53 protein-coding genes and 2 pseudogenes (2 of these 55 only partly in view) are annotated in these 56,541 nt (G+C 70.0%); 24 read left to right on the forward strand and 31 right to left on the reverse strand.

The features are described 5' to 3' along the window. Positions 1 to 413: the start of a LacI family DNA-binding transcriptional regulator gene (locus FLX07_RS28920; protein ID WP_142574849.1), read on the reverse strand. The gene continues 637 nt to the left of window position 1, outside the view; 413 of the gene's 1,050 nt are visible here — the first part of the coding sequence; its start codon is at positions 411 to 413; its stop codon lies beyond the left edge, outside the window. Between the two features lie 150 nt (positions 414 to 563). Continuing rightward, positions 564 to 2,153 (reverse strand): flavin monoamine oxidase family protein, encoded by a 1,590-nt coding sequence (locus FLX07_RS28925; protein WP_229689567.1) that lies wholly within the window; start codon positions 2,151 to 2,153, stop codon positions 564 to 566. A 1,171-nt stretch (positions 2,154 to 3,324) separates the two neighbouring features. Between FLX07_RS28925 and FLX07_RS28935 the strand changes: the two genes are divergently transcribed. The 3 genes from FLX07_RS28935 (at position 3,325) to FLX07_RS28945 (ending at position 5,182) form a co-directional block, all read left to right on the forward strand. Then, complete coding sequence (locus FLX07_RS28935) at positions 3,325 to 3,858, forward strand: GNAT family N-acetyltransferase (protein WP_142574852.1); 534 nt, start codon at positions 3,325 to 3,327, stop codon at positions 3,856 to 3,858. 48 nt (positions 3,859 to 3,906) lie between these two features. Continuing rightward, the gene (locus tag FLX07_RS28940) at positions 3,907 to 4,350 is read left to right on the forward strand and encodes a protein-tyrosine phosphatase family protein (RefSeq protein ID WP_142574853.1); all 444 of its coding nucleotides are present in this window, start codon (positions 3,907 to 3,909) and stop codon (positions 4,348 to 4,350) included. An 85-nt stretch (positions 4,351 to 4,435) separates the two neighbouring features. Next, complete coding sequence (locus FLX07_RS28945; protein WP_229689568.1) at positions 4,436 to 5,182, forward strand: sulfite exporter TauE/SafE family protein; 747 nt, start codon at positions 4,436 to 4,438, stop codon at positions 5,180 to 5,182. On the opposite strand, the gene FLX07_RS28950 is transcribed toward FLX07_RS28945, so the two are convergent. Beyond that, on the reverse strand, positions 5,167 to 5,394 hold the full coding sequence (locus FLX07_RS28950) for a hypothetical protein (RefSeq protein WP_142574854.1): 228 nt from the start codon (positions 5,392 to 5,394) through the stop codon (positions 5,167 to 5,169). The genes FLX07_RS28945 and FLX07_RS28950 overlap by 16 nt on opposite strands. Before the next feature lie 32 nt (positions 5,395 to 5,426). On the opposite strand from FLX07_RS28950, the gene FLX07_RS28955 reads away from it, so the two are divergent. The 6 genes from FLX07_RS28955 to FLX07_RS28980 all read left to right on the forward strand — a co-directional run bounded on the left by FLX07_RS28955 (position 5,427) and on the right by FLX07_RS28980 (position 10,324). After that, a complete protein-coding gene (locus FLX07_RS28955; protein ID WP_208762446.1) occupies positions 5,427 to 6,119 on the forward strand; it encodes a hypothetical protein in 693 nt (230 codons plus the stop codon). A gap of 150 nt (positions 6,120 to 6,269) precedes the next feature. After that, positions 6,270 to 6,479, forward strand: coding sequence for a hypothetical protein (locus tag FLX07_RS28960; protein WP_142574856.1), 210 nt, complete (start codon positions 6,270 to 6,272; stop codon positions 6,477 to 6,479). 307 nt (positions 6,480 to 6,786) lie between these two features. Continuing rightward, entirely contained in the window at positions 6,787 to 8,199 is a 1,413-nt protein-coding gene (locus FLX07_RS28965; protein ID WP_142574857.1) for a cellulose binding domain-containing protein, read from the forward strand. A gap of 266 nt (positions 8,200 to 8,465) precedes the next feature. Beyond that, on the forward strand, positions 8,466 to 9,323 hold the full coding sequence (locus tag FLX07_RS28970) for a universal stress protein (RefSeq protein ID WP_142574858.1): 858 nt from the start codon (positions 8,466 to 8,468) through the stop codon (positions 9,321 to 9,323). Between the two features lie 133 nt (positions 9,324 to 9,456). Further along, complete coding sequence (locus FLX07_RS28975) at positions 9,457 to 9,942, forward strand: DUF6194 family protein (RefSeq protein WP_142574859.1); 486 nt, start codon at positions 9,457 to 9,459, stop codon at positions 9,940 to 9,942. Between the two features lie 73 nt (positions 9,943 to 10,015). Then, entirely contained in the window at positions 10,016 to 10,324 is a 309-nt protein-coding gene (locus FLX07_RS28980; RefSeq protein WP_142574860.1) for an MTH1187 family thiamine-binding protein, read from the forward strand. 101 nt (positions 10,325 to 10,425) lie between these two features. Here FLX07_RS28980 and FLX07_RS28985 read toward each other — a convergent pair whose 3' ends face one another. Continuing rightward, the gene (locus tag FLX07_RS28985) at positions 10,426 to 11,109 is read right to left on the reverse strand and encodes an endonuclease V (protein WP_142574861.1); all 684 of its coding nucleotides are present in this window, start codon (positions 11,107 to 11,109) and stop codon (positions 10,426 to 10,428) included. Positions 11,110 to 11,135: 26 nt separating this feature from the next. On the opposite strand from FLX07_RS28985, the gene FLX07_RS28990 reads away from it, so the two are divergent. From FLX07_RS28990 to FLX07_RS29000, 3 genes are all read left to right on the forward strand, one after another. After that, positions 11,136 to 11,474 (forward strand): hypothetical protein, encoded by a 339-nt coding sequence (locus tag FLX07_RS28990; protein ID WP_142574862.1) that lies wholly within the window; start codon positions 11,136 to 11,138, stop codon positions 11,472 to 11,474. Continuing rightward, a complete protein-coding gene (locus tag FLX07_RS28995) occupies positions 11,471 to 11,653 on the forward strand; it encodes a hypothetical protein (protein WP_142574863.1) in 183 nt (60 codons plus the stop codon). Before FLX07_RS28990 ends, FLX07_RS28995 begins: the two co-directional genes overlap by 4 nt. 204 nt (positions 11,654 to 11,857) lie before the next feature. After that, positions 11,858 to 12,385, forward strand: coding sequence for a DinB family protein (locus FLX07_RS29000; protein ID WP_142574864.1), 528 nt, complete (start codon positions 11,858 to 11,860; stop codon positions 12,383 to 12,385). Positions 12,386 to 12,756: 371 nt separating this feature from the next. Here the strand turns inward: FLX07_RS29000 and FLX07_RS29005 are convergent. Next, a pseudogene (locus FLX07_RS29005) lies at positions 12,757 to 13,551 on the reverse strand (IS5 family transposase); the annotation flags it as partial. Between the two features lie 218 nt (positions 13,552 to 13,769). Then, on the reverse strand, positions 13,770 to 14,261 hold the full coding sequence (locus FLX07_RS29010) for a hypothetical protein (protein ID WP_142574865.1): 492 nt from the start codon (positions 14,259 to 14,261) through the stop codon (positions 13,770 to 13,772). Between the two features lie 315 nt (positions 14,262 to 14,576). On the opposite strand from FLX07_RS29010, the gene FLX07_RS38580 reads away from it, so the two are divergent. Beyond that, on the forward strand, positions 14,577 to 14,711 hold the full coding sequence (locus tag FLX07_RS38580; RefSeq protein WP_263407696.1) for a hypothetical protein: 135 nt from the start codon (positions 14,577 to 14,579) through the stop codon (positions 14,709 to 14,711). 128 nt (positions 14,712 to 14,839) lie between these two features. Here the strand turns inward: FLX07_RS38580 and FLX07_RS29015 are convergent, their stop codons facing one another. From FLX07_RS29015 to FLX07_RS29025, 3 genes are all read right to left on the reverse strand, one after another. Beyond that, positions 14,840 to 15,745, reverse strand: coding sequence for a D-isomer specific 2-hydroxyacid dehydrogenase family protein (locus FLX07_RS29015; protein ID WP_142574866.1), 906 nt, complete (start codon positions 15,743 to 15,745; stop codon positions 14,840 to 14,842). 144 nt (positions 15,746 to 15,889) lie between these two features. Then, on the reverse strand, positions 15,890 to 17,041 hold the full coding sequence (locus FLX07_RS29020) for a glutathione-independent formaldehyde dehydrogenase (RefSeq protein ID WP_142574867.1): 1,152 nt from the start codon (positions 17,039 to 17,041) through the stop codon (positions 15,890 to 15,892). Positions 17,042 to 17,202: 161 nt separating this feature from the next. After that, a complete protein-coding gene (locus FLX07_RS29025) occupies positions 17,203 to 18,333 on the reverse strand; it encodes a sensor histidine kinase (RefSeq protein ID WP_142574868.1) in 1,131 nt (376 codons plus the stop codon). Positions 18,334 to 18,602: 269 nt separating this feature from the next. On the opposite strand from FLX07_RS29025, the gene FLX07_RS29030 reads away from it, so the two are divergent. The 4 genes from FLX07_RS29030 (at position 18,603) to FLX07_RS29045 (ending at position 21,320) form a co-directional block, all read left to right on the forward strand. After that, entirely contained in the window at positions 18,603 to 19,232 is a 630-nt protein-coding gene (locus FLX07_RS29030) for a TetR/AcrR family transcriptional regulator (protein ID WP_142574869.1), read from the forward strand. Further along, entirely contained in the window at positions 19,229 to 19,429 is a 201-nt protein-coding gene (locus tag FLX07_RS29035) for a ferredoxin (RefSeq protein ID WP_142574870.1), read from the forward strand. Before FLX07_RS29030 ends, FLX07_RS29035 begins: the two co-directional genes overlap by 4 nt. Before the next feature lies 1 nt (position 19,430). Next, positions 19,431 to 20,699: a cytochrome P450 gene (locus FLX07_RS29040; protein WP_142574871.1), complete on the forward strand. Its 1,269-nt coding sequence runs from the start codon at positions 19,431 to 19,433 to the stop codon at positions 20,697 to 20,699. A 108-nt stretch (positions 20,700 to 20,807) separates the two neighbouring features. Beyond that, positions 20,808 to 21,320 carry a GNAT family N-acetyltransferase gene (locus tag FLX07_RS29045; protein WP_229689569.1) on the forward strand — a complete coding sequence of 171 codons (513 nt, stop codon included), beginning with the start codon at positions 20,808 to 20,810 and terminating at the stop codon, positions 21,318 to 21,320. Positions 21,321 to 21,387: 67 nt separating this feature from the next. On the opposite strand, the gene FLX07_RS29050 is transcribed toward FLX07_RS29045, so the two are convergent. From FLX07_RS29050 to FLX07_RS29060, 3 genes are all read right to left on the reverse strand, one after another. Beyond that, positions 21,388 to 23,937 carry a CBM35 domain-containing protein gene (locus FLX07_RS29050; protein ID WP_142574873.1) on the reverse strand — a complete coding sequence of 850 codons (2,550 nt, stop codon included), beginning with the start codon at positions 23,935 to 23,937 and terminating at the stop codon, positions 21,388 to 21,390. A gap of 129 nt (positions 23,938 to 24,066) precedes the next feature. After that, positions 24,067 to 26,280 (reverse strand): alpha-galactosidase, encoded by a 2,214-nt coding sequence (locus FLX07_RS29055; protein WP_167748429.1) that lies wholly within the window; start codon positions 26,278 to 26,280, stop codon positions 24,067 to 24,069. 241 nt (positions 26,281 to 26,521) lie between these two features. Then, a complete protein-coding gene (locus FLX07_RS29060) occupies positions 26,522 to 27,568 on the reverse strand; it encodes a LacI family DNA-binding transcriptional regulator (RefSeq protein WP_208762442.1) in 1,047 nt (348 codons plus the stop codon). 128 nt (positions 27,569 to 27,696) lie between these two features. On the opposite strand from FLX07_RS29060, the gene FLX07_RS29065 reads away from it, so the two are divergent. Then, complete coding sequence (locus FLX07_RS29065) at positions 27,697 to 28,596, forward strand: AraC family transcriptional regulator (protein ID WP_229689570.1); 900 nt, start codon at positions 27,697 to 27,699, stop codon at positions 28,594 to 28,596. 99 nt (positions 28,597 to 28,695) lie between these two features. Here the strand turns inward: FLX07_RS29065 and FLX07_RS29070 are convergent, their stop codons facing one another. Next, entirely contained in the window at positions 28,696 to 29,643 is a 948-nt protein-coding gene (locus tag FLX07_RS29070) for a WD40 repeat domain-containing protein (RefSeq protein ID WP_142574874.1), read from the reverse strand. 102 nt (positions 29,644 to 29,745) lie between these two features. Between FLX07_RS29070 and FLX07_RS38050 the strand changes: the two are divergent. From FLX07_RS38050 to FLX07_RS29080, 3 genes and pseudogenes are all read left to right on the forward strand, one after another. Further along, positions 29,746 to 29,937: pseudogene (locus FLX07_RS38050) on the forward strand (transposase); the annotation flags it as partial. A gap of 375 nt (positions 29,938 to 30,312) precedes the next feature. After that, positions 30,313 to 30,678 carry a GNAT family N-acetyltransferase gene (locus FLX07_RS38920; RefSeq protein ID WP_167748430.1) on the forward strand — a complete coding sequence of 122 codons (366 nt, stop codon included), beginning with the start codon at positions 30,313 to 30,315 and terminating at the stop codon, positions 30,676 to 30,678. 324 nt (positions 30,679 to 31,002) lie between these two features. Further along, entirely contained in the window at positions 31,003 to 32,313 is a 1,311-nt protein-coding gene (locus tag FLX07_RS29080; protein ID WP_189104910.1) for a DUF2716 domain-containing protein, read from the forward strand. A gap of 353 nt (positions 32,314 to 32,666) precedes the next feature. Here FLX07_RS29080 and FLX07_RS29085 read toward each other — a convergent pair whose 3' ends face one another. The 8 genes from FLX07_RS29085 to FLX07_RS29120 form a co-directional block, all read right to left on the reverse strand. After that, positions 32,667 to 34,385: a hypothetical protein gene (locus FLX07_RS29085; protein ID WP_142574877.1), complete on the reverse strand. Its 1,719-nt coding sequence runs from the start codon at positions 34,383 to 34,385 to the stop codon at positions 32,667 to 32,669. Between the two features lie 578 nt (positions 34,386 to 34,963). Beyond that, complete coding sequence (locus FLX07_RS29090) at positions 34,964 to 35,713, reverse strand: SDR family NAD(P)-dependent oxidoreductase (RefSeq protein WP_142574878.1); 750 nt, start codon at positions 35,711 to 35,713, stop codon at positions 34,964 to 34,966. Then, on the reverse strand, positions 35,710 to 36,597 hold the full coding sequence (locus FLX07_RS29095) for an NAD(P)-dependent oxidoreductase (RefSeq protein ID WP_142574879.1): 888 nt from the start codon (positions 36,595 to 36,597) through the stop codon (positions 35,710 to 35,712). Before FLX07_RS29095 ends, FLX07_RS29090 begins: the two co-directional genes overlap by 4 nt. Before the next feature lie 133 nt (positions 36,598 to 36,730). Then, the gene (locus FLX07_RS29100; protein ID WP_142574880.1) at positions 36,731 to 37,984 is read right to left on the reverse strand and encodes an MFS transporter; all 1,254 of its coding nucleotides are present in this window, start codon (positions 37,982 to 37,984) and stop codon (positions 36,731 to 36,733) included. Positions 37,985 to 38,207: 223 nt separating this feature from the next. Beyond that, on the reverse strand, positions 38,208 to 39,974 hold the full coding sequence (locus tag FLX07_RS29105; RefSeq protein WP_142574881.1) for a thiamine pyrophosphate-dependent enzyme: 1,767 nt from the start codon (positions 39,972 to 39,974) through the stop codon (positions 38,208 to 38,210). 54 nt (positions 39,975 to 40,028) lie between these two features. Then, complete coding sequence (locus FLX07_RS29110) at positions 40,029 to 40,262, reverse strand: hypothetical protein (protein WP_142574882.1); 234 nt, start codon at positions 40,260 to 40,262, stop codon at positions 40,029 to 40,031. Positions 40,263 to 40,520: 258 nt separating this feature from the next. Further along, positions 40,521 to 41,003, reverse strand: coding sequence for an RICIN domain-containing protein (locus tag FLX07_RS29115; RefSeq protein ID WP_142574883.1), 483 nt, complete (start codon positions 41,001 to 41,003; stop codon positions 40,521 to 40,523). 102 nt (positions 41,004 to 41,105) lie between these two features. Then, a complete protein-coding gene (locus FLX07_RS29120) occupies positions 41,106 to 41,750 on the reverse strand; it encodes a hypothetical protein (protein WP_142574884.1) in 645 nt (214 codons plus the stop codon). A 134-nt stretch (positions 41,751 to 41,884) separates the two neighbouring features. On the opposite strand from FLX07_RS29120, the gene FLX07_RS29125 reads away from it, so the two are divergent. Both FLX07_RS29125 and FLX07_RS29130 read left to right on the forward strand, forming a co-directional pair. Then, the gene (locus FLX07_RS29125; RefSeq protein WP_142574885.1) at positions 41,885 to 43,903 is read left to right on the forward strand and encodes a sensor histidine kinase; all 2,019 of its coding nucleotides are present in this window, start codon (positions 41,885 to 41,887) and stop codon (positions 43,901 to 43,903) included. Further along, positions 43,894 to 44,541: a response regulator transcription factor gene (locus FLX07_RS29130; RefSeq protein ID WP_142574886.1), complete on the forward strand. Its 648-nt coding sequence runs from the start codon at positions 43,894 to 43,896 to the stop codon at positions 44,539 to 44,541. Before FLX07_RS29125 ends, FLX07_RS29130 begins: the two co-directional genes overlap by 10 nt. 45 nt (positions 44,542 to 44,586) lie before the next feature. Here the strand turns inward: FLX07_RS29130 and FLX07_RS29135 are convergent, their stop codons facing one another. From FLX07_RS29135 to FLX07_RS29175, 9 genes are all read right to left on the reverse strand, one after another. Continuing rightward, entirely contained in the window at positions 44,587 to 45,627 is a 1,041-nt protein-coding gene (locus FLX07_RS29135; RefSeq protein ID WP_142574887.1) for a PP2C family protein-serine/threonine phosphatase, read from the reverse strand. Between the two features lie 223 nt (positions 45,628 to 45,850). Next, positions 45,851 to 46,504, reverse strand: coding sequence for a potassium channel family protein (locus FLX07_RS29140; RefSeq protein ID WP_189104911.1), 654 nt, complete (start codon positions 46,502 to 46,504; stop codon positions 45,851 to 45,853). Between the two features lies 1 nt (position 46,505). Then, on the reverse strand, positions 46,506 to 47,855 hold the full coding sequence (locus tag FLX07_RS29145) for a TrkH family potassium uptake protein (protein ID WP_142574888.1): 1,350 nt from the start codon (positions 47,853 to 47,855) through the stop codon (positions 46,506 to 46,508). A 211-nt stretch (positions 47,856 to 48,066) separates the two neighbouring features. Then, a complete protein-coding gene (locus FLX07_RS29150; protein ID WP_142574889.1) occupies positions 48,067 to 49,242 on the reverse strand; it encodes a GDSL-type esterase/lipase family protein in 1,176 nt (391 codons plus the stop codon). Positions 49,243 to 49,329: 87 nt separating this feature from the next. Next, a complete protein-coding gene (locus FLX07_RS29155; RefSeq protein WP_142574890.1) occupies positions 49,330 to 49,899 on the reverse strand; it encodes a TetR/AcrR family transcriptional regulator in 570 nt (189 codons plus the stop codon). 133 nt (positions 49,900 to 50,032) lie between these two features. Further along, positions 50,033 to 50,224, reverse strand: a complete 192-nt coding sequence (locus FLX07_RS29160) for a hypothetical protein (protein WP_142574891.1) — start codon at positions 50,222 to 50,224, stop codon at positions 50,033 to 50,035. A 7-nt stretch (positions 50,225 to 50,231) separates the two neighbouring features. Beyond that, on the reverse strand, positions 50,232 to 53,126 hold the full coding sequence (locus tag FLX07_RS29165; RefSeq protein WP_142574892.1) for an immunoglobulin-like domain-containing protein: 2,895 nt from the start codon (positions 53,124 to 53,126) through the stop codon (positions 50,232 to 50,234). A 479-nt stretch (positions 53,127 to 53,605) separates the two neighbouring features. After that, positions 53,606 to 55,165, reverse strand: coding sequence for an alpha-L-arabinofuranosidase B (locus FLX07_RS29170; RefSeq protein ID WP_142574893.1), 1,560 nt, complete (start codon positions 55,163 to 55,165; stop codon positions 53,606 to 53,608). An 803-nt stretch (positions 55,166 to 55,968) separates the two neighbouring features. Beyond that, positions 55,969 to 56,196: a hypothetical protein gene (locus FLX07_RS29175; protein ID WP_142574894.1), complete on the reverse strand. Its 228-nt coding sequence runs from the start codon at positions 56,194 to 56,196 to the stop codon at positions 55,969 to 55,971. Between the two features lie 174 nt (positions 56,197 to 56,370). Between FLX07_RS29175 and FLX07_RS36715 the strand changes: the two genes are divergently transcribed. Next, positions 56,371 to 56,511: a hypothetical protein gene (locus tag FLX07_RS36715; protein ID WP_167748432.1), complete on the forward strand. Its 141-nt coding sequence runs from the start codon at positions 56,371 to 56,373 to the stop codon at positions 56,509 to 56,511. Positions 56,512 to 56,527: 16 nt separating this feature from the next. On the opposite strand, the gene FLX07_RS29180 is transcribed toward FLX07_RS36715, so the two are convergent. Further along, a protein-coding gene (locus FLX07_RS29180; RefSeq protein WP_142574895.1) for an N-acetylmuramoyl-L-alanine amidase crosses the window boundary here: on the reverse strand, positions 56,528 to 56,541 show its end. It continues 2,398 nt past the right edge of the window; the window shows 14 of its 2,412 coding nt (coding positions 2,399-2,412); its start codon lies off the right edge, out of view; it ends in the stop codon at positions 56,528 to 56,530.

Genomic DNA, 56,541 nt, shown 5'->3' on the forward strand with positions numbered 1-56,541 from the left:
CTGCCCTGGCGGAGGAAGGACACCACGTCGTCGCGGGTCTGCGCCGAGTCCGCCAGCATCAGCACCGGGTGGATGCCGCGCGGTCGCAGATAGCCCACCACCCCGCCGGCGACCCGGCCGAAGAACGGGTCGGCGAAGACGCGCGACTCGAACGGCTCGCCGCCCTCCGCGTCGCCCGCGCCCGACACGACCAGCGCGACCGCTCCCGTACGGCGGGTGACGAGCGAGCGGGCGGCCCGGTTCGGCACGTAGCCGGTCGCGGCGATGGCGCGGTGCACCGCCTCCTGGATGTCCGGCGCGACGTTGCGGATTCCGTTGATCACGCGGGAGACGGTCGCCCGGGACACTCCCGCCAGACGGGCCACGTCCTCCAGCGTGGGGGCTCCCGACGTATGCGGGAGGTCGGTGCTCATGCAGCCATTTATAGCACGAGGTGGAGAGCGCTCTCCGGCGTCGCGGGGGCGGCCCGCGGGCTGCAGGCAGCCCGGACTCCGTCTGGTTCGAGTCGTCTCCGGCCGCCGGGCGTGACGACGTCCGCCCGGCGGCCGGAGACGCCTTCCGAGTCAGTTCGCCAGGACCCGCTGATGGATGTCGGTGACCGTCTTGCGGGCGGACTCCAGCGCACCCGCCTGCCAGGCGATCATGTAGCTGAGCCAGTCACCCGCGAAGTGGACGTGGCCGGCCGGTCTGTTGAGCAGTTGGTAGCCGCCGAGGCGGGACGGCCAGCTGACCCAGGCGCCCTCGATGTTCGGCTGGAGCTTCCAGGAGACCGAGGCGGAGCTCACCAGCTCGTCGCGGTACTTCGCGCCGTGGATCTTCATGCCCTGCTCGATCGCGCGCTTCTCCCTCTGCGGGTGGGTGAGCGCGGCGTAGGCGTCCGCGTTGGCGCCGTTGTTGTAGTAGCCGACGACGAGCCCGCGCCGCCCGCCGTACCCGTAGGAGGGATACCAGAGGACGGATAGGTCAAGGTCGGTGTTGGTGATGCCGCCGTAGATGTTCTCGTCGGTCTCCCACCAGCGCCGGCGGTACTCCAGGCCGATCTTGCCGGATGACGTGACGACCGGCGTGGACAGCGCGGCCTGCACGTCGGGCCCGAGGTTGTGCGGCGTCCTCGCCAGGATGTGCGGCGGCATCGCGGCCACGCAGAGATCGGCCTTGATCGTGCGTGTCCTGCCGTGACTGTCCTGGTATTCGACCTCGACCCCGTCCGCCAGGTCGGTGATCTTCGTGACCTTCGAGCGCAGCAAGATCTTGTGCTTGCCGACGGCTTCGGCGAACGCCTTGGGGATGGCGTCCATGCCGCCGACCGGCTGGAACATCAGCATCGCCTGGTCATAGCCGAACTCGAAGGAGAACCGCTGGCCGACGCCGCTGGCGAGCACCTCCGACAGGGACGGCACTGGGCCCAGTTCCGTGCCCGGCTGCTCGCCCGCGCCCGGGTCGGTGCTGTATCCCCGGCGTTCGCCGCCCGTGTAGGCGAAACCGCTCGCCTTGGTGCCGATCGAGCCGAACCCGCGCAGGAAGGTCAGGAGGCGCTCCTTGTCGTCCGCGGTCAGCTTGCCGTTCAGCGCGCCGGCGTCGGTGGCGGTCGACAGCAGCTCGGAGATGTAGCCGTACACGTCGGCCTTCGCCGTGCGCCAGCGGACCGGCGCGGTCATTCCGGCGGCCTCGTTGAAGATGTACGCCTGGGCGTTGGAGTTGGTGAAGACCTCCAGATCGACGCCGAGCTCGCGGCAGTAGTCGACGGTGACCATCCACTGGGCGAGCCGGGCCGGCCCGGCGTTGAGGTAGAGACCGTCGGAGAACCGAGCGATCTGGGTGGAGCCGTCGATCTCGGTGATCCTGTCGCCGCCCCTGATCGTCCAGTTACGGCCGCCGACCCGGTCGAGGGCCTCGATGACGGTGCAGTCGTAGCCCGCCTTGCCAAGCTCGTACGCCGTGGCCAGGCCGGCGATCCCGGCGCCGAGCACGACAACCTTCTTGGCGCCTCTGCCGGTGAGTGTGAAGTCGGACGGCTGCGGGGGGACGAATGAAGCACCGGTCGCCGCCTCCGCGGTGGGCGCGAGACCGAGCGCGCCCATCGTCGCCAGGAGTGCTCCAGCGCCTCCAGTGGCACCCACCGCGGTCAGGAATCCGCGCCTGCTGTAGCTCACAGCCACCTCCATGATCTTTGGAGGCCAGTGTCAGCACGATCTGTTGCCGTAGATCAACGATCACGTTCCGGCAGGATTTCTCACGATTTCCTCAGGAATGGCGGCGCTCTGGGCGTGCCTCCTGGGCTCCGCCCGGGTCGACGTCGTCAGGGATGCGCGGGCTCCGACCCCAGCCGATTCCGGCCCGCGCTCTCCAGCTCGCGGGGCCATCTGCGAGACCGTCGTCGGGCTCCGTGAGGCCGTTGCCGCAGTGATGGCACGCGAGCGTGAGCATCCCCTCGGCTTCGTCGACGAGGGCCGGCTGACCCACGCTGGACTGAACGCAGCGGTCGCATTACTCGGCATGGCGCCCGTGACTGACGAAGAGTGACGGCAGATCAGCGCGCAGCCGTAGGCCACAACGACGGATGATCTATCAGCTCATGCGACGCCCGTTGGGGAACGGTGTCCGCATGACTGCCAAGGCACGCGACTGGCGAGACCGCCGGTCCGCAGGACTCGACGACACGACTGTGAACGCTTTGAACAAGCTGTCCGACGCGCTGGGCAAGGTTCATCAAGCACGCGGCCACCTGTACGCCTTCCACCAACTCACCGGAAGCGCTCACCAGGAGCGCTCGCGATCATACCGCTGACCTGCGGTTTCTCCATTGCGCCTCCCTCAAGTCGAGACGTTGATCTCAATTGATCGCTCGTTGTTCGCTCGCGTGTTGCCGGCCTGGTCCCCAACCAGCGGACTTCGGTATCGGATTCCTGGGACGATCCGCGCAACCTTGTGGTCACCAGCTACGCCGTCACCTACGCCGGGTACTGGACGCAAGCAAGCCGAATGCCTGCGCCGACGGGGGTGCCGCACCTGCGCGCCTACCAGGCCCGCGCCGCACTTGCCGCGCCGTGGCGCAGGTCGTGTAGCCGGATCGGCGGCAACTCTGCCTGCCGCATGCTCCGGCCCCGAGCACGATCGCCACCGCGAGCTGGACCAGCACCACACCCCGGTCCCACAGTGGACAGGCTCCCAGCCGGGCGAACACCGCCCCGAGTTCGCTGGTCAGGCCGGTCTGATCAGCGCATTTACGCAGGAGGATGGCTCCTGCGTGGCCGACGAGTCCTTGATCGGCTACTGCGCCCACCGCCCGGAGCGGACCGACGACCGTGAGGAAGAGCGACAGGAATGCCCGATCACCTGGCACTTCGACCCGTCACCGAAGCCGACCTGGACGCCTTCGACTCGGCCTTCCAGAGCGAGAGCGGCGCGACTCCGTACCAGTGGTTCGGATTCACCCCGACCATCGCGCTGCGGGAGGTGCTGCGCACCCGCGGGCTCCTGGCCGGAGCCGACAACATGCTCGCCGTCACCGTGGACGGCGAACTCGCGGGGCGCGTCGAGTGGCTGGAGCGGCGCTGGGGCCGCCGTGACACGTCGCTGTGCTGGGAGATCGCCGCCGGCCTGCTGCCGGACTGGCGGGGCAGGGGAATCGGGACCCGGGCCCAGCGGGAACTCGTCCGTTACCTGTTCACGCACACGCGGGTGGAACGCGTCCAGGCGACCACCGACCCGGAGAACATTGCCGAGACACGGTGCCTGGAGAAGATCGGGTTCCGGCTCGAAGGCGTGGTCCGGCGTGCACAGTGGCGAGGCGGGCGCTGGCACGACCAGCTCCTGTTCTCCATCCTGCGGGACGAGTTCGACCTCGCGTCCGGGTGAGTCGGAAAAGCGGCTGCCCGGGCGGCACTCCAGGAGGCAGGATGAGGCATGGCCATCGATGATCTTCCTGGTGCCATCCGGCTTCCCGACGGCACCCTGGTGCGGGGCCGCGGCCTGAGACGTCCCATGCCGCCGGGCGTCCTGCCCGACCACGGCCTCTACCTGGGCGGCCGGCGGCTCAGGCACAAGCACGACCACGGCCTCACCTGGCCGCACGAGTGGATCGAGTGGCCCGACTTCCTCCTGCCCCGCGACGAGGAGCACGCGATCGGCCGCATCCGGGCGCTGTACGCGCACGCGCGTGCGGGCCGCCGGGTCGAGGTCGCCTGCGGCGGGGGAGTCGGGCGCACCGGCACCGTGATCGCGTGCCTGGCCGTCCTGTCGGGCCTGCCCGCCGACCGCGCCGTCGCCTGGACCCGCGCCGAATATCATCCGCGGGCCGTGGAGACGCCCTGGCAGCGTCGCTGGGTGCTGCGCTTTCCCGCGTCCTGATCTACCGGCCGGGGGAAGCCGGGCGCCGGGGAAGGAGGCCGGGCACGGCCGTCCGGAACCCGTGTGGTTGGGTGCCCTTGTGCTTGTGGACGTGCTGGGACTGGCCGGGATCGGCCTGGTCGCCGGGGTGGTCAGCACGGTTGTGAGCCTGGCCTCGATCGTGTCGTACCCCGCGCTGCTGGCCCTCGGCCTGCCGCCGCTGGCGGCGAACGTCACCAACACCGTCGCGCTGCTGTTCACCGGCGTGGGAGCGGCGGCCGGGTCGCGGCCCGAACTGGCAGACCAGGGACGTCTCATCGGCCGTCTCGGCTTCGCCGCCGCGCTGGGCGGCGCGGCCGGCGCCGGGCTGCTCCTGGTCACGCCGTCGCGGATGTTCGAGATGGTCGCCCCCTTGCTGGTCGCGGGCGCCTCGCTGCTGCTGTTGCTGCGCCCGCCACGCCCCGGCCAGGTGGGCCTCGGCGGGGAAAGCGGCCTGCGGCTGCGCCTGGGGGTCTTCTGCGTCGCCGTCTACACGGGCTACTTCGGCGCCGCCGGCGGGATCATCATGTTCGCCGTGCTCGCGGCGGCGCTCGACCGGCCCGCCGCGCGCGTGAACGCGGTCAAGAACGTCATCTCGGCGCTCGCCAACGCCGTCGCCGCCGTCGGGTTCGCCGTCTTCGGTCCGGTCGACTGGGCGGCGGTGGGCCCGCTGGCCGCGGGGTTCCTGGTGGGCGGCTGGATCGGCCCGGCGGTCGCGCGCCGCCTGCCCGGCCAGACTCTGCGCCTCGCCGCGGCCCTGTGCGGCCTCGCGGTCGCGGTCAAGCTCGGTGTCGACGCCTATCGCGGTGGCTGATCGGCGGCCCCGGGTGGCTCCGTTTTGGTGTCGGCCCCGGTGACGGCCCCGGTGTCGGCTCCGGCGACGGCCTCGGCGTGCCGGATCCGCAGGCGCTCCCGGATCTCCTCGGGTGTGTACGCACGCCGCCGGCGCTCGGCCCGGGCGATCACCACACCGGTCGCCGCCACACCCGCGAAGGCCGCCAGACCGAGTATCTTCCACCAGCGCATGTGCCTAGGCTACTGCTGTGCCTCACACGCGGATAAGTCTCGACAAAGCGCTCGAACTAGCCCGTACTGGCGACGTCTGGGTGTTCCGCGGACGTACGGTGCCGGACCGCGCCATCCAGGTCACCACCAACAGCCCGGTGAACCATGTCGGCATGGCCGTCGTCATCGAGGACCTGCCGCCGCTCATGTGGCACGCCGAACTGGGCCGGTCGCTGCCCGACATGTGGTCGGGCACGCATCAGCGCGGCGTCCAGTTGCACGACATGCGTGACGCGGTCTGCGTCTGGGCGGCCAGGTACGGCCAGCGCGCCTGGCTGCGGCAGTTGGAGCCGTCCGCCGGCAGGGAGATGGAGGACGCCGTCCTACGGACGATCGCGCGGCTGGACGGCACGCCGTTCCCGTCCACGGCCCGACTGGCCGGGCGCTGGCTGCGCGGGCGGCTGCCCTCGCTCCGACGCGAAGCACGGGACGGCACACAGGACGGCGTTCGAGACAGCGTGCTGGACGGCGTTCGGGACGGCGTTCGGGACGGCGCGCTGGAGACGGCGTATTGCGCCGAGGTTGTCGCGGTGACGTACGAGGCGATGGGCCTGCTGCCCGCCGGTCGCCGCCCGAACTGGTACGACCCCGGAAGGTTCTGGAGCGGCGACAACCTCGTCCTCGGCGAGGGGCGCCGGCTGGGCGGAGAGATCGCGGTCGACGTCCCGGGCGGCCAGGCGCCCTGACGCATCGGGGGGACCGGTCACACCTACCCGCCGGTACATGCTCGTTGTGAAGTTTTTCTGGCGGCGGTCAACCTAAGGCCATCGAGGCGCGTCAGGTGTAGACACCGTTCGTCCAGACCCGGAGGGCAGAGCCCCATGCCTACTCCTGAGATGAGACGCGAGGATCTCGCCGGGACCACCGACCGAGAGCGGCGGGCGCGGCTCGCGCTCGACGCCATACGCCGCCAGGGTCCAGAGGCGGTGCAGGAGGAGACGCTCCGTATGAAATCCGAGTTGTTCCGGTTGTACGGCTGGGAGGGGTACCAGCGGCTCATCGCCAAGATGGAGAGCGACCTGGCGCGGCTGCACGAGTCGCGCTGAGCGCCGCCGCCGGGGCTCGGCCCCTATGCCCTGCCAAGGGGGGAAAGTCCGCTCCACCTCCCCTGGAGGCCGGAGCTCTGCGGGACGAATCCGGTGGCCGCTCCCCGGTCGATGAGTGTTTTCGTGTCCTGTGCTCTGAAAGTCGGCTTACGCCCGTCTCTGGTTTGGCATGGTGATGAAAGTTACAGGCATTCACCGAAGGATTCCCAGCTCACCGTGATCGTCCGCCAGGACGCCTTGACCGCCTCACCGCCCCGCAGCCACGATCTCGGCGTTCCGAGCATGACCGTGACCGCAGGGGAGCCCGATGACCGGCCGCGCAAACTCCGTCCGACGCCGCATCTGGGCGTCCGCCGCCGCCGCGGTGCTGCTCACCGTCTGGCCCGCCGCGACACCGGCAGGCGCGGTCGACGACCCGCCCGCACCGGTGACCGGCAGCGCGACCTACTTCGACGGGCTCGGCTCACCGTACGGCGGCTGTGGCATGCCGCAGTCGGAGCTGGATTCGCAGGACTTCGTCGCGCTCAACGTGTACGACACGCCCGGCGACTACTCCTTCTACCCCCGGCCGCTGACCGGCGCGAACGCGTCCAAGGCCGGGCTGTGGAACAACGGCCTCAACTGCGGCCGGTACGTGAAGGTGACCGTCTCCGACTACTGCACCGGCGTCAACGACGGCGCGCCCGGCCAGGCGTTCTGCCGCAACGGCTCGTGGGTCTCCGACGCCTACAACGGCGCCACGCTCACGATGCTCGTCGCCGACAGTTGCGGCGACTCCAACGGCTGGTGCCGCGACGACCCGTATCACCTGGACCTGTCGAAGCCGTCGCTCAACAGGTTCGCCAAGAACGGGACGCCGGTCGGGGACATGTACCCGAACCACTGGAACAACCGCCACATGACCTGGTCGTTCGTCCCGGCGCCCGGCTACAGCGGCGACATCAGGATCGGGTTCATGAAGGGCGCGCAGGCATGGTGGCCCGCGATCGCGGTCTCCCACCTGCCCAACGGCATTCATGGGGTGGAGTACTACGCCGACGGCGCCTGGAAGCAGGCCCAGACGAACTCCGACATGGGCCAGTCGTACATCATCGGCGGGGTCACGCAGGGCGCGACGCGGTTCCAGATCCGGGTGCGCGACGTGTCCGACGCGCTGGTGAACGGCGGCCGGGTCTACAGCTTCGCCCTGCCCGCCTCCTGCGGGTCGCAGTGCGGCGCGGACTACACCGAGGCGAGCTACACCACGACGACGCCCAGCGGCTCGCCGTCGCCGTCGCCGTCCGCTTCGCCCTCGGCGTCCCCGTCCGCATCCCCGTCTCCGTCCGCATCCCCGTCGGCGTCCCCGTCTGCGTCTCCGTCTGTGTCTCCGTCCCCGTCCCCGTCCGCGTCGCCCAGCCCCAGCGCTTCGCCGTCGGCGAAGCCCGGGACCTGCCAGGTGACCTACCAGGTGGCCAGCTCGTGGCAGGGCGGGTTCACGGCGAACGTCACGGTCAAGAACACCGGCACGGCGGCCTGGCCGAACTGGACGGTCACCTGGGACATGCCGTCCGGAGTGGGCCTCGTCAGCGGCTGGTCCGCGACCGTGACCTCCAGCGGCACCCGCTGGACGGCCAAGGCGCCCTCGTGGGCGACGAGCCTCGCGCCCGGCGCGTCGGCGAGCTTCGGCTTCCAGGGGTCCGGTTCCTCCTCGCCGGGGGCGAGTGGGTTCGCCTGCTCCTGACCCTCCAACCCGCTTCTGTCCTCAGACCCGCCTCTGCCCTCCACCCTGCTCCCGACCTCCGGCCGGCTCGCGCGCCTCGGCGCCACGCGAGCCGGCCGCTCCGCGTGAGCACCTCCGCACGATCTCTGCCTGGGACCTCTGCTCTGGGACCCTGCCCTGAAATGTCTGCACTGGGAGGCGGAAGGTCCCCCGGGGCAGGGACCAGCGGCCCTGCCCCGGACGAGGTGGAGGCGGTCGGATAGGAGGCAGGAGCAGAAGGAGGAGCCATGACCCAACCCGTCATCGTGGGCACCGACGGATCGCGCGCCGCGGCCGCCGCGGTGGAATGGGCCGCGGGCGACGCGGCACGCAAGGGCCTGCCGCTGCGGATCGTCCACGCGGTGGACCGCCTGCCGTACGAGATCGCGCGCTATCCGGTCCCGATCGAGGACCAGCTCGATCGGGCCGGCCGGCGGATCCTGGAGGAGGCCGAGCAGGCCGTACGGGAGAACCATCCGGCGGTCCGGGTGACCACCACCATGATCGAGGGCGACCCGTCCCGGGTGCTGCGGCAGAGCGCCGGGAACGCAGCGGAGATCGTGATCGGCAGCAGGGGACACGGCGGGTTCGCCGGCATGCTGCTCGGGTCGGTGGGCATGCACGTCGCCGGGCAGGTCGACGTCCCCGTCGTCGTGGTGCGGGCCGGGGTGTCTGCGCTCCACGGGCTGGTCGTCGTCGGGATCGACGGCTCCGACGAGGCCGGAGCCGCCCTGACCTACGCGTTCGAGGAAGCGCGGCTGCGCGACTGCCGCCTGCTCGCCGTGTACGCCTGGCAGCTTCCGGTGCACCCCTTCGCGCCCGAGATCAGCTATGACCTCGACGAGGTGCGCAAGGCACAGGAGGACTACGTGGCGGGCGCACTGCGGACCCACCGCGACCGGTATCCCGACGTCACCGCAGAGATGCAGGCCGTCTGCACGCATCCGGTCGCCGCGCTGGTCGAGGCGGGGGAGAAGGCCGACCTGCTCGTCGTGGGATCACGAGGGCGCGGCGCCGTCGGCGCGGCGGTGCTCGGCTCGGTGAGCCGTGGGGTCCTGCACCACGCGCACTGCCCCGTCGCGGTGGTGCGGCCTCCCCGGGGCTGAGGCCGAGCGCATGCGTTCGCATCCGCGAGTTGAGAGTTGGCAAGGGACCTCCAGCGGGAGTTGCGGCAAAAGTCTCACATAGGACTTGAATGAGAAGCTTGAAGGAGGAAATCGGACGAGAAAGGGACCTCGTGTGACCGAGAACGACGTCATCGAATTCGTGACCGGCCTGCCGGGTGTCGTCGCCTTCACCGCCGCGCAGGACAACGGCGCCCCGCAGGCGGCATGGGGAGACACCTTCTTCTACTGCGATCCCGACGGCGAACCGGCCAACCGGAAGATGCCCTTCGCCACGATCGTCGTGAAGGACTACGAGGGGTTTGACACCGCCTCCGACCTGAACCGCCCCGGCGTCTTCCGGGTCAACATCGGGGTCGGCCGTGCCGCGTTCGAGGAACTGCTCGGGTATCCGCCGGCCGCGCACGCCGACCACCACGAGGCGCTGGACTACCGCGTGCCGGACCGCATCCTGCCGCACCCCGTGTATGCCGCCCAGTCGTGGATCTGCGTGCTCAACCCCGGCGACGCCACCGCCGCACGGGTGCGTGCCCTCCTCACCGGCGCGCACGCCCGTGCGGCCGCCCGCCACGGGACGGGTGACCGGGCCACCCGCGCGTGAACCACCCGCACCCGCTGCCGCCCGGCGGCGGGTGTTAGCGTGGCCCGAGGAATGCGATCTTCGAGGAGGTCACATGTCGGTTCTCGTCGCGTTCAGCGTCACGCCGATCGGCGCCGGTGAGGATGTCGGCGAGATGGTGGCGGAGGCGGTGCGCGTGGTCCGCGCGTCCGGACTGCCCAACCGCACCGACGCCATGTTCACCACCGTCGAGGGGGAGACGTGGGACGAGGTGCTCGGCGTCGTCAAGGACGCGGTCGCCGCCGTTGAGGCCCGCTGCTCCCGCGTCAGCCTGGTGCTCAAGGCCGACGCCCGCGCCGGGCAGGGCAGGCTCGACGCCAAGGTCGCCACCGTGGAACGCCACCTCGCCGAAGACGCCTCCTGATCACGGCCGGGGGCACCTCGCCGCCACCGCGCGCGGGCGCACCTCGAATGGCCGCACCTTCTCCACCTTCTCCGCTTGGGTCGGCCGGCGTGAGGTGACGGTCAGGTGGAGGCGGCCAGGGCGGCCTTGAGCGCCGAGCGGGACAGGCGGTCGGCGGCGCGCGTCGTCTCGGGAAGCCGGTGACGTGGGGTCAGGGTAAGCACGTCGTGGCAGGCGGTCTCCAGGTCGACGCGGTGGCCGACGGAGACGAAGACCGGTTTGACCCCGTCCCGGGTGCGCAGCACCCGGCCGACCACCTGTCCGTCCAGGAGCAGCTCGCTCCATGAGCCGCGCTCCCGGCCGGGCGACTCGAAGGAGCCGACGAAGGCCGTCTTGCCGACGCCGATCGTGGGCAGGCCGGTGAGCACCCCGAGATGGCAGGCGAGGCCGAACCGCCGCGGATGCGCCAGGCCGTACCCGTCGCAGACGATCAGGTCGGGTGTGACAGTGAGCCGCTCCAGCGCGTCGACGAGGCTGGGCAGTTCGCGGAAGGCGAGCAGGCCGGGCACGTAGCCGAAGGCGGGCCGTCCCGGCACCGTCACCTGCTCGACCACGTCCAGACTCGTCCCGTCGAGCACCACGACCGCGGCGGCCAGCAGGTCGTCGGCGTAGGCCACGTCCACCCCCGCGACCAGGGCGGGGTCACGGGGACCCGGGCCGGTCAGGTCCAGCCGGGGCCGCAGGGCGTCCTGGATCGCCTCCGCCTCCTGGGCCGTGGCCGGAGCGGCGATGGAACAGATCTTCATGCGGGAACGATAGACGCCACCGGCGAGTGTCCCGGAACGCCCCCGTCGATCCCGCGGCCGAATGGCGGGCCGAGCTGGTCAAGCGCTACCGCACTGTGCAGGGCTTGGATGAATCTGTTCCTGCTGGCCGGCGCCCTGATCGCTACGTCCCACCCGACACCAGTGGCGACCTGGCCCAGCGGCTCAGCCGCCTCACCGTGCCCGCACCGCGACTGGCCCTGCTCGGGCGGCCGGTCGAACGCTTCTTCGCCACCAAGCTCGGCCTGCTGCTGCCCGCCGCGATCACCGCGCTGATGACGGCACGGGCGGCACCCCCGGGGTCGCGCTGCCCGCCGGTTCCCGGCGTGGAGGGAGAACTGCAATGACGAGGATCCGCCTGCTGGACGGGCTGCGGGCGCTGCTGGCCGCCACAGTCCTGACCGCGCTCAGCGCCTGCGTGCCCCTGGTGCTGTTTGCGCTGGCCGGATCCCCTCTGCCCGCCCATCTCCCACACTTAGGCGAGATCGGCCACGCGCTGACACGAAGCGCACGTCGACGTAGTTGAGCGCGATGAGCACGGATCGGCGGGCCGCCATCCCCCAGCCGCCCAAGCCTCTCCGTTCTTAGAGCCTGCTGACAAAGGATTTGGTCGCTGAGGCCGGGACAGGGATGCCCTGGTCGAGCCCCATCTTCGAGCGATACGCCCGGCGGCGGGCAAGGTACGCGCGTACCCCGCAAAATCGGTTGCGGCGGTCGTCATGATGATGACATGACGTGGACAGCACCCGACGTAGAGCGGGGACCTCGGACGGACATGGCCTGTGGCGAACGCGAGATGCTGGATAACTGGTTGAAGCTCCGCCGGCTGTTCCTGCTGCGCAAATGCGCCGGCCTCACCTCCGAGCAACTGAAGACCGCCTCCGTGGAGCCGTCCAACCTGACGCTGCTCGGCCTCCTGCGACACATGACGGAAGTCGAGCGCTGGTGGTTCCGGGAGAAGTTCCTGCACGAAAACTTGCCCGAGCTGCACATCACGGAGGAGTACGAAGACGGCGACTTCGACCTGGTGGCCGACGCCGACGCCGAGGCCGACTACGCCGCCTTCCTCGCGGAGACGGCTGCCTGCGATGCCGCGGTTGCGGACATCGACCTCGAGGAGCTGGCCGACGACCCCCGGGCGCCGACCGGCAAGGTCAGCCTCCGCTGGATCTACATCCACCTCCTGGAGGAGTACGCGCAGCACACCGGGCACGCCGACCTGATCCGAGAGCGCATCGATGGGGCCACGGGAGCATAGCGGCTCTCCCGGCTCACCCGTATCTAGGTCCTGCCACCTCACCGACGTATCCGCTGATCAGCTGAGCGGTGGTCAGCCGTAGCTCCAGGACGCCGAGCCGGCTGACGAAGGGTTAAGCGCTCGTGGGCATGGGACCGTAGAGGGCTGGCCCGATCTTGTTGATGTAGCCCTGGTGGGACCACTGGGACAGCTGGACGCGGAGCTGTTGACGTTCTCGATTCCGAGGATGGCAGCCAGCTCGGTCCCTTTCCAGGCCCGCCAGGGCTGGCCGGCCAGAAGTTCCAGGACCTTGCCACGCCGGTCGGGGCTTGACAGGTCCGGAAGCGGCGGCGGGTCGGCCCAGCGGCCCGGGGTGGCTGGCCTGCCAGTTCGCGGGTCAGGCGGCGGGTCATCTGGTGCACCGTGGCCCACCAGATCAGGGCTTCGTGGTGCTCGGGCCTGCGTTCGTAGATCCGCACCAGCCGGCGGTAGCGGGTCAGCCAGGCGAAGGTTCGTTCTGCCACCCACCTGCGCGGCAGCACGACGAAGCCGCGGACGTCGTCGGAGCGCTTGACGATCGTGACGGTCAGGCGGAGCACGTCGCGCGCCCAGGTGAGCAGGCGCCCGGCGTAGCCGCCATCCGCCCAGACCAGCGCAATGGTGGAGAACTTCTCCCGCAGCCGGGCCAGCAGCGGGTGGGCGCCGTCACGGTCTTGGACCGACGCGGCGGTGACGATCACGCACAACAGCAGCCCGAGCGTGTCGACCGCGATATGCCGCTTCTGCCCCTTGATCTTCTTGCCTGCGTCGTACCCGCAGGCTGCCGCGCCGACGATCTCGGCCGCCTTGACCGTCTGAGAATCGATGCACCCGGCCGTGGGCAGCTCGCCGTGTCCGGCCAGGATGCGCAGCCGGCCGCGTAACCGTCCGGCGAGCCGTTCGGGCAGACCACGCCGGGACCATCGCAGGAAGAAGGCGTAGACCGCCTCGTGTGGCGGGAAGTCCACCGGCAGGGCCCGCCATTCGATTCCGTACCTGGTCACGTAGTTGACCGCGTCGAGTGTCGCGCGCAGGTCATGCACCATCGGCCTGCCAGCGGCCTGGACCATCTCGGCCATGACCACCCGTGCCTCGCCTTCGAGCAGCGCCCACTCGGCATCGGTCAGATCCGGCGGATATGACGGCATCCGGTCATGACATCGGCACCCCGGTGAGGGGCAACCACTGGCGCTCACGGACTCGGGCGTGTAAACAGACAACCACGGGCTCCTGGTTGCCGAGTTGCGTAGACAACACCTCAGCTATCAGGAGCCCGCTCCTGTCCGCAGGCGTATCGCTCGAAGAGCTCGACCAGGGCATCCCCTGTGTTCCGGCCTCAGCGACCAAATCCTTCGTCAGCAGGCTCTTAGTGACGGTCAGGCCAAAACTGCAGGAGAAAGACTTCGGCCTCGTACTCTTCGGCCCCCAACTCGAAGTACTCGACATCCTCGGGATTCAATTCGACCTCGCGAGCCGACAACCTGACCCGCCAGTGCATGGCACGCGCGCCCAAGTCGACCTGAAGCGGACTCGCCATTTCGTCATCGTCCTCGAGATGGACGACTCCCGATGTCGTCCGAAGATGAACGACGATCTGCTTATCCCAGACATCGCTCGGCGTGGGCGGTGGCTCAGCAGTCCAAACCTCGAAGACGAACCTGCCCCTCATCAGTTCCATCACGTCGTCGCGCCCGACGATCGACTCGATAACCATCAGGTTCTGAGTGGTGGAGCATAATTCGCCGCCCAAGAGCCGCGCATCCTCCGTGTCGATGGTCGGACCATCGGCGTCAGCGAGAAGGTAGCGTCCATATCTGCGCTGGAAGATGTCTTCTACGGTGATCAGCAGATCAGCCATCAATTCTTATGCTGGCACAGACGACGGGATAACTCGACCAAGTCGGGTGGTTCCCTCGGCCCCGAGCCATGTCGCTGCGCGAAGTTGCCCCGGCCTTGTAGGCATCTGGGCGCTTGGGGCATGTGCCGCGCAGATTTCACCAGTGTCGATTTCCCGCCATATCCGCCCAAGTTCCGGCGCCAGATGGTGCGGACTGGTCCGCGTCGGCCGAACGTTCAGAGGAACTACTCAAAGGAGTCCGAGCCGACCACGCATGTCATCCGGGAGTGCCCACGTCGGTGGCTATCCGAAGCCTTGAGGCAACTCCGAGCCGCCATGGAAGCCGCGGACTCCGCCAGGGCCATCGCGGCACCGGTTGCCGAGGCGGCCGCCGCGGGGACCGCGACCAGGAGAGACGACGTCAGCACCGCCGAGACCAGCGCCAGGGGTCAGATGTTGTCGGTGGCGTAGTGCAGCATCGGACGGTGATCTCGGCGACCAGGGCCGACAGAACCAGATAGAGGGCGATCGCCCGCGGTGCCGGATGCCGCGGCCCCCGTCAGCCTCATCGGCACGACGGCCGCGTCAGTAGCCCCGCGTCAGTAGCCCCGCGCCGGATCGATCCGGCCCAGGAGCGGCTCCCCCCGAAGGTAGCGGGCGACGTTCTCGCGCACGCGCTCGGCGAGGCTCTCGGTGAGGCGGGCCTGCGGGTTGGCGCTGTGCGAGGTGATGAGCACATTCGGCTCGGCCCACAGGCCGTGCCCGTCCGGCAGCGGCTCCGGGTCGGTGACGTCGAGGGCGGCGCCGCCGACCTCGCCGGCGCGCAGCGCGGCGAGCAGTGCGTCGGTGTCGACCAGCTCACCCCGGGCCACGTTGACCAGCCACGCCTTCGGGCCCAGGGCGCGCAGTTCGTCCCGCCCGACCATCCGGTAGGTCTCGGGGGTGGCGGGCGCGGCCAGGATGACGTGATCGGCCCGTGGCCAGACGGCGGCCAGGTCCTCGAACGGCACGGTCGCGATCGCGCCCTCCACGGGCTCGCCCGAGCGGTTGACCGCGAGGACGTCCGCGCCGAGGGCGCGCAGCGCGGGGATGACCGCCCTGCCGATCCCGCCCGCGCCGACGACGGCCACCGTGCTCGCGCGCAGCGTGCCGGGCTGGTCACGCTGCCACGTACGGCTCCGGGCGGCGGCGGGCAGCCGGTGCACCCCGGCCAGCAGCAGGGCGAGGGCGTGCTCGGCGACCTGCGGGGCGTAGGCACCTGCGGCCGAGCACCACACGCGCGTGGAGTCGACGAGCCCCTCCCGGGTCCACCGTTCGATGCCCGCGGAGGGCAGCTGAACCCAGCGCACGCTCGGCGTCAGGTAGTCGCGCACGCCCTCCGGCCGCGAGTCGGTCCAGACCAGCGCCTCCGCCCGGCGGGGATCGCCGACCACCTCACCACCGGCGGCGCGGACCGATTCGACGATCAGTGGCGGGTCCTCCGGGGCCACACAGACGGTGAGCACGCCTGTCCCTTCCTGGTCGCGCCGGGCGCCTCGGCGGCGCGGCTTTCCTCCCCAAGAGTATGGTCTGCCCCAAGAGTATGGTCTGCGCGCTTCCGCCGATCACCGGACCGGCCCATGCCGATCAGGACGGGGGCCGCTGCGCGGTCAGCCGGCCTTGCCCGGGTGCAGGACCACCTTGGTCCAGCCCTTCTCCCGCGCGTCGAAGTGCGCGTACGCCTCGGGCGCGTCGTCGAGGTCCAGCTCGTGCGAGACGATCCAGGACGGCCGGGCGCCGCCCTCGTGGATGAGGGCGCACAGCTGCCGGTTGTAGTTCTTGACGTTGCACTGGCCGGTACTCATCGTCTGGCCCTTGTACCAGAAGGTCCCGTAGTCGATGGCCATTTCTCCCCGCTTGTACAGGTCGTTCCGGCCGGTCGGGTCGCGAGGGAGGAACAGGCCGACGACGGCGATGTTCCCGGTGAACTTCACCGACTTGACCAGCGCGTTCAGCGTCATGTTGGGACGCTCCGAGCCCTCCGAGTCGTGCGCCTGGAAGCCCACGCACTCGCAGCCCCGGTCGGCGCCGATCCCCTGCGTGAGCTCCAGGATCTGCTCGACAGGGGAGGAGCGGGAGTCGTCGATCGGAATCGCGCCGATCTCCTCCGCCTTGGTCAGCCGGTCCTGATGGTGGTCGATGACCATCACGCAGCTCGCGTTCCTGAGCAGGGCGGAGTACGCGGCCATAAGGCCGACCGGGCCCGCGCCGTAGATCGCGACGGTGTCGCCCGGCTGCACGCAGGCGAGCATGGTCGCGTGCCAGCCGGTGGGCCAGACGTCGGCCAGCATGACGTAGTCGGTCTGCTTGTCCCGCGCGTCCTCCGGCAGGACGAGGCAGTTGAAGTCCCCGTACGGCACCCGCAGCAGCTCGGCCTGGCCGCCGTTGTACGGGCCCATGTCGGCATAGCCGTACGCGGCGCCGGCCAGGCACGGATCGGGATTGGTGGTCAGGCAGAATGCTGTCAGGCCCTTCTCGCAGTTGGCGCAGAAGCCGCACGAGATGTTGAACGGCAGGCACACCATGTCGCCGACCTTGACCCGGTCGACGGCGCTCCCGATCTCCACGACCTCGCCGAGGTTCTCGTGACCGAGGACCCGGCCCGGCGCGAAACTGGTTCGGCCCTCGTACATGTGCAGGTCGGACCCGCAGATGTTCGAGGTGGTGACGCGGACGAGCACGTCGGTGTGCCGTTCGATCCGTGCGTCCGGAACGGTGGTGACTCTGACCTGTCGAGGCCCTACGTAGACCACGGCTTTCATGGCTACTCTCAAAGGCGATCGTTACGGTAGGCGCGTGCGAAGCGACCCGCAGCACCCGCTTTCCGCGACGGTGGCCCGGCGCCGATGCGCTCCGGGCCTCCGTGCCGCGCTGTATCGATGTGGGTGGCGTACCCCGCCGGGTGGGGAGAAAACAAACAGGTCTAGGCGTGCGGGAATCGGAGGGGAAGCCAGGCGCTGAGTACGAAGCCGCCGTCGGGGGTCGGGCCGGAGAAGAACCGGCCCTGTGCGAGGGAGACGCGCTCTCTGATGCCGGCCAGGCCGTACCCGCCGCCGAGGGAGGGCGCGGCCCTGATCGTCTTCCCGCCGGGGTCGGCGCGGTCCGGCGTGTCGACCACGGAGACGGCCACCTGATCGCCGCTGACCTCGCAGGTGACGTGCACGAGGGAGTCCGGTGCGTGCTTGTGCACGTTGCTGAGCCCCTCCTGCACCAGGCGGTAACACGCGTGCGAGATCTGCCGGGGCAGCGCCCCCTGGGGAACGTCGAGGCGGAGATCGACCTTGAGCCCGCTCGCCTGCGCCTCGCCGACCAGCCGGGCGATCGCTTCGATGCCCTCGGCGAGGTCGCCTTCCTCGTGCCGGAGCACGGTGAGCAGGTGCCGCAGTTCGCCGAGCGCCTGCACGCCCTTGTCCTCGATGACCGCCGTCAGCTCCCGGATCTCGCCCGGCTCGGCGGCGTCACGGACCATGCCCGCGTTGAGCACCATGGCGGTGACCGCGTGGGTGACGGTGTCGTGCATCTCCCTGGCGATCTTGCGGCGCTCCTCGGAGGCGGCGATCTCCTCGCGTTCGCGCACGCCGATACGCAGGTCACGGATGAGCCGCCGGTAGGCGTGCACCCAGGTGCCGACCACCGCGGGCAGGTAGATGAGGGTCAGCGCGCGGACGACGTTCAAGTAGATCGAGTGGTCGGAGTGAGGGTTGCGGTAGTCGACCGTGAAGTAGACCGCAGTCATGGCCAGGGCGACGTACTGCCACTGGCGCACCCGATGCTCGGCGGTCATCGAGAAGACGGCGAGGATCATCGGCACGACCTGCCCGGTGACGCAGGCGCACACGGCCGAGGCGACGATGGCGGGCCACGGGGTGCGGCGCCGCACCAGCATGGCCGCCGCGGTGATCACCCCTGTCGCGATCTCGAGCTCGTCCGGCGCGCCGCCCCAGATGGAGAAGCTGTAGCCGATGAGTGTGGTGGGGATCGTGAACGCGATGACAGCCGCGGCCAGCGCCGCGTCCACGAACCAGTCACCGCGCACGCCCGGTTTGTTCCACATCCTGTCAGTTTGCGTCTTTTATCCCATGCTTGTCACATCGGCGGTCATCTTTGACGCAGCGGTCGGCGTCCGACGTCACCGAGTTGACTCTGGGGCCCCGGACGGAACCGGACTGTCAGCAGATCGACGACAGCTCATCGCGAGGTGGCGGCGGGTGGTTCGCCATGCCAGGAACGCCACAGCCGCACCCTAATCGCCGCCGATTCGCCGGAGCCCATCGGGCAGGCGCGGTCTTGACGCGATCAAATGAACGACCATTTAATTCCGTAGTGGGCCGGATCGCGGGTGTCACCGCCGCCGAGACGCGGGAGCGGCTACTGCGCGCGGCCGTCGACGTGTTCGCCCGGCGCGGGTACGACGGCGCACGCGTGGCCGACATCGCCGCGGCGGCCGGGGTGAGCAACGGCGCCCTGTACGCGCACTTCGACTCGAAGGCCGAGCTGATCGTGGCCGCACTGCGCGCCCACGGGCCGCGACTGCTGGCCGACCTGCTGGCCGCCGATCCCGACCGGCCGGTCGCCGAGCTACTGGTCGCCGTGGGCCGCCGCCTCCCTCGCCGTCCCGACGCCCGCGGCTCCCTGATCGTCGAGGCGCTGATCGCGGCCCGCCGCGACGAGGATGCGGCCCGTCCGATGCACGACTACGTGGGCGAGCGGGCCGGCTGGCTCGCCGGGCTCGTCCGCACCGCCCAGGACACCGGCGAGATCGATCCGGCGCTCTCGCCCGTCGCCGTCGCCCACCTCTGCCTCCTGCTCACGATGGGCAGCGCACTCCTCACGCCGGACCTGCACGCGGTCGGCGACGAGGAGTGGAGCGCGCTGCTCACCCGCCTCGTCGCCGCCATCGCCCCGACCGACCCCGCCCCGCGGACGCCACTGAGTAAAGGGGAGCACCAGTGAAAGTGCAGATCGATCCCGAGCGCTGTCAGGGACACGGCCGTTGCTACGACCTGTCGCCCGACCTGTTCACCGAGGACGACGAGGGCTATGGCCGGGTCGCCGGCGACGGCCTCGTGCCGGAGGGCGGCGAGCGCGCGGCGCGGGTCGCGGCCTCCAACTGCCCGGAGAAGGCGATCGTTCTCGTCGAGGAGGCATGACATGACCGTCGACGATCGCTTCGTCCGCGACTTCCGCGAGGGTCAGGAAGAGCCCCTCGGCACCCGCAACGAGATCATCACCGGCCCGGTCTCCGAGTGGGCCACCGACTTCTCCCACCTGGAGCCCGAGTGGGCCGCCGATCCGTACCCCATCCAGGACGATCTGCGGGGGCGCTGCCCGATCGCGCACACCGAGAGGTTCGGCGGCGGATGGCTGCCGACGCGGTACGAGGACGTCGCGGCGATCGCCTACGACACCGAGCACTTCTCCTCCCGGGCGATCATCATGAGCAACTACCGGCCGCCCAGGGACATCGCGCCGGTGGGAGCCGTGCCGCCGATCTCCTCCGACCCGCCGTTCCACCACGACGCGCGCAAACTGCTGCTCCCGGCGTTCACCAAGAAGGAGGTGGCGAAGCGGGAGGAGGCGGCGCGGGCGTTCTGCCACTCGCTGATCGACGGCTTCGAGGGCGCGGAGATCGTCGACGCCGCCCGTGACTACGCGCAGCACATCCCGATGCGGGTCATCGCCGACATGCTGGGCTTCCCGCCGGAGGACGGGCCGAGGTTCCGGGAGTTCGTCGAGCACGCGCTCGAAGGCGTCAACCTGCCGCCGGAGCAGCGGGTCGCGAACATGGGGGAGCTGTTCGACTACCTGCTGGAGCAGATCCGCGATCACGTCGCCGCCCCGCGCGACGACCTCACCACCTATCTCATCGACGCGGAGCTGTACGGCCGCAAGCTCGATCCCTCACACGTGGCCGGCACGATGGCCCTGCTGCTGATCGCCGGGATCGACACGACGTGGAGCGCGATCGGCGCATCACTGTGGCACCTGGCGAAGACACCGGCCGACCGCGATCGCCTGGTCGCCGAGCCGGAGCTGCTGCCGACCGCGATGGAGGAGTTACTCCGGGCGTACGCGCCGGTCACGATGGCGCGGCTGGTCAAGGAGGACATGCACTGGCGCGGCGTCGACATGAAGGCCGACGACTGGGTCCTGCTGTCGTTCCCGGCCGCCAATCGCGATCCCGCGCAGTTCGACCGGCCCGGCGAAGTGGTGATCGACCGGGAGATCAACCGGCACGCGGCGTTCGGGCTGGGCATCCACCGCTGCGTCGGTTCCCATCTTGCCCGCATGGAGCTCCGGGTCGCCCTGGAGGTCTGGCTGGAGCGGGTTCCCGTGTTCGGCCTCGCCGACCCCTCGACGGTGGCCTGGGCCCCCGGCCAGGTGCGGGGGCCGCGCACGCTTCCGCTCCGCATCGGCTGACCGGTCGCCGGCCCGATCGCCGGGCCGACCGGTGAGCCACCGTTCATGTTCACGTTGAACGTCGTCCTGCAGGGTTGTTAGCTTGCGCGCATGTCAGATCTAGGAGATGTGGCTTGGCCGCCTGAGCCGATCCTGACCGAGCGGCTCGTGCTCCGTGAGCCCGAGGCGCGGGACCGGGCGACGTTCATCGAGATGCTCGCCTCGCCGGAGGTGCACACCTACCTCGGCGGTCCCCGGCCGCGTGACGAGCTCGAGCGTGAGATGCCCGAAGTGCCCGAGCGGTGGCCCGGGAGTTTCGTCGTCGAGCTCGACGGGGCGATGATCGGCCAGATCCTGCTCAGGAGAGCGACCGGGCACCGTCGCCCGGCCGCCGTGGGGAAGGCCGATCTCGGTTACCTGTTCCTGCCGAAGGCCTGGAGGCAGGGGTACGCCGCCGAGGCGTGCGCGGCGGCACTCGACTGGTTCGACGGTGCCCTTCCCGGCGAGCCGGTGGTGCTCACCACCCAGAGCGCCAACGCCGGCTCGATGCGCCTCGCGGCAAAGCTGGGGTTCACCGAGGTCGAGCGGTTCCAGGCCTGGGACGCCGAGCAGTGGCTCGGCCTGCGGCCCCCGGCCACGTGAGCCACGGGAGGTCTCCACCGAGGCCCGGGGCGGTGCCCCCTTGCCGATGTCCCGCGGGCCTTCCCGGTCACTTGGCCGTGTTGTCGACCTCCAGCACGAGCCGCGCGAGTTCCAACCGGTCGAGGTTGGGGGCCTGCGCCGTGGCGTTGCCCAGGACGAGCGCGCCGGAGGCGGTCGTCAGGGTGAGCGGCGTCGCCTGGGACCAGAAGTTGTCCCAGGCGTAGGAGTGCCGGAACACGCCGCGCGTCGTGGCCCCGCCCGTCTCGGTGATGTCGAGGAACCGGCTGATGACATCGGTGTTGTACGGGTGACCGGTGTTCCGGTCGGCGTTGGCGTAGTGCGCCACGAGGACGTACTCGCCGGGGCCGAACCCGGCGGGCCGGATGAGGGTGAGCGTGTTGGCCGCGCCGTCGCCGAGGCCGCTGACGTAGGCGCCCCCGGAGGCGTTCGAGCCGCTCGTGGCGGGGACGGCGACCACGCGCGCCGTTCCGGCGCGCTGCGCATGCTCGGCCTCGATCCGGTGGACCGCCGCGTCCGCCTCCTCGGCCCTGACCGTGGTCAGCCCGCGTAACCGCAGGCCGGCCGGGCCGCCCACCTCGACCACCGAGACGCCGGCGGGGAGGTGGACGCGGGCACGGGAGGCCCCCTCACCGGGCCGAACCGCGCGCAGACCGGCGATCCGCCGTCCGTCGACGCGGACGTCGAGGCTGCCGGCTTCGGCTGCCTCGTAGGAGAAGGTCAGGTCGTAGTAGCCGTCCTCGCTCACGGCGGCGAAGAACGTGGCCCGGGCGGCGCCGCCGAGGGTGACGGCGGCCCCCCTGCCCTCGCGGGTCACGCCCGCGCCCCCGGACAGCCGCGCCTCGTCGGCCGGGTACGCCGCCCGCTCGGGGCCGGTGAGCTCGGTGAGGTCGAACTTGTCCAGCGTGACGTCGCTGCCGGGCAGCAGGGCCGTCCCGTCCGCGCCGGCGCGCAGGGACAGCTCGTGGACGCCGGCGGTCAGCTCGACCTCCACATCGGTGCGGCCGCGGTAGGTCCAGCCGAGACCGGCCGAATACTGCACGATCTGGTCGAGCGCGCCGTCCACGAACAGCGCGTGCCTGCCGGGTGCCTTGTTCGCGCCCTGGAAGATGCCCAGGCGGTAGCGACCGTCGCGCGGCACGGTGACCGGGAACGTGACGGCGGAGCCGGCCCTGTTCATGGAGCCGACGTCCCGCTTGCCGGAGGTCGCGTAGAGCTGCGGGTCGGCCGTGGTGTTCTGGTCGTACGCCTGGGCCGAGGTGAGCGTGGCCGACTCGGCCTCCACCGAGACGCTCCACGGCGCGCCGGCGGCGGGCGCGCCGCCGCTCGCGGGGACGATCACGACCCGGTAGGCGGCCATCACGTCGCCGCCCGGCAGGTCCACGCGCAGCGTGCCGTCGCGCAGGGTGGTCCGGGTGGCCGCGACGACCGGCGGCTGCAGGGCGTCGCCCTCGTATCCGGTCCACGTCGTCCTGGACACGACGACGTCGACCTGCTTGCCGAAGATCGCGGGGTCGAGCCCGGAGACGTCGAGCCGGACCGGCGCGGCGCCGCCGCCGACCAGCACGGTGCCCCGCCGTACGGAGGGATTGACGGCCGCGAGGGCCTGGACCGTGTCGGGGACCCCCGGCTGCGGCGGGGTCGCCCTCACCGTCTGCCCGGTCAGATCCGCGTACCACTTGAGCAGCCACCATGCGCCGTTGGCCTGACGGGTGCGCACCGCGTGGTCGGAGAGGTTGCCGGCGTAGGTCCAGAACGCCATGTCGGCGTCCACCTTGGTGTCCTCGAACATGGTGATCCACTGGACCATCTGGCCGGGGACGGACATGTCGCGCCGGTTGCCGTACTCGTCGATGGTGATCGGCAGCGGGCCGACGCCGAGGTCGCGCTCCATCTGCCGGTAGTTCTCGTAGTGGTCCCGGTAGGCGGCGAGGCTGTCGCGCGACAGTTCATGCCAGGCCATGATGTCCGGCAGGTAACTCCTCGCGCCGCAGGTGGCGTCCCTGGCCCAGGTGAGGAAGTCGCGCAGGCGGCCGGGGTTGTAGCCGGCCTCGTTGGGGCCGACGATGCGGGCGCCGGGGTCGATGGAGCGGATGCGCTCGACGACCGCCTTCCAGTCGTCGAAGAACTTCTGCTTCATCGTGGACCAGTCCTCGTACCAGATGAAGTCGGGCTCGTTGAACGGCACCCAGACGAACTTGCGCTTGTCCTGCGGACGCTCCGTGACGACCTTGCGCACCATCGCGCCGACCTTGGCGAGGTAGTCGTCGATGCCGAGGTTCTCGTAGGGCCAATTGCTGTAGACGTCCTGCATGTAGACGACGATTTCCTCGCCGCCCGCCGCGAAGAAGCCGTCCGCGATCCGGAGCGCGTCGCCGTTGGGGTGCTGGTCGCCGTCCGGGGCCTTCTGGGCGACCGTACGCGGCCGGGCGCCTGCGACGAGGGGATCTCCCGGGACCCCCGGGTCGGACAGGCCGTACAGCATGCCGGTCGCGCCGCCGTGGACCGGCCCGGTGCGCTGCGCGAAGTCCACCGCGACGACGTCGGCCGCGGTCGCGGCCGTCTCGCGGGTACGCCGGAGTGACCTTTGTCGGTGCATGTGTCCTCTCCTGTTGCCGGGACGAATGAGCGCCCTGGAGCGATGGCTGGAGGGGTGATAGGGCAGAGACGATCATGTGATGGGCGACGGAGAAGACCATGTGGGGGTCCAAGACCGCAGGTCCGGGACTCAGAGCAGGAGGGACGAATGGGCTGAGGATGGCGAGGCGGCCGAAACGCGAAAGATCCGGGCGGAAGGGCCGGGCACCGGCTTGCCGAGGATGAGCCGGCCCGTCTCCTGATCCCACTCCCCGTCCCAGGCGGGCAGGTGGCGGGGGTAGACGACCTCGACATCGACCTGTCGTCCGGCGAGGTGCGGGAGCGACAGCGAGGCCGTCGCCCGCTTGTCCGCGCGGCACCAGACCCCCACGTACGTGTGGTCAGGCGTGGTCAGGCCGAGGCTGAGCCAGGGGTCGGCCCAGCCCGGAAGTCCCAGCGGCCAGACGGGGACGGCCGCGGCCAGGTCGGTGCGGAGGTCCCGGTAGGCGGCGACGGCCGACCTGACCGCCTCGCGCTGCGCGCCGGTCATGGTGGGCAGGTGGCCGGACAGGTAGAGGCGGCCCAGCATGCCGGTGCACAGGCTGTAGGCGACCCGCTCGTCGTCCATGCCGGGCTGGGGATAGGCCCAGCTCGCCGACTGCTCCGGCAGGACGGACAGCGGAGCGGCCACCGCGATCGGGGGATAAAGCAGGGGGTCCTGCTGGTCGCTGGTCGACTGGAGTTGCATGCGCGACAGCAGGGCGTAGTCCATGCGCATCGCGCCGGAGGCGCAGTTCTCCAGGATCAGGTCCGGATGACGGTCGAGGACCGCCTCCAGCCACGCCTGATGCGCCCGGTTGCAGGCGAGCAGCCCCGCGCCCGGGCTCGCGGCGTCCACGTCGGTGCCCGCGCCGGGGTCGATGTTGTAGTCGAGCTTGAAGTAGCCCACGCCGAGCTGTTCCACGAGCCGGTCGACGACCTCGTCGAGATGGGCGACGGCGGCGGGGTGGCGCAGGTCGAGGTGGTAGCGGCCGTGCTCCACGATCCTCGTGCCGCCCCGCTGCAGGAACGCCTCGGCGGGCAGCTTGCCGGCCATGGGGCTGCGCACGCCGATCACCTCGGGCTCCAGCCACAGGCCCGGGACCATGCCGCGCCTCCTGATGTGGGACAGGACCTCCTCGATGCCCTGCGGGAAGCGCGTCCGGGACGGCTGCCACTCGCCGACGCTGTCCCACCAGTCGCCGTCGTCGTCGTACCAGCCGGCGTCGATGCAGAACACCTCGGCGCCCGCCTCGGCGGCGGCGTCGATCAGCGGGACCAGCTTCGCGGTCGTCGGATCGCCCATGAGGGTGTTCATGTAGTCGTTGAACACAACGGGCAGGCGGGCCCGGTCCGGATGGGGGCGCACCAGGGCGCGGCGGTGGGCGGTCAGTGCCGCCGCCGCACTGTGTAACGCAGCGTAGGCGCTGTGCATCGCACCGGAGGCGCTGTGCAAGCCACCGGGGGCGCCGTGCATCGCGCCGGGGGTGCTGTGCGGCCGGAAGGAGGAGACCGCCACGGACGCCGGGACCGCGGTGAACGATTCGCCGGGGGCGAGGACGGCGTGCCACTGGTGGTCGATGTCGGTGGGGCCGAGCAGCGCGACGTAGGCGCCGTCCCTGCGCTCGCCCACCTCCCACCGCCACGGGCCGTTGTGCTCGACCTGCCACAGCCATGCCCGGCCGGAGTCCGGGTCGAGCAGGGCCGCCGTGGGCAGGTGCTGCCCCGTCGACCAGGTGCCGGTGCTGGTGACCGCGAGACGGCCCCGGCCGTCCTGGCCGTGCAGCGGCAGGTTGAGGTCCGCCATCTCCTCGCGCAGCGGCCGCAGGCGCCAGCGGCTCTCGCCCAGCCACTCGCTGTCGGCGCGCACGACCTGCAGCCCGCCCACCGAGCCGGACGGGAACGCGGCGGCGAACGAGGTCACGCCCAGCACGACCACCTCTGCGGCGCCGCGGTTGACGATCGTCGTCCAGGACCGCACGGCCGGCACGTCCTCGGCCGAGCGCAGGTGCGCGTGCACCTCCAGGCCGGTCTGCTCGTCCCGCAGGGTGACCCGCAACTCGTGCCACCGCCCGTCGCGGACCCGCTCGGCCCCTGCGTAGGTGAGACGGCGGCCGACCGCGGTGTCGGAGAAGCGGTGGGACGCCCGCGCCCGTCCGTGACCGGCCAGCAGCACCTCCACGAGAGGCTGCGCGGGCGGCTTCGGCCCCGGATCGCCCGTGCCCAGCTCGCGGATGCTCGCCACACCGTCGGGTGATATGGCGATAACCACCCGCAGCGCCGAGTGCCCCCACTCCAGGCTGGTCTCGGTGGGCGGTGAGTCCAACTGCGTCTCCTGACGATCGAGCCGGGTTCTCCGGAGGTCGTGCGGCGTGCGGGCCGCGATGATGGGCTCTCCCTTGCCTGCGTGTGACCGGTCACATCCGCATAAATCAGAGTGTGACCGGTCACACGAGTGAGGAGAAGGCCCCGTTACGTTGTTGTTATCAACACCCGGCGTCCAGCCCGGTTCGGCCGCCTCCGGCCGTACGGCCTCCTACGGGCCGGCCGGGCGGCGCCGATGCGGCTCACGTGCGCGGGGGCGCCGTGGACTCGCGCACCACCAGCCGCGGCGGCGTCAGCGACACCGCGGGCTGAGACGCCCCCGCGAGCTCGGCCAGCACCGCCGCCACCGTTGCGCGGCCCAGCCCGGCGAAGTCCATCTCCACCGTCGTCAGCGCCGGTGTCCAATACTCCGCGCCGGGCACCCCGTCGAAGCCCACGATGCTCACGTCCCCCGGCACGTCCTTGCCCGCCTCGAACAGCGCGCGCCGCACCGCCAGGGCGATGTGGTCGTTGCCGCACAGGATCGCGGTCACACCGGCGTCGGCGGCCAGGACCCGTCCCGCCTCGTACGCCGATCGCACGTCCCAGCCCACCGGCACCACCGGCGGGACTGCCGCTCCGGCTTCGGCCAGCGCACGGCGCCAGCCCGCCTGACGTCCGCTGTGCTCCGACTCCGAGGGGATCGCCACGTGATGGACGGTCCGGTGTCCCAGGGCCAGCAGGTGCCGCGTCGCCTCGGCCGACGCTTGCTGCTCGTCCAGGCAGATCGCGGGCCGCGCCACACCGCGCACGCCCGGCTCGACGGCGGCCGCCGCGGGCAGGGACTCGGGGAGCGCGCGCAGCACCGCGATGCCGGCCGCGTCGAACGCGATCACGATCACGCCCCCGGCGCTCGGATCGCTGACGTAGTCGGCGGCGCTGCGCACGTCGCCCTCGCGGTCCGATTCGACCACCCGCACCCCGACGGCCAGGCCCTCGACCCGGGCCGCCTCCTCGATGCCCTGTAGCGTCGAGGCGTAGCCGTACAGCATGGTGTCGGAGGTGACCACCGTCACGCCCCGCGCCCGCCCCGTTCCCAGCGCCCGCGCCACCCGGTTGGGCCGGTACCGCAGCCGTTCGATGACCTCCATGACGGTCTGCCGCGTCTCGGCGCTCACCTTGGGCGAGGCGTTGAGCACCCGCGACACCGTCTGCCTGGACACGCCCGCCGCCGCCGCGACGTCGCGGATGCTCGGCGCCGTCTCCCGGCCGGGACGCGGAGAGGGCATCTCAACAGGGGTTGCGTTCACGCACCCATCGTGATCGGTGCGGCGAGCCGGGGTCAAAACCGCCGTGCGGGCTCGCGACGCGGGGCCCGGCCGTGGTCACGGCGGCCGGCGGCTCCTACGACGGCCGCGAGCGCCTGTAGTCTCGGCGCGTGCGCTACGAGCCACCGGAGGACGGTGCGGGCCTGCGCCGGCATCTGCGGGACGGCGGGGACCGGCCCGGCCATCGGCTGCGGTTCGGCTCCGGCGCGGCGGGCATCGAGCGGCTGGAGGCGTCGCTCACCGGCGAGGGGTTCGCCACGCACCGCCACGACACGTACGCGATCGGGATGACGCTGCGGGGCGTGCAGACGTTCCGCTACCGCGGGGAGCCGCGGCACTGCCTGCCGGGGGAGTGGCACGTCCTGCATCCCGACGAGCCGCACGACGGTGCGGCGGGCACCGACGAGGGGTTCGGCTACCGGATCATCTACCTCGACCCCTCCCTCGTGCAGGAGGCGCTGGGCGGGGCGCCGCTGCCGTTCGTCGCCGATCCCGTGATCGGGCGGCGCGACGCCGACCCCGCGCTCGCGGCGTGCCTGCGGGACATCGACGAGCCGCTGGACGAGGCCGGACGGCTGACGCTCACCCTGCGGGTGGTCCACATGCTCGTGCGGCACTCCTCCGCGCGGGACTCCTCTGTGCGGCACTCCTCCGCGGGAAGCACCGTGCGGCCGGGCGCGCGGGCTCCGCTGGCGCTGGAGGCGCTGGCCCGCGTGCGCGACCTGATCGCCGACGACCCGACGGTGCGGCACACGCTCGCCGAGTTCGAGCAGATCGCGGGCCTGGACCGGTGGACGGTCGCACGCCAGTTCCGCGTCGCGTTCGGCACCAGCCCGACCCGCTTCCGCACGATGCGGCAACTCGACCTGGCCCGCCGGCTGCTGCGCGGTGGCGTGCCCCTGGCCGGGGCGGCCCAGCTCGCGGGCTTCGCCGACCAGGCCCACATGTCGCGCATGTTCAAACGGGCCTACGGCCTCACGCCCGCGAAGTGGACCGCCGCGCTCGCCTGACGATGGGCCGCTCTGCGTCTCGCGGAGCACTGCCTCGGGCTCCTCGCCGGTGATCTCAGCGCATCGTTCGCCCGGCGTCAGCCGAGGCCGCCCGAACCGTCACTCGGCGAGTACGTAGCCTCCCACCGAGGACGGGATGACGAAGGAGTCGAGCCGGCGCAGTTGGTGTGTGGCGCGGTTCACCCGATACCAGGTGTGCGTCCTGCGCAGGTCACCGTTCACGTGACGATCGGAGCGGGTCAGGACATCGAGGTGGCCGGCCTTGTCCCAGCGTGTCGTCAAGGCGGTCTCACCGGCGCGGAGCCGGATGGGGATGCTGGTCTTCTTCGCGGTGGCGAGGTTGCGGGTGAGGACCACGTTCTTGACGGAACCGCCGGTCTTCGTCCATTTCGGCGCGGCCACGGTGACGCCGTCGGGGCCGAGGTCGCCCCGCATGTACACCGACCGCCGTAACTTCACCGACCACGTGCCGGTCGCGTAGAGCACCGCCGTGCGGTTGTCGCCCGCCATCATGCGCGTCCCGTCCGGGCTGAAGTCCCAGGTCTGGTATCCCCTCGGCAGGGTGAACACCTTCCCCGTGGTCGTGTCCGCCACTCGGTCGACCTCCCGTTCGGAGGCGTTAACCCCGCGCAGGCTGAGAAACCGGCCACCCGGAGAGAGGGTGAGCGCGTCCATCCGGAGGTCGTCCGGCCATGCCACCGTGGGAACCTCGCGCGCCCTGCCGGTGGCGGCGTTCCAGATCGTGAGCACGCCGTCCTTCCCCGCGAAGTACGCGGCCTGCGCGCCATCCTGGGAGACGGCGATGACGCCGGCGACGGTGTACTCGTCGGCCGCCACGGTCCTGCGGGCGCCGGGGAGCGCGACGACACGGCCGTTGCTCAGCCAGATCTTCAACGGGCCGCAGGGATGACGGCCGCCGTCGGCCTGGAGGCAGGACCCGAGACCCGCGTAACGGATCACGGGTGGGGTCGCCGCTGCCTCGGCCTGGGGGGTGGTCATGAACGCCGCGGCGGCCAGCACCGCGGCCGACGCTACTCGGGACAGCATCCCGACATCTTCGCATTGATGCCGACATCATGGATGGTGGTCGCGCGATCCGGCTTCTGAGGCCGGTCACAGAATCAGGGCGCGTAACGGATTGTGATCTATCCGTACCCCGAGCGGCTGCGGCAGCAGTTCTAGGGCGACCTGGCGGTTCAGGACGGGCGGGCAGTGGCGGGAGATGTCCGAGGAATTAGGAGCCCGCGGACCGTTCACAATCGCTTCCGGCAGTGGAGGGATGCCGACGTCTTCGACGCCTTGCTGGAGGGGGTGATCGCGGAAGCCCGCGCGACACGGTCGAGCGCCTGATCAACTGGCTGCTCGATGGATGCGGCTCTGAAGCACCTTCGAATCGCGGCGGGATGAACCGGTTGTCCCTTCGCGGCTGGACAGGCATGATCGCGTGGAGTTCTGGACTACAGGGAGCGCGACGGGGACATGCGGCTGCTGGGGCGTAGACGGAAGTCGCAGGATGTCTGCCACGGAGGGACGCATATCATCCAAGCTGGAAGGCTGCAGTTCCGGAGTACGACCGAGAATGAGATGTTAGTGGGACTCGCCTCGGCGAGCGACTATGAGGCGCAATACCGGCTCGGTTGGAACGCGACGCACATCGTCTCCGAGCCACGGCGTTCGCAACTCCTGGACACCGGGTCGCGGCGGAGGGGCCGCATCATGCAGTTCAAAGATGCCTGGTACTTGCACGGGGTCGACAGTTACACCGGTCAGCATGCTGGAATGGTCTCTGTAGGGCGCCAGCCGCATGGTTACGAGATCGGCGGCTGGCTAGCTCCCGCATTTCGTCGGCATCGCTTGGGCAGCGAGCTGTACGGGGCGGCGCTGACACTGGCTCACGAGCACCTTGGCATCGCTACGGTCGTAGCGGGAGCGGAGAACACCAACACGGCCTGTAGGCGTGCTCTGGAGACGGCCGGATTCGTCGCCATGCAGAGGGCCCCCGTTCACGTTCTTCCGAACGGCCGAATGGTAAACTCATCATGGTATGCACACACAGCGAGCACCCCAAGACGGTGCAGTTGATAGGTGCAACTGTCGCGGGCGAATCGGTCGCAGTCGGTCAGGAAATGCTTTTGAGGCGAAGACCTTCTTGGCGCATTCAGTCCTGTAGCCACGCTCGTCCCCGCTTGGATATTCAATGGCGAGCAGCCCGAACGCAGGGGGCCATCAAGGATCGAGGACTGGGTGGCGCGCGGGGGTATGACCGCTCGACTTTCAGGCGTGGCGATCACCCTGCCCATCGGCTGCGAACTCGGCGCAGAAGGGTGTCTACGGTGCTCGGCGGGTGCTCGTGGCGGCAGACGTCGCCGCATAAGGTTTGATCGAGACTGGTTTGGGGTGGAGGGAGTGACCGGAGCAACTGAGGTGCTGTTAGCCGAATACGAGAATCAGTTACGGGGCCTGCTGCCGCAGGAGCTGCCGTGGGGAGCCGTAGTCGAGCGGGATGGACCGTTGGTGCGAACCCACTACGGAACCCACGGGATTGTCGAGCACACCGCTCTCCTCCGCGGCGATCTGGCGGGACTGATCCGCCGCCAACAGGAGATCTTCGCCGCCCGCTGCGAACCGATCGAGTGGAAGGTCCACTCCCACGACTCACCCCTGCTCGCAGAATCGCTGCGAGTTGCAGCATTCACGCCAGGGCCGGAACGCACTCTCCTGGCGGCCGACATCGCCGATATTCCGGCACCCGAAGGCCTACGGAGCGGCGCACGCGTACGACCCCACCTCCACGGGGAGCAGGAGCGGCTGCGCCGCATGGCCGCGGCCGCGCCCGAGCAACGACGGCCGCTCACGGAGTTGGAGGCTGATGGAACGGCCCGCGGTACGGGATCGGAGATGGAGGTCCTGGTGCTGGAGTACGACGGGCGGATCCTGGACGCAGTCTGGGTCGAGCGTGTGGGCGGCACTGACTTCGCGGCCATCGGCGGGATCACCCGCCCGCGGCCTGAGCTACTCCACGCCGCGGGCGCCTGGGCAGCGCGGCGCGGTCACCGGTACGTGATTCCCGGAAACACGCCACGTCATCTTGTCGCCGAAGCAGTTGACGCCTTTGTCCCCGCCTACGTCGCGGCTGGTTTTCATGAGATCGCCCGGGTGAGCACGTACCGCTGGGCGCCGCCCGGTGAGCCGGCCCGGGAGCGTCCCGCGAAGCAACTCCTGTCCGAACCGGAGCATGACGAGATCTGGATTCGTTTCGAAGCACGGTTCGATGTGACCTACGAGACGGCCGACCGTGGCTTCGCCGAACCTCCGGCTTCCGCCACGTGGCACCTCTACACCGCCGTCCGTCAGGACGACCCGCTGCTCGCCGAGGTGGAGGCGATCGTCGCGCGCGGACTACGGGCCGGCGCCCGGCCCGGCGATTGGCTCTACCGCCTCAAGTGGTACATCAGCGGCTCCCGTATCGACCCGAACCGCGTCGGCGGTCCGGGCCAGCCCCCCTGGTCGAGCTACGCGTACCTTGTCGACGAATACGTGGTCCAAGTCACCGAGGACCTTCGGATGGGCACGTTCGGTAACTGGCGGGAATCTTCCCTCTGTGTCTTCGGCGAGGAACTTCTCGCCCACGTGGACGAGGACCTCACTAACCTCCTCGGCACGGTGCTGCGGCGTGGCGGCCGTCCCGTCGGCAATATTTGGAGCTTCGGCCCCTGAGACCTGCCCCGCGAAGGTGTTGGCAAGATCTCCGAGATTGTCCTGACATGTCCATCACCTCCGGCCGACAGCGGACCAGGTACGGCATGCGCTTCCGGTCGCTGTCCCACAGTTCCTCTACCGACTTCTGAAGGGCGAAACGCTCGCGGACGTTGGTGAAGAACACCGCCGATGCGGGTAGCCCGCCTGATCCAGAGTGAAAGGAGAGCACTCCACGGCGGAGCGCCCTTTACGATCTTGCCTGCTTACCCGTTCCGTCCACCGTCAGCGCATCTGGCACCCGTGCCTGCCGCCGCACGTGACCAGGCTCGGTACGTGCGGTCGGGGCGGCTCCTCGTCAATCGGTTCGCGACCTACTCGGCATCGCAGGTGGTGGCTACGGACCCAGTCGGTTCCGTGGACCTCGTGCCAGTACCTTCGCCCTTCTTGCCTGCCTCGATGGGAGCGTAGCGCCGCCGTTGAAGCTCATCGCGTTCGACGTCCGGGATCGTCATCGATTCAGCAAGCACGGCGGCGAGCGCGTCCACTTGAGTGTTGTCGATGTCAGTGTGGAAGAGCCACCGGATATTCTCATCGCGCGTGATGAGGTCGATCGCCAAGCGCCCGTTTTTGTCCTGTGGGGTCGCTGCTCGGACGTATCGCACTCGGTCAATCGGGATGTCCTGACGGATCTCGCCTTGCTCAAGGAATGCGCTCGTCTTGGCCGTGATGATGCGGCGATCCGTGACGGCGACGAGTGTCTTTGCCGCCGCCTTGTCCATCGCTGCCGCCAACTTCTCCTTCGCCACGCTGAAGATCGCGGAAACTGGATCGAGGGCATCGAGCTGGTCGGGGAAGCCGAGGACACGTAAAGTCTCACCGTCCTCGAGGAACCACCGCAGAATGCGAAGGTACGGCTCGAGATCCAGCGATTTGGGTGCGCAGGCGACGCCCGGAGCCTCGAGCGGAGGGGCTGGTGGATGGAGAGCATCGGCAAGAGGCTCGAGCGCTTCTAGAAGACGGGCGGAGGTTTGGCGGGCTGCCTTCGAATCCTTCCGCTTCCCCGTCAGTGGCAGTGTGTCGCGTCCGGGGAGCTCGGCGATGATTCGTAGCTCCCGCGTCAGCGAGCCGACGAGGCTCGTCGTCTCGGCGAGAGCGGAGTCGAGCTCCGTGCGAGTGTCGTGCGCGATGGTGTCGACCAGCCGGGCCTCGCCGGCGTCTTCGAGTCCAGCGGCTCTCGCCCGCGCGGCGTGGAGCGCCTGGTATCCGGTCCACGCCTTGAGGGAAGACAGGAGGGCGTTGGCGTCGAAAAGGATCGCCTCGGCGTTCGTCTCGAGATACTCACGGCGGGCGTGTGTGTCGAGCCGGTGGATCTGCCGGATGTGATTGCCGACGTTCAGTCGGTACAGGTCAAGCTGCTTACGCAGGTCCGCCCTTTTGCCCGCGACGGTGTCCCACAGGGACGTCGGGACCGATCCGACCTCTCGCGCCTGGTCAACTACGTGATCGACGGTGGCGACGAGTGCCGTCAGTTCGGCCCACTGTCCGTGGCGGATAGTGGTGAGTACCTGGCTTGTCAACGCGATGTTGGTCCTGACAAGCCCCGTGACCTCACTCAGCTGCATCTGAAGGGCGACCATGGCCAGCGCTGGCCCGATCGCGGCCACGGTCTGTGCCACGCTCACCGCGTTCAAGGGAATGAGGCGGGCCTGGCCGACTATCTTGCCGTTGGCGAACACTGCTCCGAGGTTCGCGCCGTCCTTGACGGCGAGCGATCCGCCGGCCTTCAGCAGGGCCTGTGTCGCGTCGCTGATCCTGTAGAGCCCCTGCACGCTGGCGAATGCGTTTCCGAGGTTGCCCGCCACGGTCGCCGTGTTTCCGATTGAGGCGAGGACTGTGGAGATCTGCGTGCGGTCGGCGGCCGGCACGAGCCCAAAGTCGATCAAATCGAGTTTGAGTTCCACCGGGACCTCACCGAAGACGACAGCAACCCCTGGGAGCACCTCCGCCAGGACCGTCGATGCCGTCGTTGAGTCGAGGTCTGAGTTGGGCGTCGGATCATCCGAAATAGGTGAGTCGGCGGTATTGCCCATATCTCTCCCTTTATGCGAGTTCGGACACTCCGGTCTTCTGGCGGGGAAATCTTATTGGAACGGTCTATCCACGCCCCACGGTTCACATGATCACAGTTGCGTCACGATGGCACTATCCGTTCGCTCGCGCGAAACGTGCGCCCGGCTCGCCGTGCAAGTCAACGCACAATCGATTCCCGGCTATCTGGCCAGGGCAACTCCCTGCGGAACTGGCATCCCTGCGTTCCGTCGCTCCGCGGACGTCAGGATTCACCGCGCCACGACGGGGCGTTTGAGGCCGGCTGGCTCTATCGACCCGCGCACGGCCATGCCGCATTGCGTGCGCATCTCGAGGTACATCATTCCGCGAAAGAACCGGCCACACATGCCGCGAGTCGCACCCCTGGCCATCCGGACATGCCCCCGAGTGGCACAGCCGGCACGACTCCGGGTTACGGGTGGTCAGCGAAGCGGTTCGGCGGTGGTCCAGGCGCGTTCGAGGCTGGTGAAATAGATGGCTGTGCTGTCTTCGTCCTTGGCCGCCGTCAGGTACGGCACGGGGGCTTGGGCTGCCGGGGTGCCGTAGGCGTGGACGTCTACTAGAGACCGCCGCCGACGTCGAGGACGGTGCCGGTGACATAGGACGCCTGGTCCGACAGCAACCAGGCGACCGCATCGGCGATCTCCTCCGGTCTGCCGGGGCGTCCCATCGGGATGCGGGCCGCCACCCGCTCCGCTCGCCCCGGCTCTCCGGCGCGGGCGTGGATCGTGGTGTCGATGGTTCCCGGCGAGACGGCGTTGACCCGGATGCTCGCCGGGGCGAGCTCCCGGGCCAGTCCCACGGTCAGCGTCTCGACCGCCGCCTTGGTCGCGGCGTAGGCGACGTACTCGTGCGGCGAGCCGGTGCGGGCCGCGATCGAGGAGACGTTGACGATGGCGGGCGGGGGCACCGGTGTGCGTCCGGTCCAGCGCCGCGCCGCCTCCCGGCACAGCCGTACGGGCGCCACCAGGTTCACCTCGACGACCCGCCGCAGATCGGCGTCGGTCAGGTCGGTGAACGGCCCGATCCTGCCGGTCACCCCCGCGTTGTTCACCAGGCCCGCGACCTCGCCGACGGACTCGGCCAGCTCGAACAGCCTCTCCGGTGCGTCCTGTTCGGTCACGTCGAGCCGTATGCCGCGGGCGAGGGCGCCGGAGCGGCCGAGCTCGGCCTCCAGCGTCTCGGCCTCAGCGTCCGAGCTCGAGTGCGTGAAGACGACGCCGTATCCGTCCGCGCACAGGCGCCGCACCGTGCTCCGGCCGATCCCGCGCGTCCCTCCGGTGACGATGACGATCGGGCGAGAGGTCATCCGCGTGCTTCTTCCTCGTCTGTCCTGGCCTCGATCGCGTGGACGACGGCGGCCATGTCCAGATCGGCGTGGCCCAGCGCGAGGGTCTCGCCGAAGAGGGTATGGCAGACGTCCAGCAGCGGCGAGGCGATGCCGGCCCGGCGTGCCGCCTCGGCGATGAGCCGGTTGTTCTTCAGCACGTCGGCGATGGCGGCCTGGGCGGCGAAGTCACGCCCGGCCAGCTTGACCGCCTTCACCCGCGACACGTCGCTCGCCATCTGGCCCGAGTTCAGCACGTCCACGAGCAGCCCGACATCGAGGCCCTGGCGCTCACCGAAGTGAAGCGACTCCGCGAGGCCGGTGACCGTGGTGATCAGGAAGATATTGACGGCGAGCTTCGTCAGCAGCGCCTTGGGGGCGGGCCCGCACACCACCGTCTTGACGCACATCGGCTTCAGCAGCGGGCGGACCTCCTCCACGGTGTCCGGCCGGCCGGCGAGCATGGCCACCAGCCGCCCCTGCTCGGCCGGCACGCGGGAGCCGGAGATCGGCGCCTCGACGTAGCCGCCTCCGGCCGCGAGCACGTCGGCCTCCAGCCCCGCCGAGTAGACGGGAGAGGTCGTGCCCATGTGCACCACGACCCGGTCCGCGACGTTGCGGCCGAAGGCGGGCGTGCCCCGCTCCAGCACCGCGTCGATCGCGGCCTCGTCGGCCAGCATGAGGATCACCACCCGAGCCCGCCGGAACACCTCGGCCGCGCTGCCGGCCACCTCCGCGCCCGCGGCGCGCAGCGGCTCGCTCCTGGCGGCCGTGCGGTTCCACACCACGAGCGGGGTTCCGGCGCGGACCAGGTTCAGCGCCATGGGCTGCCCCATGATCCCGAGACCGACGAAACCCACGTCCATCCGTTCGCCTCCCCGCGCACGTCCCGTGCCGCCTGACGGCACGCCGGAACCGTTGTAGCCGATGGCGCGGCGGTGGTCTTGAACGATTGTGCTCGTCAGGGGTTCTGTCACTCCGCGCCGGCCACGGCCCCCGTCACGAACCGGCCGGCTCGCGCCGGCTCAGCGCCTCGTAGACGAGGGTGCCGGCGGCCACAAGGGCGACCACGACACCGTAGACCAGTGCGGTTTCCCGCAGGCCCTGCGTGGTGATGGCTATCCCGGCGATCAACGCCGGGATACTGAAAGCCAGGTAGCTCACCACGTAGATCGCGGAGATCAGCGCGCCTCGCTCATGCGGCGCCGCGAGCTGGCTGACCGTCCGGAAGGCGCCGAGGTAGGCCGGCCCCCACCCGGCGCCGGCGACGAGCGTCGCCGCGACGAAGACGGTCAGCGAAGACGACGCCACGGCGACGATCAGCAGAATCGTTCCGAGGAGGAGCAGCAGCGTTCCCTCGCGCTGGAGGCGCTCCGGTGCACGCTTCCTGAGCAGCACGGACGCCAACGCCGAGACTGCGGCGAGCGCTCCGAGCGTGAGGCCGATCGCCGCGTGGTTGTGCTCGTCGAACACCGCGGCGAGCAGCGAGGCCCCGACGGAGAGGATCAGCCCGCCGAGCATCCACGTGGAGACCATGACGGGGACCGCGCGCAGGAACGCACGCTTGGCCGGCGCGGGGACGAGCACCTTCGGGCGCAGCGCGGCGGCGGCGCCGGGGGTCCGGGCGACGGTCTCGGGAAGCACCGCCGTCGCGATCGCGAGGACGATGAACGCCGCCGTGAGAATCACGAAGATCAGCTGGGTGGGGTGCGGGGCGTACTGGATCAGCACCCCGGTCCCGATCGTGCCGATGCTCAAGCCTGCGGTAGTGGCCGCGCCGTTGACGAGCGATCCGAGCCGCGAGCCGTCGGCGGGTTGCAGGTCGAGCAGGTACGCGCCGACCACACCGATCGCGGCACCGGTCGCGAGGCCCTGGACGACGCGGGCGGCGAAGAGGGCGGCGACGCCGTGCGCGCCGAGGAAGACGGCCATCGCGGCCGCCTCGGCGACCAGCGCCGCGGCGAGGACCGGGCGGCGGCCGAGGAAGTCGGAGAGCCGTCCCACCGTGAGCAGGCTGACGAGCAGTGCGAGCACGTAGACGGCGAAGATCCCCGTGAGCGTGAGGGCGCTGAAGCCGAACTCGGCCTGGTACACGGGATAGAGGGGGCTCGGCGCGCTCGACGCGGACAGCAGGATGGCGGTGGTGCCCGCCACCAGCCAGAAGGCCGCGGCGCGCGGCAGCGCCGGGAGGCCGCGGCGTCTCACCGCCGGGGTGTCGAGGGCGTGCTGTCGTTCGTGCAGGCGACTTGTCATCGTGGCTCCGGGCTGGCGTTCGAAATAGATCGAACGGTTGTAACCGCCCCGCCCCGCATTTAGTTCCAAAAATCTCGAAATGTTCGCCCGCCGTGACGCGTGAGCTTTCCCACTACCCGAGCCGACGATGCCGATCACGGTGACAGGTTGGCCGCGGAAGGGGGAGCCGGCTGGGAACAGGTCCCGCGGGTACGGCTGGTCACGCCGCGGGTCGCCGGCGCCGTCAGGACAGCAGCTCGTTGATCTTGTCGCGGGCGACCGTGGCGAGGACGCCCGCCCTGTGCGGCTGGCCGCGCAGGAACGCCTCGGTGAAGTGCTTGGCCTGCTCGTACTTCACCTTGCCCGGCATCGGCGGCTCGTTGGGATTGACGTCGCAGTCCACCAGGGCCGGCCCGTCGTGCGCCAGGGCCTCGCGGATCGCCCCCGGCAGGTCCTTCGGGTCCTTGATCTTCGCGCCGTACGCTCCGCAGGCGCGGGCCCAGGCGGAGAAGTCGGCCTCGGGCTGCCGGTGCCGCACGGCGTACTCGGGGTAGCCGAGGATGATCTGCTCCCACAGAATCTGCCCGTAGCTGTTGTTGTTGTTGACCACGACCTTGATGGGCAGGTCGTGCCGCACGGCGGTGAGGAAGTCGGCCATGAGCATGGCGAAGCCTCCGTCGCCCACGAAGGCGATCACCTGGCGGCCGGGGAAGGCGTGCTGGATGCCGATGGCGTACGGCAGGCCCGGGGCCATGGTGGCGAGGTTGCCCGACAGGTAGAACTCCCGTCCGCCGCGGATCGTCCAGTGCCGCGCGGCCCACGTCGCGATCGTCCCGGAGTCGCAGGTCAGTACGGCGTCGTCGGAGGCCGCCTCGTCGACGCAGCCCATGAGGTACTGCGGTGCGATGGGGTCGCGCGAGGGGTCCTGCAGCGCCTTCATGTCCTTCCGCCAGGTGTCCATCTTGCGCTGGTACTTCTCCAGGAACGACCGGTCCTTCGCCGGTTCGAGCATGGGCAGCAGTGCCTGCAACGCCAGTTTGGCGTCGGCGGCGACCGGGGCCTGCGTCGGCCGCCGGATGCCGAGCAGGGTGGGGTCGACGTCGATCTGCACCACCCGCGCATGTCCCTCGGGCGGCAGGAACGTGCCGTAGGGGAAGGACGTGCCGACCATGAACAGCGTGTCGCACTCCTCCATCAGCTCCTCGCTCGGCGCGGTGCCGAGCAGGCCGAGCCCGCCGGTGGTGAGCGGGTGGTCGTCGGGCACCACGAACTTGCCCGGCAGGCTCTTGACGATGGGGCTGGCCAGCCTGTCGGCGACCGCCAGCACCTCCTCGCGGGCGTGCCGCGCGCCGACGCCGACGAGCATGGCGATCTTCTTGCCCTGCCGCAGCACCTCGGCCGCCCTGGTCAGGTCCTCCTCGACCGGCCGTAGCGGCGGGTCGGAACAGGTCGTCAGGCTCGAGGGCGGGGTGCCGGGGCCGACGTGCCGGTACGGGTCCTCGCTCGCAGGCGCCACCTGGATGTCGTTGGGGAAGGTCAGGTGCGACACCGTCCGCCTGGTCAGCGCGTTGCGCACCGCGAGGTCGACCACGCCGGGCATCTGCTGTGGATTGGTGACCATCAGGTTGTAGGCGGCCAGGTCCTGGTAGAGGCGGTCGAGGTGGACCTCCTGCTGGTAATGGGTCCCCAGCACCGCGGTCTCCTGCATGCCGGTCAGGGCCAGCACGGGGACGTGGTCGAGCTTGGCGTCGTACAGGCCGTTCAGCAGGTGGATGGCACCCGGCCCGGAGGTCGCGGCGCACACGCCGAGACGGCCGGTCGCCTTCGCGTAGCCGGTCGCCATGAACGCGGCGGCCTCCTCGTGGTGCACCAGGATGAACCGCAGCTCCTTCCGGTGCCGGCGGAAGCCCTCCATCAGGCCGTTGATCCCGTCACCGGGGAGCCCGAAGATCGTGTCGACCCCCCACTCCACCAGCCGCCGGGCCAGGCTCTCACCCACGATCTCGGTCATGTCCGCCTCCGATCGACAGCGGCCGTACGGGCGCCCCGGCGTCCGCGCGTGCCTTCAGCGGCCCCGGGCTCCGCGCCCCTTGGCCAGTGCGGTCCGGTGACCGCCCCGCCGGCCGAGGGCGTACGCGGCGACGAGGCCGGCGGCGACGGCGAGCCGCTTCGGGGACGACAGCGCGGACTTCAGCTGTTTCGCGCCGCCCTTCGGGTCGGCCACGGCGCCCGCGACACTGCCGATCGCCGACGCCAGTCTGTCGCCGGCGCTCTTCACCGCGTTGCTCCGAACATTCATGATCGACTCCGGCATCGAACGGCTCGCGTCACCCGATCGGCTCGCGGCTTCCGAACGGCTCGCGCGACGAGCCCTTCCCGCCCCCCGAACCCGTAAACGACGCCCCAGGTCACGGCGGCTTTGTCCGCAGCAGACCCGGATGTCGCGCGGCCTGCGCCAGCACGAACCCGGCCGACACGTCGGTCTCCAACGCCTCCAGGGCGGCTGCGACCGCCTTATCGATTCAAGCCGGATGAATCGAGCTTTTCGATCAGCGATTTACCGGATGGAGAAACTCTCCGGCCGCCAGCTCCAGTTGCAGGCACGGACTCCCAGTAAGTGGGCCCCGAAGGTCATGGAATAGATGCATCTGTACGTGCTCCTGTTGCTAATGCCCCATCCTTTGGAGCCCCAGTTGCTGAAGTACCACATCTGCTTGTAGGAGCCATTGCAGCGAGCGGCGCGGATGCCCGAGGACGCGTCCTCCACACATCGGCCGGTGGAACGGTTCACCAGATAATGAGTGCCGTCAGGGTTGTTGATGACGTCGAACTTCTGGAACACGAGGCCGTTGCACGGGAAGGTGCGCAGGCCGTAGGCGCTGTCGTCGAGACATCTCCCGGTCTCGTTGCTCTTGATGACGCGGGTTCCGCCGAGGCCCACATACCCTGGGCTCGAAGCCGCGGCATCGGCCGTTGTCGCGGTGACGGCTGCCGTCGCCGTGACGAGAAGAACGACGACGACACCGGTTGAGCTCTTCATAGCACTTTCCTTTCACTGGCGGCCGCTGCCAGCCGAGGGTCGATGACCAGGTGAAACCAGGGGCAGAACACTGTCTTCTGGCACGACAGCCGCCGCGGGCGGTCATTTCCGGGTCACCGCCATCACTCCGGCAGCGGCGGCCCAGATGCCGATGAGCGACCCGACCGGGAACAGGGGGTCGAACCGGTCGGTGAACGCGATCGTGGCGGAGGCGAGCGCATAGGCCAGCCCGCCGGCCAGGCCGAGCGCGAGCGTGATGCGGTTGCCGACCGTCCGGGTGAGGCCGCCGGCGACGGCGAGGAACGCGATGCTCAGGCCCCGGAGCGTGTCGATGATCGTCTCGTTCCACGTTTGCATCGTGGAGATGATCGTCGGCTGACCCGCCGCGAGGGAGTCGGCCTCCAGCGCGGCGAACAGGTGCGCGGCCATACCGACGGTGGCGAGGGCGCCGATGCCGGCGACGACCTTGGTCGCCGCGGCCATGCTCCTGCCGACGTCGCGGCGTGAGATCGCGAAGATCCCGGCGGCGAACAGGCCCATCGAGAGCAGCAGCAGCGCGTGGGAGGGATACCAGCTCGGCTGCACGAGCATCTCGTGCAGCTGCTGGACCTTGTCGCCCTCGCCGCTGTCGCCGGGATGGGTGGCGCCGCCGGCGATGAAGGTGATGCCGCCCAGCACCAGGCAGCTGCCACTGACCCGGTTGAGCCGCGAGACGGTGGAAGGGCGCGTCGTGACCGGCGTGCTCATGGTTGCCTCCTCGTGCATGCCGTTGATGGGTCAACGGTGGCCGACAGGCGTCCTTCGCGGATGCGTGCAGACCCTGCTCTTCCGCAGGGAAAACCCTCATTCGCAGGGGCGTTCGGCTGTGTCACCATTCCGGTGTGGCCGCAGCGGCGAACGCGTACGAGGAGGCCCCGCCGGCCGCCCGTGAGGCGGGACTCGGCGTGGTGGCGCTGGTGGTCGCCGTGCTCGTCGGCTACGGGTGGCATCTCGGGTTCCACCTCGCGAACGCCCACAACGGGCTGATCGCGGCGTCGTGGACGGCGGTCGGGCTCTACGTCGTCCGGATGCGGCCCCGGCACCGGGAGGGCTGGCTGTTCGTGGCCACCGGTGTGGTGCACGCCGTGATGTTCTTCGGCCGGCAGTACGGCCTGCACGAAGGTCCGCTGCCGGCGGCGTCATGGCTGGGGTGGGTCGGCGTCTGGCCGCTGCCGCTCGCGATCGCGGCGTTCGGCTGGATGCTGATGGCGTTCCCCGACGGCAGGCTGCTCTCCCGGAGATGGCTCGGTGCCGCATGGGGCATGGCCGCGGTGGCGGTCGCGATGGCGACGGCCTCCGCGTTGTGGCCGGTGGAGTACGACCGGACCGGTCTGGTCGCGCCGCACCCGTTCGATGTGCCGGGGGCCGCGGCGGCCGCCCGGGTGTGGGAGTACGCGCAGTTCGGCTACCTGCTCTTCCAGGCGCTCGGGACGGCCGCGATCGTGATCCGCCTGCGGCGCACCGGCGGCGACGAGGCGCGCCGGATGCGGTGGCTGGCGTTCGCGGTCGTGATGGACCTCCTGATCCTGGCGACCGGCGTGGTGATCCTCGGCAGCCCGGTGCCGGGGTTGCTCGTCTTGCCGCTCGTGCCGGTCGCCGCCGCGTTCGGGATCTTGAGGCACCGGCTCTACGACATCGATCCGGTCATCAACAAGACCATCGTCGTCGGAGCAATGCTGCTGCTCATCACCGCCGGCTACGTCGCGCTCGTGGTCGGCGTCGGCGGGCTGGTGCCGGTAGAGGAACGCTGGCGGTCGCTGTTCGCGACCGCCGTCGTCGCAGTGGTGTTCGAGCCGTTGCGGCGACGTGCCCAGCGTCTGGCCGACCGCCTCGTCTACGGGCCGCGGGCGACGCCGTACGAGGCGCTGTCCCGGCTGTCGGCTCAGCTCACCGCGGCACCTGAGGAGCTGCTGGACGGGATCGCCGCGACGGTCGCGAGCGCGCTCGGCGCAAGAGAGGTGGTCGTCTGGGTCGGCGACGAGGCGTGCATGGTCCCGCGGGCGGGCTGGCCTCACCCCGTGGGCCGGGTCGATCCTGCGCCTCTGAGCGGCCTGCACCATGGACTGCATCACGGGGGGCCGCGCTGGCACGTGCGGCCGATCGTCGACCAGGGCACTGCCCGTGGCGCGATCGCCGTCCGCAAACCGCCCGGTGAGCCCCTGACCGCGGCCGAGGAGCGGCTGCTGACGGACCTGGTCGCGCAGACCGGTCTGGTGATCGTCCAGCAGGAGCAGGCTCAGCAGTTGCAGGCGGCCGCGCGGCGCATCGTCTCCGCGGAGGACGCGGCCCGGCGGCGCTTGGAGCGTGACCTCCATGACGGCGTGCAACTCCGGCTGGTGACGCTGGGGCTGGAGCTCGGCGCTCTCGCCGAGCAGGCGAAGGCGTCCGGCGACGGCCTCCTCGCGTCCAGGGCCAAAGACGCTCGCGCGCACCTGCTGGAGGCCACTGCAGATCTTCGCGAACTGGCCCGCGGCCTGCATCCCATGGTGCTCGCGCAGGACGGTTTGGAAGCCGCGCTGGCCGCCGTGGCCGACCGGTCCGCCATCCCCGTGCGGCTGCGGGTGAGTGTCGGGAGCAGACTGCCACGCGAGATCGAGGCGACGGCGTACTACCTGGTCAGCGAGTCGATCACGAACGCGGCGCGGCACTCGGCGGCGAGCGTGGTGACCGCCGACGTCACCATAGGTGGCGATGGGCTGCGGATCGTGGTGACCGACGACGGTCGCGGCGGTGCACGGCCCGCGGCGGGCAGCGGGCTGCAAGGGCTCGCGGACCGGGTCGCCGCGTTGGGAGCCAGGCTCGAACTCGACAGTCCTGCCGGTGGTGGGACGCGGCTCAGGACGGTTCTGCCATGCGGGTGATCGTCGCCGACGATGCGCTGCTGTTCCGGGAGGGGATGACGCGCATCCTCACCGAGATGGGTTTCGAGGTGATCGGTCAGGCGCGCCACGGTGCCGAGCTGGTCGGTCTGGTGCGCCGGGATCCACCCGCCGTGGTCATCACCGACCTGCGAATGCCGCCGGGCTTCGCCGACGAAGGCATCGAGGCTGCCACCGAGATCCGGTGTTTCGCACCGCAGGTGGGACTCATGCTGCTGTCGCAGTACGTCGAGGTGCACCACGCACTGCGGCTCATGAACGAGTTCGACGGCGCGGTCGGTTATCTCCTCAAGGACCGGGTGTCGGATCTCGGAGCGTTCGCCGTCGACATCCGCCGGGTCGCGGCCGGCGAGGTCGTCATCGACCCGGAGCTGGTGTCGCGGCTGGTCGGCCGCCGCAGGGAACACGACCCCCTCGCCGAGCTGACCGATCGCGAGCGCGAGGTCCTGGCGCTGATGGCCCAGGGACTGACGAACGCGGCACTGGCCAAGGAGCTTTTCGTCAGCCCGAAGACCGTCGAGGGCTACGTGCGCAGCGTCTTCACCAAACTCGGTCTGGCGCCGGGCGAGCGGGAGCACCGGCGCGTGCTGGCGGTGTTGCAGTTCCTGCGCAAGCCCTGACCCATCGTCGGCGACATGCCCGGACGGCTCGTCCGGAGCGCCGACTCATCCGGGATGACGGCGCAGCAGGAGCATGGCGGCGTCGTCGGGGAAGGGGCCGCCGGCGTGGCGCAGCATGTCGGCGCGTAGTTCGTCGAGGGCCGCCTGCGGATCGTCGCTCCGCAGGAGATGCGCCCGCTCCGCGAGCGGATAGAAGCGGCCCTGACGGTCGCGGCACTCGATCACGCCGTCGGTGTAGAAGAGGATTTGGTCACCCTCCTCGAACGGCACCCGGTGGGGCTTGGGCCGTGGCGACCCGAGCGCGCCGAGCCCGAGCGGGAGGGCCTCCTCCTGCGGCTCCGCGAAGTGGACGCCGCCGTCGCGCCGCAGCACGAGAGGGGCGGGGTGGCCGCAGTTGAGCAGGGAGATCTCCCCCTCATGCACCTCCGCGAGTATGGCGGTGACGAACTTCTCGCCGCTCAGGTGCCGGGCCAGACTGGTCTCCACGCGCTCGACCACACCGGCGAGTTCGGACTGGTCGTAGGCGGCCTCACGGAACGCGCCGAGCACCCACGCCGCAGTTTCGACCGCCTCCAGGCCCTTGCCCTGCACGTCGCCGATGAGAATCCGTACGCCCTCCGGGGTGGTCACCACCTCGTAGAGGTCGCCGCCGATCTGGGCCTCCGCGGCGGCGGAGGTGTAGGAGAGCGCGATCCGCAGGTCGCTCGCGCGGCGGGGGACCGGGCGCAGGAGCACCCTCTGGGCCGCCTCGGCGACGAGGCGGACATTGGCCAGCTCGCGCTCGCGCCGGTTGCGCAGTCTGCTGGCCAGCATGCTCGCGGCGGTGACGCCGACGATCGCGGCGAGAGTGAGGTAGTTGCTCGTCCGGCCGAGCAGGCCGTCGTACACGGCGAGGGGGACGCAGATGGCGAGGGCCAGCACCCCCACCAGGGCCGTGCGGCGCACGCTGCCCGTCACCGAGGCGAAGGCCGGGCCCAGCGTGAGGAGCGCCAGGAAGCCCACACGGGGTCCGGTGATCAGGTCGACCACGACGACCAGGAGAATCGCGATGAACGGCAACGCACGCAGGACGCTCTGGGAACTCATCGCGACTCCATAGCCGGCCCCCACCGTCAGCACATGATTCCTTTGATGGCTTTACTCCTTCCCGCGTAGTGAACGGGGCACTCCCCCTTGCCCGCCGCGGATGCCATGTCGGGCGGGCCGGTCAAGTTGGGCACGTCCCTCCCGATCACTATCAGTAGTGACGTTACTCGAATACGTGAGGCGGTTGCCGGTAAAGCCGGACATCTGGCTCCCGCCCACGCCGTCACGGCAGCTCCGCGAAGCGCTCGACCTGGTCCGTACGGCCCGACACGATGATGACGTCGCCATAGCCGAGCTCGGTCTCGGCGGTGGCGTAGGTGAACTCCTCGCCCGGCCGCTTGACCGCCACCACCGTCACCCCGCACTTTCGGCGCAGGCTCGACTCGCCGAGGGGGACTCCGACGTACTCCTTGGGCGGAAGGGTCTTGACCAGGGCGAAGTTCTCGTCGACCTCCATGTAGTCGAGCATCCGCCCGCTCACCAGGTGGGCCACGCGCTCACCCATGTCGTGCTCGGGGAAGACCACGTGCTGGACGCCGATCCGGCTGAGGATACGGCCGTGCTGCCGGCTGACGGCCTTGGCCCAGATGTCGTCGATCTCCATCTCCACCAGCAGCGACGAGGTGAGGATGCTGGCCTCGAGGTCGTTGCCGATGGCGCACACCGCGCGGTAGAAGTCCGGCAGGCCGAGCTGGCGCAACGCCTCGGGGTCGGTGGCGTCGGCGGTGGCGATGTGCGTGATCTGTCCCGCGAGGCTCTGCACCACCTTGGGGCGATGGTCGATGGCGAGCACCTCGGTGCCGCGCCGCACCAGCTCCAGGGCGAGCGCGGTGCCGAAGCGGCCCAGACCGATCACGGCCACGGGGTCGTTTCTCATGTCAGCCAACGATGACGTCCTCTTCCGGTAATTCGTAGCGGCGGGTGCGCTCCTTGAGCGCCAGGGCGGAGCCCAGCGTGAGCGGGCCGATCCGGCCGACGAACATCAGCAGCGTGAGCAGCATCTGCGCGGCGGGGGAGACGGTGGAGGCGACGCCGACGGACAGCCCGGTCGTGCCGAAGGCGGAGACGACCTCGAAGAGCACCCGGTCCGGGGAGTGCGGCGTCAGAACCAGCAGGGTGTAGCTGAACAGCGCGACCAGGGCCACGCTCAGCACGGTCAGCGAGACCGCCTGCCGCTGCGCCGCCTCGGTGAGGCGGCGGTGGCCGATGTTCACCCGGCTCTCGCCGCGCAGCTCCGCCCAGACGATGAACGTGAGCAGGCCCAGCGTGGTGACCTTGATCCCGCCGGCGGTGCCCGCGCTGCCGCCGCCGACGAACATCAGCAGCTCGGTGACGAGCCAGCTGGAGGGGTGCATCTGCGTGATGTCGATGCTGTTGAACCCGGCGCTGCGTGGCATGACGGCGGTGAAGAACGCGGTGAGCAGCTTGCCCTGCTCGTCCATCGGCCCGAGCGTGCGGGGGTTGGTCCACTCTGTGAGGAGGAACAGCAGAGTGCCGCTCGCCAGCAGGACGGTGGTGACCGTGAGCGTGATGCGGGTGAGCAGCGACCAGCGGCCGGGGCGGCGCCAGGAACGGCGCAGCTCGAACACCACGGGGTAGCCGAGCCCGCCCACGATCACCGCCGTCGCGACGGTCAGGCAGACCCACGGATCGGCGGCGAACCGGACCAGGCTGTCGGGCCACAGCGCGAAACCGGCGTTGTTGAACGACGAGACCGCGTGGAACAGGCCCAGATACAGCCCTCGCCCGACGGGCTCGCCGTATCCGAGCACGAACCTGAGCGTGAGAACGGTTCCCACGACGGCCTCGCAGAGCAGGTTGAAGAGCACGACCTTGCCCACCACGCGCCGCAGGTCGCTGCCGTTGAGCACCCTGGTCTCGGCCTGCGCGGACAACCGGGCCCGCAGGCCCAGCCTGCGGGAGACGAGCAGGGTGAAGACGGTCGCCAGGGTCATGATGCCGAGGCCGCCCACCTGGATGAGGACGGCGATGACCACCTCGCCGAACACCGACCAGTGCGTGGCCGTGTCGACGACGGTCAGCCCGTTCACGCACACCGCCGACGTCGCGGTGAACAGGGCGGTGATCCAGGTCGCGGGCTTGCCCGAGGTCGTGGCGAGCGGACTGGACAGCAGGGCGGTTCCCAGGAGGACCGTCACCCCGAACACTGTCGTGATGACCTGCGCCGGCTGGTGGAAACGCGCCACCATGGCCCAAAACAGCCTCATGCAGGCTTCTCTCCGTCGTCGCGGCCCCCTGTGCGTTCGCGCAGGTGGCCGTGCCAGGCGGGGAGCTCGCGTTCGTCGTCTAACGGGCGGGGCGTCTGCGATACCACCGAGAACCTCCGTGTGGGCACCGGAACCACGTCCGCCGACCCGACTTCCCGGAACACCGCGGCCTACCGTAACAGCACATTTCCCGCACGGCACATCAGGGCTCTCACCCCGTGGTGACGGCGAACGGGCCACCGGCGCCGAACACGAGGCGGGCGAAGTTCTCGCCGATGCGGCGATGTCCCTCGGGGCCGGGGTGCACCTCGTCGGGCAGCGGCAGTTCCGCGTAGTCCGCCTCGCCGTAGAGGTCGCGACCGTCGAGGTAGTGCAGGTTCGGGTCGTCGGCCGCCCGCTGTCGCACGATCCGGGCGAGTTCGTCGCGGATGACGTTGAGGGTCAGACGCCCGGCGGCGCGCTCGGCGGGATCGCCCGTGGCCGTGAATCGCACGGTCCCGCCGTCGAAGCGGGGCGCGAGCGGGCCGGGGGTGTCCTCCTGGACCGGGCACAGGATGGAGGACACGACCAGCAGCGGCGTGGCCGGATGCCCCTCGCGAATGGTGTCGAGGAAGCCGTGGACCGCGGGGGTGAAGGCACGCAGGCGCATCACGTCGCCGTTGACGATGTTGATGCCGATCTTGACGCTGATCAGGTCGGCGGGGGTGTCCCGCATCGCGCGGGCGGTGAACGGGTCGAGTAGCGCGCTGCCGCCGAACCCCAGATTGATCAGCTCCACTCCGCCCAGGGCGGCGGCCAGGGCCGGCCAGATGGCGGTCGGGTGGGCGGCGTTCGAGCCGTGGCTGATGGAACTGCCGTGGTGCAGCCACACCCGGGGTCCGCCGTCCGGCGCCGGCTCGATCGGGGTGTCGGTGCGCAGGGCGATCAGCTCGGTGATCTCCGTATGCGGCAGCCAGATCTCGACGTTCTTGTCACGCGCGGGGAGATCGGCGAACCGGGCGGTGCCGGGAGGCCCTTCGCGCAGCTCGGCGGCCTGGGAGGCCAGGTCGATCAGGCGGACGTTGCCGCCGGTCACCGTGGCCTGGGCCGTGAGGCGGCCGTCGACGAGCAGGTCGTACACACCGTCCGCCGGGGCGGGAAGACCCCGGTAGGCCCTCTTGGTGGGCAGCGTGTCGAGTTCGATGGTGGTGGCCCGGGTCCGGAACGCCAGGCGTACGCCGGACGGCTGGGCCTCGGCCATGGCCAGTTGCCCGTCGGGGATCTGCCGGCGGGCCCAGGCGGGCAGCCGGTGCGGCAGCAGGCCGTGCGCCGTGCGTTCCACGTCGAGGGCGCCGCGCACGATGTCCGGGGTGACGGGTGTGGTGATCCAGTCGTGTTCGACACTCATCGCCTCAGCCTGTTGATCGGGATTTCCGGGTGTTGCGCCGCGTCGGTGCGGCCCCTGGTGGTCACGGCCCCTGGTGGTCACGGGTGGTCACGGCGTCGTCCGGTCGCGCAGCATGGCGTCGAGGGAGTCCACGATCCAGGACCAGGATTCCTCCGGGTCGACGGCGGTGTGGCTGAAGCCTCCGCTCATCTCCAGGCTGACGTAGCCGTGGAACACGCTGCCCAGCATCCGGACCGCGTGCGTCTGGTCCGGCTCGGCGATGTCGTAGCCGCGCAGGATGGCCCGCGTCATCTGCGCGTGCCTGACTCCGGCGCTGGCGGCCGCCGTCTCGGGGTCGAGCCTGAGCCGGGCGGCGTCGTAGCGGCCGGGATGCTCCCGGGCGTAGCCGCGATAGGCGTCCGCGAAGGCGGCCAGGGCGTCCTTGCCGGCGCGCCCGGCCAGCGCGTCCGCGACCCGGTCGGCGAGTTCCTCCAGCGCGAACAGGGCGATCGCGGTCTTCAGGTCCTGGGAGCTCTTCAGATGGGAGTAGAGACTCGCGACCTTGACGCCGAACCGCCGGGCCAGCGCCGAGATAGTCACCTGGTCGAAGCCGACCTCGTCGGCCAGCTCCGCCCCCGCCCTGATCAGACGTTCCGTGGTCAGTCCCGCTCGCGCCATAACCCTCTCCCCGCTCCGCCTGGACTCATTATGGATTTGCCTAACACGTTTAGGCAAATCCATAATGAGTGTCGCGAGGCTGTCCAGCGCATACCCGGCTACGGCGTCGCGCAGGAGGTCGGGCGGCCGCGGCTCAGGCATGTGCCGCACGGGCGTCGCGGACGGGGTGGGTGCGGACGGGGCGGGTGCGGACGGGGCGGGTGCGTACAGGGTGGGCGAGGTGGCCATCGGCGGGCTCGCCGGGCTCGCCGGGCTCCAGGATCTGCCCCACGACAACCGGGCGGGCCGGCGAGGAGCTCGCCGGCCCGCCCAGGCCGCTCGTCACCTGCCGGCTACCGCACCCTCAACTTCTGGTAGTCGGCGGCGTGGGGCTGGTAGGTCGGGTTGCCGGAGTAGGCGACGTGGACCGTGTACCCCCCGGGCTGCAGATCGGCGGTCCGCAGTGTGACGACGGCCTCGCCGTCCGCCAGGGGCACGACCTGCACGGTGCCGCCGAAGCTGACGGTGACCTCGCCGGTCGGGGTCGGAGCGCTCTTCTTCTGCCCGCCCGCCGGCCCGACGGTCACGTCCAGCTTGAACGTGTCGCCGCGGACAACCGACGCCGGCGCCGTTTTCGCCTTCACCTTGACGGCGTTCGGGCCGGAGGGCACCTGGAACGACGCCGTGCCCTCCGACGCCCCCAGGTAGTCGAAGCCGAGGTACTCGGCCTTGACCGTCCGGGCGCCCGCGGGCAGATCCGCGGGCAGCGTGACCGTGGCCACGCCGTCGTCCAGGTGGGCGAGCTTCGACCACGAGCCGATGCTGAACCGCACCTGACCGCCGGTCTCGAACCCGTCGGCCGCCTTGACGGTGGCGGTGGCCGTGGTCGTCTGGGCCCCGCTCGCGTACGGCGCGACGGCCACCTCGGTGGTGGTCGTGACGTCGCTGTTCGGGATCCCGCGGATGTCGTTCCACTCGCGGACGGTGATCGGGATCACGGTGCCGTGACGCGGACGGACGACGCCCGCGTTGGTCATCGTGATCGCCTTGGCGTTCCAGGTCGGAGCCTCGATGTTGTCGTGGCACGCGGCCTGGTATCCACCACCGTTGGTGTACCGGTCACCCCAGAGGTAGAACTGGCCGGGGCAGGAGGTGTCACCGGGGTTGGCCTTGAAGATGATCGGCCCCTCGTACCCCTGGTTGGCGACCCACGTCGTGCGCCCCAGAGCCGGAGCGACCAACGTCCAGTTGTTGATGTTGCTGTCGAGGAAGTCGGTGTGCTTCTCCGAGAAGATGTCCGAGCCCTGGTTGCCGGCCTCGTTCTTGGTCACGCGGTAGTAGTTGTCACCGACCCGGATCGCGGTCGTGTCGATCCGCGACAGAGGGGCCGGGTTCTGCCAGACCTTGGGACCGGAGAACGTCTGGAAGTCGCGCGTCGTGGCGTACCACATCTGCGCGTTCCCCTGACCGGTGCGGTTCACGGGGTCGTTCCACATCGACTGTGCCCAGAAGACGGCGTAGGCGCCGATCTCCTCGACCCACAGCGACTCGGGTGCGAAGGCGTTGCCCGCGTTGTCGGGCGCGACTTTCACGTGCCGCTGAGGAGTCCAGTGCACGAGGTCGTGCGACTCGAACACCTCGATGTACTGGGTGTCGTTGATGGCGTATCCGCCCTGGTCGTACCAGTTCAGGTCGGTGGCGATCATGTAGAACGTGTCGCCGTCCGGGGAGCGGACGATGTGCGGGTCACGAAGGCCCTGGTCGCCCAGCTGGGAGATGAGCGACGGCCGGCCTCCGGTCAGACCGGTCCAGTCCAGAGCGGTGTTCCCGTTGGACGTCGCGAACATGATCTGCTCGCCGTCGGCGATTCCCTCGCCCTTGAAGTACCCCATGAAGTACCGCTCGTACTCCTCGGAACGGGGCATGGCGGTGATGGTCACCGGGAACGACTTCGTCTGCGAGGCCGAACCCTTGGTGATGGTCGCCGTCAGGACGGCCTCGACATTCGCGCGGCCGAAGGCCGGGCGGGTCACCTTGCCCGTCGGAGTGACGAGGTCGCTGGTCGACTTCCAGCTGATCGTGGATCCGAACTCGCCGGTGGCAGGGAGGTCGATGTTTCCGCGTACGTCGTCGATGGCGTGCAGGCTCAGGTCGAACGTGTCACGGCCGACCGCCTGCGCGTCGTCGAACTCGGCCTTCACCACGATGGGGATCTCCCGTGTGGTGACCTCCTGGGCGCCCTTGCGGACCGTCGCCGTGAGCGTGGCCGTCGCGTCGGGCTGCCCCTTCGCGGGCCGGGTGATCCTGCCGGTCACCGCGACCTTGCGTGCGCTGGGGAGGGCCGGCGGGGTGGAGACCTCGACGACCGACGGGTCCGAACTCGTCCACGTGATGGCCGAGCCCGCCACGGAGCCCACCTTGGGCAGAACGATGTCACGGACGATCGCACTGGTCAGGCCGAGGTCGATGGCGTCGGCGTCGGCGTGAACGCCGGTGGAGACGGTCTTTCCCGCCAGGGCGAGCGTCTCGTCGAGGCTCACCGCCCGGTCGTAGACCCGGAAGTCCCGGATCGTTCCGCGGAATGAGTAGTTGCCCGACGTCTGGGAGCGAGCGAGGAAGTTGCAGTTGGTCCCCGCGGCGTTCACCGACGGCGCCGTGGTCAGGTTCGTCGACGTCGCGTGCAGCACGCCGTCGAGGTAAAGCCTGCCGGTCCAGCTCGTGCCGTTCGCGTTCTGCGACTGGGTGTAGGTGACGTGCGTCCACGCCGCCTCGGGCATGCGGACCCGGTTCTGCTGGAGGTTCGCCGAACCCACCGCGATGCGGAACCGCTGGGTGTTCGACGCGAAGATGGAGCCCTGGGCGCCGGTGTCGGCGTCGCACGAGCCGGACTTCGCGCCGAAGCCCCACATCTGGTGCTCGCCGACGTTCGCCGGGTCGATCCACACGTCATAGTCGACGGTGAGGTTCGACATGCCGGCGGTGATGTCGTTCGGCAGCGCCACGTACGCACCGGTGAGGGCGCTCTCGTAGGAGTCGGGGTTGAACCTGACTCCATCCCCGGTCAAGGTGGCCTTCTCCGGATTCACGAGCGTGGCGTTCGCCGCCGAGCCCGCGCTGCCCGAGTTGACCAGCGTCGTCCCACTCGTCTCGTTGAGGACGAAGTGGTGCACCAGCCCCTCGTTGAGGTTCTCCTCGGCGGCGTGCGAGGGCGTCGCCGCGAACGAGACCGAGACAAGCGCACCCAGCACCAGGCCCGCGACACCTCTACCCTTGCGACTCAGCCTGGGACGTGACCTTCGCTGTCGCAATCTCAATTGGTCCTCCTTGATGCGGTCACTGTGAACACGTGGGGCGCGGCCCCGTTCGGGGCGGGCCCGACCGCACTCGCGGGGGACTGGTCTCGTCGAGCGCTTCGACGAGACAAGGGCAGCACAGACAAAGGTTCACCTCGGCGTGTGATGGGGGGACGGAGTGAACGGGGGGATGAGCTATATGTCACAGGTGTCCGGTCTTGAATGCAGACACTAACCTCCAGTCCTAGCGAAAGATAGCTTCACTAGAAGCAAACTTCGCGAGTTAACTGGTGAAAGGTAGGCGAGGCCCGGATAAAGGTCTCATCCTTGCGACTAATCTGACCCTGTCCCGCGGTCGGTCGCCCGGAAGAGTCGCGCAAGAAGACGGGAGCCGCCCCCGGTGTCCGGGGGCGGCTCCGCTCACGCCGTTGGGCCTATGCCCAGGGCTGGGAGACGACCCAGCTCACGTCGGCGTTCCATGCGGTGGCGTTGTCGAAGGCGTTCGAGCCGCCGTTGCTGGCGATGTAGACGACGTTGTTGTAATGGCGGATGAACCGGGTCGGGAAGTTGTAGGAGGCGAACGACGTGCCCTGACCGCTCTTCCCCGCCTGCGGGCAGAAGGTGGCGTCGGAGGCGAACAGTGAACTGCCGTCGTTGGGCTGCCGGTGGAGCTGGTAGTTCTGGTGGCGCAGGAAGTCGCCGGGGTAGTTCCGCGACTCGAACGACACGCACGAACTGCTGGCCAGGCCGCTGCGCACGATCCAGGTGGCGTCGTTCTTGTCCAGTGTGGAGCTGGACGAGGTGATCACCGACGTGATGGCGTCGTCTTCATAGTGTCGGATGTAGCGGTCGGTGTAGCCGGACGTCGTCGCGCGCAGCGAGATCGACGAGCCGGGGGTGAGCGTCCCACCGGGGGTGCCGGTGCCCGACGTCGAGTATCCGGCGGCGACGATGTTGGCCTGGACCGCGTTCTCGGTGGCGTCGGTCGGATAGCCCGAAGTCATCACGCCCTCGTAGAAGGTGCCCCTGGCGCCCACGCTGTTGTCACCGCCGATGCCGAGGATGATGGCGCCTTCCTTTTTCATCGGGTTGTAGCCCGAGACGTTGGGCCGTACCCCGTTGTAGAAGGTCGACAGGCTGCCCGACTGGGCGTTGCCGCCGCGGATGGCCCAGTGGTTGGGCTCACCCTTGATGATGGCGGTCAGGAACCGGTGGCTGATGCTCGGGTCGCCCGCGTTGTAGTGCTGGTTCACGCCCGAGAACAGGCCGTTCTCCAGGTCGGCCATGATCCAGGGGCCGTTGCCGGCGCCGTATCCCCAGACCTTGATGTTGCCGAAGTAGATGGCCTCCATCGTGCCGTTGCCGTTGTCGCGGCTGTTGGTCTCGGCGTTGCCGTAGTCGAAGCAGCAGCCGCCGTTGTAGTGGGTGCCGTCGAAGATGGCGTACATGCCCTCCGGCTGGTCGCCCTTGGCGACGCCGTTGGTGTTGTTGTTGCGGTAGCCGGTGCCGGGGGCCACGTAGACGCCGTAGGCCTTGTGACCACCGACCGTGATCGGCGCCGCGGTGGCGACCGCGAGGTTGTCGTAGCCGCCCGCGGCCGGGCCGGCGAACCCGCCGGGAGGCGCCTGCGTGAGCCGGTTGTTGCGGCCGGACTGGTCGTAGATGATCGTGATCAGGCAGGTGGTGCCGGAGCAGAACGAGTCCTGCGCGGAAGCGTCGGCCACCCCGCCCGTGCTCAGCACGCCGATGTCGCGGGTGGCGTTGTCCGAGGTGCGGCGCACCTGATAGAGCGGACCGTTGTAGTTGCCGTAGAGCGCACGGGTCGTGCTGTGCGCCGCGACGCACGGTGTGCCGCCCGCCGCGTAGATGTCACACGGCCCCTGCCCGGCCGCCTCCGACGGTGCCGCGAGGCCGGCCAGCAGGCCCGCGGCGAGCGTGATCGCCGCGCCCGCGGACAGCGCCACCCGCTTCAGACGCCCTGATCGGAAAATCATGAGGCTTTCCGTGCCTTCCTGGTGGGGGGTGTCTCTGAGAGAGAGTGTTAGCGTTAACAATTGCAGTTGTGAGCCTGCCGTCTCACAGTCGTGCACGGGGGATCGGTGCGCTCAGTTTTTGCTTCTGACCCGTCTCCGTCAAGGCCCGAATTCGTGGGGAAGGCCTTCACCCGCGCCGTCCGGGTCTCGTCCGGGATCGGCTTACCGCGCGGGAGGCTGCGACCCGCCTGTATTGATCAGCGCCGCGTTGTGCTGCTCGGGAGATATTCCGCGGCGCTCGCCCGGCGCCGCGACATCCCGATCCGTCCGGCCGCGCGGGCGTGGAACGGAAAGCCCTGAAAGTTTCACGATCGACGCTCACGCGCCGCGTCTCGACGCCCGGACGCTGCTGTGCGGCTTGGGTGACAGTGCGGCGCGGTCAGCGCGAGCTGACCTGCACACCGGAAACACCGCACTCATGGCGCGACGGCCGACGGCCGCCGCGCCATCCTGGTGCCGACGGCGACCGCCACGCGAGGCGGACACGTCTCATCGACGATTCCCCGGTGGTCGGCCCGCAGTCGCGACGGCGTCTCCTGCGGACGGCCGGCGCCCGGTCTGGATCAGGGTGTAGCCGGTCTTGCGCGTCGGTGCGGTCGCGGTACCAAAAAAATGTGTGTGCGCCTGACGGCATGTGCGCTTCGAGCGAGGGCGGATGAAGATCAAGGCCCTGGCCGGGGAGGGCGCCTGCGCGTGGACGCCCGCCGACGTGCCGCCGAGGGAGCGGTACTCGCATGAGGCGCTTCCTCGACGGGGCGTCCGCCTCAGAGTTTGTGCAGTTTCTTGAATGGGGCAGTGATGCGTTCCTGCTGTGATCGGAAATCGACGAGCACCGCCACCCCGTCCTCTACTTCCAGGACCACACCGAGACCGTATCGGTCGTGGGTGACCTGGTCGTTCACACTGAACTTCTCAAGAGGCGGGGCGGGGGGCGGGGGCTTGAAGGGACTGGTGGGCAGGTGACGGCGGGACGCGCCGCTGGCTGGCTTCATTCCCTCCAGTATGGGCCGCTCGCAGAGCCGCTCACAACCAACCCAGGGCCTTGACCCGCTGTCTTCGTCCTGGCAGCGGTCTGTTTCGGTGATCTATGGCGGTGCGAGGACGCTCACCGCAAGCGCCGGCGCGGCGATTCGCAGTCCCACCTGCCTGCGGGGAAGCCCCTGAACGTGCTCCAGCCGACGGCCACTGTGCGCCTGGCCGGGCTGGACGTGGACGCCCGCCGGGGAGGGAAAGTCCTCCCCGGCGGGCCGCACCATCAGGGGGTGACCGGCCGGGTCGCCGCCGAGGTGGCGACGGCCTTCGCGTAGGCCTTCGCCGGCACGGTCACCCGTACGGCG

This window comes from Microbispora bryophytorum, assembly GCF_006874465.1.
Taxonomy (GTDB): Bacteria; Actinomycetota; Actinomycetes; order Streptosporangiales; family Streptosporangiaceae; genus Microbispora; species Microbispora bryophytorum.

Excerpts from the sequence above, each read along its gene's own strand:
- FLX07_RS28935 (WP_142574852.1), top strand. The coding sequence starts at position 3,325 with ATGCCCGATCACCTGGCACTTCGACCCGTCACCGAAGCCGACCTGGAC.
- FLX07_RS28940 (WP_142574853.1), top strand. The coding sequence starts at position 3,907 with ATGGCCATCGATGATCTTCCTGGTGCCATCCGGCTTCCCGACGGCACC.
- FLX07_RS28950 (WP_142574854.1), bottom strand. The coding sequence starts at position 5,394 with ATGCGCTGGTGGAAGATACTCGGTCTGGCGGCCTTCGCGGGTGTGGCG.
- FLX07_RS28960 (WP_142574856.1), top strand. The coding sequence starts at position 6,270 with ATGAGACGCGAGGATCTCGCCGGGACCACCGACCGAGAGCGGCGGGCG.
- FLX07_RS28965 (WP_142574857.1), top strand. The coding sequence starts at position 6,787 with ATGACCGGCCGCGCAAACTCCGTCCGACGCCGCATCTGGGCGTCCGCC.
- FLX07_RS28970 (WP_142574858.1), top strand. The coding sequence starts at position 8,466 with ATGACCCAACCCGTCATCGTGGGCACCGACGGATCGCGCGCCGCGGCC.
- FLX07_RS28980 (WP_142574860.1), top strand. The coding sequence starts at position 10,016 with ATGTCGGTTCTCGTCGCGTTCAGCGTCACGCCGATCGGCGCCGGTGAG.
- FLX07_RS28985 (WP_142574861.1), bottom strand. The coding sequence starts at position 11,109 with ATGAAGATCTGTTCCATCGCCGCTCCGGCCACGGCCCAGGAGGCGGAG.
- FLX07_RS28995 (WP_142574863.1), top strand. The coding sequence starts at position 11,471 with ATGACGAGGATCCGCCTGCTGGACGGGCTGCGGGCGCTGCTGGCCGCC.
- FLX07_RS29000 (WP_142574864.1), top strand. The coding sequence starts at position 11,858 with ATGACGTGGACAGCACCCGACGTAGAGCGGGGACCTCGGACGGACATG.
- FLX07_RS29010 (WP_142574865.1), bottom strand. The coding sequence starts at position 14,261 with ATGGCTGATCTGCTGATCACCGTAGAAGACATCTTCCAGCGCAGATAT.
- FLX07_RS38580 (WP_263407696.1), top strand. The coding sequence starts at position 14,577 with ATGGAAGCCGCGGACTCCGCCAGGGCCATCGCGGCACCGGTTGCCGAG.
- FLX07_RS29020 (WP_142574867.1), bottom strand. The coding sequence starts at position 17,041 with ATGAAAGCCGTGGTCTACGTAGGGCCTCGACAGGTCAGAGTCACCACC.
- FLX07_RS29025 (WP_142574868.1), bottom strand. The coding sequence starts at position 18,333 with ATGTGGAACAAACCGGGCGTGCGCGGTGACTGGTTCGTGGACGCGGCG.
- FLX07_RS29040 (WP_142574871.1), top strand. The coding sequence starts at position 19,431 with ATGACCGTCGACGATCGCTTCGTCCGCGACTTCCGCGAGGGTCAGGAA.
- FLX07_RS29050 (WP_142574873.1), bottom strand. The coding sequence starts at position 23,937 with ATGCACCGACAAAGGTCACTCCGGCGTACCCGCGAGACGGCCGCGACC.
- FLX07_RS29070 (WP_142574874.1), bottom strand. The coding sequence starts at position 29,643 with ATGCTGTCCCGAGTAGCGTCGGCCGCGGTGCTGGCCGCCGCGGCGTTC.
- FLX07_RS38920 (WP_167748430.1), top strand. The coding sequence starts at position 30,313 with ATGCAGTTCAAAGATGCCTGGTACTTGCACGGGGTCGACAGTTACACC.
- FLX07_RS29085 (WP_142574877.1), bottom strand. The coding sequence starts at position 34,385 with ATGGGCAATACCGCCGACTCACCTATTTCGGATGATCCGACGCCCAAC.
- FLX07_RS29090 (WP_142574878.1), bottom strand. The coding sequence starts at position 35,713 with ATGACCTCTCGCCCGATCGTCATCGTCACCGGAGGGACGCGCGGGATC.
- FLX07_RS29095 (WP_142574879.1), bottom strand. The coding sequence starts at position 36,597 with ATGGACGTGGGTTTCGTCGGTCTCGGGATCATGGGGCAGCCCATGGCG.
- FLX07_RS29100 (WP_142574880.1), bottom strand. The coding sequence starts at position 37,984 with ATGACAAGTCGCCTGCACGAACGACAGCACGCCCTCGACACCCCGGCG.
- FLX07_RS29105 (WP_142574881.1), bottom strand. The coding sequence starts at position 39,974 with ATGACCGAGATCGTGGGTGAGAGCCTGGCCCGGCGGCTGGTGGAGTGG.
- FLX07_RS29110 (WP_142574882.1), bottom strand. The coding sequence starts at position 40,262 with ATGAATGTTCGGAGCAACGCGGTGAAGAGCGCCGGCGACAGACTGGCG.
- FLX07_RS29115 (WP_142574883.1), bottom strand. The coding sequence starts at position 41,003 with ATGAAGAGCTCAACCGGTGTCGTCGTCGTTCTTCTCGTCACGGCGACG.
- FLX07_RS29120 (WP_142574884.1), bottom strand. The coding sequence starts at position 41,750 with ATGAGCACGCCGGTCACGACGCGCCCTTCCACCGTCTCGCGGCTCAAC.
- FLX07_RS29130 (WP_142574886.1), top strand. The coding sequence starts at position 43,894 with ATGCGGGTGATCGTCGCCGACGATGCGCTGCTGTTCCGGGAGGGGATG.
- FLX07_RS29135 (WP_142574887.1), bottom strand. The coding sequence starts at position 45,627 with ATGAGTTCCCAGAGCGTCCTGCGTGCGTTGCCGTTCATCGCGATTCTC.
- FLX07_RS29140 (WP_189104911.1), bottom strand. The coding sequence starts at position 46,504 with ATGAGAAACGACCCCGTGGCCGTGATCGGTCTGGGCCGCTTCGGCACC.
- FLX07_RS29145 (WP_142574888.1), bottom strand. The coding sequence starts at position 47,855 with ATGAGGCTGTTTTGGGCCATGGTGGCGCGTTTCCACCAGCCGGCGCAG.
- FLX07_RS29150 (WP_142574889.1), bottom strand. The coding sequence starts at position 49,242 with ATGAGTGTCGAACACGACTGGATCACCACACCCGTCACCCCGGACATC.
- FLX07_RS29155 (WP_142574890.1), bottom strand. The coding sequence starts at position 49,899 with ATGGCGCGAGCGGGACTGACCACGGAACGTCTGATCAGGGCGGGGGCG.
- FLX07_RS29170 (WP_142574893.1), bottom strand. The coding sequence starts at position 55,165 with ATGATTTTCCGATCAGGGCGTCTGAAGCGGGTGGCGCTGTCCGCGGGC.
- FLX07_RS29175 (WP_142574894.1), bottom strand. The coding sequence starts at position 56,196 with ATGAAGCCAGCCAGCGGCGCGTCCCGCCGTCACCTGCCCACCAGTCCC.